This window comes from Streptomyces sp. NPDC060209 (genome assembly GCF_042728155.1).
Taxonomy (GTDB): Bacteria; Actinomycetota; Actinomycetes; order Streptomycetales; family Streptomycetaceae; genus Streptomyces.
This window is the reverse complement of the sequence record NZ_JBHWZS010000034.1, coordinates 1-46,085: the sequence shown is the minus strand read 5'-3', so window position 1 is coordinate 46,085 and position 46,085 is coordinate 1. Positions and strand designations below refer to the sequence as shown.

Here is a 46,085-nt window from a genome sequence, read left to right as displayed (position 1 = left end):
CCCACTAAAGTGGGCGCATGCCCACACTACCGCGAGAGCAACCGGAACCACCCCCGGCGGAGCCGCACAGGGCCGGGGCGATGGCCAAGTCGTTCGGCGTGGACACGCGACGCTACGACCAGGCACGGCCCGGATATCCCGATGCGTTGGTGGCGCGGATCGTCTCCGGGAGCCCTGGGCTCGACGTGCTCGACGTCGGCTGCGGTACGGGCATCGCGGCGCGGCAGTTCCAGTCCGCGGGCTGCGCCGTGCTCGGCGTCGAGCCCGACGCGCGCATGGCCGGCTTCGCGCGAGCCCGTGGCCTGCGGGTCGAGGTGGCGACCTTTGAAGCCTGGCAGCCGGTCGGGCGGACCTTCGACGCGGTCATCGCCGCCCAGTCGTGGCACTGGGTGGATCCGGACGCCGGTGCCGCGAAAGCGGCACGTGTACTGCGTCCAGGGGGACGGTTGGCGGTCTTCGGGCATGTGTACGAGCCGCCTGCCGAGGTGGCCGACCCGTTCGCCGCTGCCTTCCGGCGGGCGGCGCCCGACTCCCCGCTCAACGGCCGACCGGCCCGACGTCCGCCCGGCCTCTACCAGGCGGCGTACGCGAAGGTCGCCGAAAAGATCCGCGAGACCGAACAGTTCGACGAACCCGAGCAGTGGCGATTCGTCTGGGAGCAGTCCTACACGCGCGACCAGTGGCTGGACCTGCTACCCACCACAGGCGGCCTCACTCAGCTCCGTCCCGGTCAGGTGGCACGGATCCTGGACGAGGTCGGAGCCGCGATCGACTCCCTGGGCGGACGCTTCACGATGAACTACACCACCTTGGCAACCAGCGCCGTACGCACCGGCACCACGGCCTGACCGGCACCACCGGCCTGGTCGCCGGCGGTCCGGGCGAGCGTGGTGGACGACCACGCCTGCGGCCGGAAGGGGGCGCCGGCAAGGGCCCGGTGGTCAGGCCGTCGTCAGCACGCCTCCATCGATGTCGAGTTCGACCACTGTGCCGGTGGTCCTCGCCACTTCGGCAGCCCAGACAACGCGGTGGGTCGCAAGGCTCTCCGCGGCGTCGGAGAGCAGTAGCGAGGCGTCACCGGCGGCGACGGCGGCGAGGAAGGCGTCGGTCAACGCCTCGTCGCCGCCCCCGTGACCGTCTTCGGGCGACGGCCCCGGGTTCGCCGTCGCCCTCGTCCGCGTATCGATGGTCCGTTCGGACCCGTCGCGGAAATCGACCAGTCGCAGCGTGTTTCCGTCGCCCTCGATGAAGCCGTGCGTGCCCATGAGCCGGGTGCGGCGCTGTTCCATCGGGGTGTAGGCACTCATGGTGAACGAGCAGGTGGCACCGGAGTCGAACTCCATGCTGACCACTTGGTTGTCGACCACGTCGTTGTCGCACGCGTACGCACAGCGCCCGTAGGGCCCGGTCCTCAGCGCTTCCAGTACACCCGCCTCGGTGTGCTCCCCGGTCACGGCCGACAGCGGCCAGAACTCCTGGTCCGCGTCGCCCAGGCACCCCAGGTAGAGCCGCTTCGCCGAGTACGGGCAGCCTGCCTCCACCGGGCAGTCGAGGCAGCGGTCCGTCGCGCCGGGCGGCGCGTCACCGGGTCGGAGGTGGGTCAGGCTGCCGAAGGAGCTGACCCTCCGGGGAAGGCGTCCGAAGAGGTGGACCAACCAGTCGATGTCGTGGCAGGACTTGGTCAGCAGCATGGGGGCGGAGGTGTCGGCACGGCGCCAGTTCCCGCGCACGAAGGAATGGGCGTGGTGCCACCAGCCGACGGGCTCCAGGTGCTGGACGCTGACCAGGCGGCCGATGTCGCCGCTGTCGAGCAGCCCTTTGAGGCAGCGTGTGTACGACGTGTAGCGCAGCACATGGCAGACGGCCAGCAGGATGCCGTTGCGCTGCGCCGCGTCCGCGATCGCCGATGCGTGGTCCTCGCTGGTCGCCATCGGCTTCTCCAGAAGGATGTGGTAGCCGAGATCGGCCAGTGCCACCGCCGGATCCACGTGCATCCGGTCCTGGGTGGCGATCACGCATGCGTCGGCCAGCTTTCCGGCTGCCGCCACCTCGCTCCAGCCGGCGTAGAGCCGCTCCGGCGGCACCCCGAACTCCTCCGCTGCCCGGGCACGGCGGAGCGGGTCCGGTTCGGCCACCGCGACCACCCGCCCCGCCCCCGTGGCCAGGGCACGCCGCGTGTAGGTCATGCCGCGGAGCCCGGCTCCGACGAGCACCATCGTCACCTCGGACATGGGGTTCCTCCTCGTGGGTCACCGCCCCACGTCCGGGGTGCGGATCGACCGTCGTCGGTTGCGCGGAAGGCGGGGTGGACACCACCGGTCGAGTCCCGCGGACGGGCGGGAGCAGGCGGTGGGAGGGCCTCAGGAGTACGGGGCGGGCTCAGTGGCCGAGCAGCGTGCGCAGCGACGGTTGCAGCAGGTCCGAGTGTGCGCGCACCATCTCGTCGCACAGGTCCCAGATGCGTTCGACGGGCAGGGCCGCGGCGGTGGCCGGGTCGGCCATGGCCGCCTGCCGGATGGACCGGGGGTCGTCCTCCAGAGCGGCGCGGACGACCAGCTCGTTCATGCTGAGGTAACCGCGGTTGAGGGCGGCGCACTGGGCGGGCAGCGAGCCGATACGGGTGGGCTGCACTCCCAGTGCGTCGACCAGGCAGGGCACTTCGACGGTGCCGGTCGCAGGCAGGTTGTCGATCAGCCCGTGGTTCGGAACGTTCCCGTAGACGGTGCGGGGTGTGCCGGTGACGACGCTGTGGATGATCTGGGGGGCGTATTCCATCGTGCCCTCGACGTCGAGTGCTGATCCTTCGGCCAGTGTGTCGCGGGTCCGCTCGTATGCGGCGATGTTCTCGTCCACGATGCCGAGGTAGGCGCCGACGGGAAGTCGCAGCCGCTCGATCTCGCTGTCGTGGTGCAGGTACCAGGGGACGTATTCGGAGGAGTGCTCACTGGTCTCGGTCGGGTAGAAGCCCAGGCGCCGGTACATGTCGACGCGTACCCGGCGCCGTAGCTCGGGGTTCTCCGCGATGAGCGAGTCGAGCCTTGGGTAGAGGTCGGCTCCGTTGTGCTCGAGACGCAGCACCCACGCCTGGTGGTTGACTCCGGCGGCCCGGTAGACGACTTCCTCGTGCGGGACGCCCAGGAGATCCGCGAGGTCACGAACGGTCCAGTACACCGAGTGGCACAGGCCGACGACGCGAGTCAGTCCGGTGGCCCTGGTGAGGTACTGGACGTTCATCGCCATGGGGTTGGTGTAGTTCAGCAGCCAGGCGTCGGGGCAGACCTCCGCGATGTCCTCGCCGAGCGCCTTGAGCAGGGGGAAGGTACGCAGCGCGCGGAAGATCCCCCCTATGCCGAGGGTGTCGGCGATGGTCTGGCGCACGCCGTGGCGGGCGGGAACGTCGAAGTCGATGCGGGTCGATTCGCGCATGCCGACCTGGACGATGTTGATGACGAAGTCGGCGCCTTCGAGCGCCGCCCGGCGCTCGGCGTGGGCGGTTATGCGGGGCACGCCGCCGCCCTGCCCGGTCAGCCGGTCCGCGATCTGGCGGGCAGCGCCGTGTGCCGTGGCGAGGCGTTCCTCGTCGATGTCGTGCAGTGCGATATGGGCGCTCTTGAGCTCCGGGAACGCGAAGAGATCTGCCAGGAGGCCCTGGGTGAACACGACGCTTCCCGCGCCGATGAACGCGATTTTGGGTGTGGTGTGGGTCATCAGGAGTTCTTTCCGTTGCGGGCGACGGCCGTTCGGGCCTCGTCCCAGGTGGGCTGGGCTGGGGTACCACCGTGTGCCCGGGTGGACAGAGCGCCGCAGGCGGCGGCGAATTCGAGAGCTTCGGGGAGGGGGAGGCCGCGCAGGAGTGCGGCGACGAAACCGGCGTCGAAGCTGTCCCCCGCGCCGACGGTGTCCAACGGTCGGGCGGGGATCCCGGGGGTGCGCAGCAGGGTGCGGCCGTCGTGCATGAGGGCACCATCGGCCCCGTTCTTGACGACCACTCGCGGCCCGCGTGCCGCGAGTGCGGTGGCTGCCGCGTCCAGGCGATCCGTGCCCGCGGGTACGACCGCGCCGTCCGCGGAGGTTGTGGCGTGTGCGAGCGCCAGTGCCTCCTGCGCGTTGGGCAGCAGATAGTCGGTGACCGCGAGCGTCGCTTGGAGTCCTCCGGGTGCCCACGCACCGGAGGGATCGTCGTTGGTGTCGAGCGAGGTGGTGGCGCCGCGGGCGCGCGCCGTGGCCAGCAACTCGGGCAGTGCGTCGGCGAGTCGGGGCAGCAGGAAGTAGGAGGCTGCGTGTACGTGCCTGCTGCTGGTGAGCAGCGCCTCCGGGACGTCTTCGGGGCCGCCGGCGGAGAGTGTGCCGGGGGAAGTGAGAATCGCGCGATCGCCGTCCCCCCGTGTCACGACCACCGTGAGCGGCGTCGGCAGGACGGGATCGGTGCGAAGGGCGTCGGTGTCGACCCCCCGGGCATTCAGAGCGGTACGGACGAACCGCCCGGCCTCGTCGTCCCCGACTCGTCCGGCAAAGGCGACCTTGAGCCCGAGGCGCGCTGCTCCGCACGCCATGATCGCGCCGGAGCCTCCGAGAGTGAGCAGGCCGGTCTCGACGAGTTGTTCGCGCTGTCCGAAGGCCGGCGGAGTGTCGAGGGGGCCCAGGACGATGTCGGGATTTACGTCCCCGATGACGAGCAGGTCGAAAGTGTGGTGCATGCGGCTTCCTGTGATCGCGGACTCCGGCTGACGGAGTGCGGTGGGTGGCGGGAGCGCGGTGAGGGTGCCGAGCGTCCGGCGTCCCGTGCGTGGTCGATGCCCGGCCCGGCCCGGGGCTCAGCCCTTGATACCGCTGGAGGTGATGGACTGGATGAAGGACTTCTGCGCGAAGAGAAACGCGAGCAGGACCGGCAGAACGGTGATCACATTCCCCGCCATGACCGCCGACCAGCGGGTGTGGTGCTGCCCCTGGAATGTCGTCAGACCGAGCTGGAGGGTGTACTGCGTGTCGTGATTGATGGCGATCAACGGCCAGGTCAGGTCGTTCCAGGTGGTCAGGAAGGTCAGAACCGCCACTGTGCTCAGGGCCGGTCTCGATAGCGGCAGGACGACGAGGAACAGCACCCGTAGCCGTGAACAGCCGTCGATCCAGGCCGCTTCCTCAAGCTCTCTCGGCAGGGACAGGAAGAACTGGCGGAACAGGAAGACGGCGAACGGTGTGACGAGGGAAGGGACGATCAACGCGCCCAGGGTGTCGATGAGTCCGAACTGCTTCATCACCAGGAACGTGGGGATCATCGTCAGCTGGAAGGGGATGGCCATCGTGGCCAGCATGAGAGCCAGCAGGACACGGGAGCCGGCGAACCGCATCCGGGCGAACGCGTAGCCGCCGAGGGCGCCGAGCAGCAGGTTCGACGCCACCGCGACCACCGAGACGATCAGCGAGTTGGCGAACCAGCGCGGGAACATCGCGTTGCCGAGCACATACCGGTACCCGCCCAGGTCGATCTCCGACGGCCACAGGGCCGGTGGGAAGCGGTTGATCTCGGCGTCGCTCATCACGGAGCTGAGGAGCAACCAGATCAGCGGGATCGCGAAGACGAGGGCGAGAGGGGCCAGCAGCAGATGCCAGGCGCTGAACGGCAGCCGTGTCCGGCCTCGCGGAGGGTTGCCGGACGGCCCTGTGGTGGAGGGGGAAGGGGAAACGGATGTCACCCTCATCGTGCGTCTCCTTCGAGGCGATGGGTCTCGCGTGACCGGCCCCGGACGGCCCGTACAAGGCGCGGGACCGCGAAGACGAGGAGCAGCGCGGTCGCCAGCGCGTAGGCCGCCGCCGCGCCGTAACCGGCGGTGAAGTTCTTGAACGCCTGCTCCCAGATGAAGTAGACGATCACCGTGGTGGAGCCGAGCGGCCCGCCCTTGGTCGTCACGTACACCAGGTCGAAGACCTGAAGCGCGTTGATGGTCTGCCACAGCAGGAGAAAGGTGAGGACGGGAGTGAGCGCCGGCAGGACGACGTGGCGCAGCAGATGCCATCGCCCGGCGCCGTCCAGCCGCGCCGCCTCGATCAGGGAGGGCGGCACGTCCTGCAGAGCGGCGAGGGTGACCACCACGCAGAAACCGGTGCCGCTCCACAGTGAGATCGCCACCAGGACGGGCAGCGCCTGCCCGGGGTCGGTGAGGAAGCCCTGGGCGGATACGCCGAGCTTGTGCAGCACGGAGTTGGCCACCCCGAACTCCGGGTCGAGGACGAAGGAGAACAGCACGCCCTGCGCCGTCGCGGAGATGACGAACGGCACGAAGATCAGCGTGCGGTACAGACCCACCAGCCGGATCCGCCGGTTCAGGACGAGGGCGAGCGCCAGCCCCAGGCCGATGCTCAACGGTACGTAAAGCGCCGTGTAGAGAACCGTGTTGCGCACGGCCTGGCCGAAGTGCGGGTCCTGTACCAGAGCGCGGTAGTTGCCGAGGCCGACCCAGCGGCTGGGTGTTACCAGGTCATCGGCCCGGAAGGACAGCAGCAGGGACCAGACCACGGGAACGACGCTCAGTCCGAGAATGATCAGGACCGAGGGTGAGACGAACATCCAGGCGGTCACCTGTTCCCCGCGCAGACGGCGCCGCCAGGAGCTCGGCGGTGGTCGTTTCACCGTCCGGCTGGATGCCGCGTCGCTCGTGGTGTCGTCACCGCGGTCGGCATGGCCGTTGTCCGCGCGGTCGTTGTGCTTCCGCTCCGGAAGCGTGAGCGGTGTGGGCAGACGCGGCATCGAATTCCTCTCAACGCGGTATGAGCAGGGCGGCGTTGGCCTCGTCCGCGCACGCGCGCAGGGCCTTGACGGGGGTACTCCGGCCGAGGAGTACGGAGGCGATGGCTCGTCCGAGTGCCTGCGATATCTGTGGATAGGCCGGGTGCACGGGACGCACGCGCGCCGAATCCAGGGCCCTGGTGAACACAGGCAGCCCGGCGGCACCGGCTTCCTGCGCCTGCCACTCGGGCAGTGCCTGTGTGCTCCGGCTCAGCGGCAGGCTGCCGGCCTGGACACCCCAGCGCACGTCCTGGGCGGGCTCCGACAGCCAGGTCACAAAGGTACGTGCCGCCCGTACGCGTGCCGCACCGTTGTCGAACACGGTCCAGGTGTCGGGCCCCGATATGGTCATCGGCTTGCCGCTGTAGCTGGGCAGCGGTACGACGTGGTAGTCGATCTTCGCCTGCTGGATGTCGGGCAGTTGCCACGGTCCGGTCACGGCCATGCCCATCCGGCCGGACATGAAGACCTGGTACATCTGCTCGCTTCCCGGCTTGGGATCCACATAGACGCTCTTGTCCTTCGCGAGCGCCGCGACCGTCTCCAGCGCCCGCGCACCGACGTCCGCGAATCCGATCCGCTTGCCGTCCTCGCTGACGACATCACCCCCCAGGTCCCACACCATCGGCCACAGACGCCACACCGTGTCCTCGTCCCCCACGCCCGGCCAGCCGGTACCGAATCTGCCACTCCCACCGGCGGTCAGCTTCGCGGCCGTTGCCACGAACTCGTCCCAGGTCCAGCCCGGACTCGGAAGTGGCAGGCCGATGTCGTCGAAGAGCTTCTTGTTGCAGACCACGGCGAGCGCGTCGAGCAGGGCGGGAGCCGCCCGTACCCGTCCGTTGAGCGTGACTGCCTCGCGCGCGGGATCCCAGAAGTCGTTCCAGCGGCCGGAGCTCATCGTGTCGGTCAGATCCACCACCGACGGGCTGCGCGCGACACTGGCCAGGTCCGAGCCGAAGACATAGGCGACGTCGGGGAATGAGCCGGACGCCAGCGCCGCGGTGATCTTCTGGAGCATCGCGTCCGCCAGCACGCCTCCACCGGGATCGACACGGATGTCGGGGTGGGTGCGGTTGAACTCCGCGACGAGCTCCTCGATGGCCGCACGACCCGTGTCCGTCTGCCCGTGCCAGAGCTCGACGACAACCCGCCCGTCTGCTCCGATGCCGTCGTCGGCTCCGCTGCCACAGCTGGGCAGGGCGGCCATGGCACCGATGGCCAGACCTGTGCCGCGCCGCAGGGCTGTACGACGCGTGAGCCCGGCGGTGACGCGGGAAGTGCGATGTGCTTCGGCCATCTGGGCTCCCATGGGAATGCGTGGTGCGGCACGGGATGTCACGCCGGGCGTCGCCGCACGGCGGGTGGTGTGCTGTGAGTGGATACCGAGAAGCGCGGTGCACGGCAGGGGCGTGCGGGACGCGTCGGGAGTGGCTCCGTGTGGGGGGCCGGGGGGGGGAGGCGCTCATCCCACACGGAGCCTGCAATGCACCGAGCCGGGCCGGGCCGGGCCGGTCAGTCGACCGGCACCCGGAGCCGGCTCAGCAGGTCTTCCGGACGTACCCGCTGTCGCCCGGGGCGCTGACATCGACGTCGCGCAGAACGACACTGAGCCGGCTGCCGAAAGCCGCGCACGTGGCGTTGAAGGCCGACGCCTTGTACTCGATCACGATCACATTGTCACCGAAGCCCTCGGTGTAGTCACCGCACTCGTCCCACTCACCGCACTCCTCGGCGACGGCGAAATCCAGGCCCGTCTCGTCGCGGGCGAGGGAGAAGTCCGAGGTGTTCTTCTGCGCGATCGCAAGGCCCTTCTGGTGGGCGTGGTCGGCGAGCATCCGGACGAACGTCTTCGCGTTCGCCTCGCTGATCAGATCGGTCCGGGTGAACGTGTCGAGGTTGTCGGGCTCGACGGCCTTGAAGCCCTTGGTCGCGCACGTGTCGATCCAGGAGTTCACCTTGGCGGCGATGCGCTGTCGCTTGGCGTCGCTCCGGATGTCCAGAATCGCCTCGCCCCAGCCGTCGTCGTAGACGATCTCACCGTCGGCGTCCCGCAGCAGCAGGTCGCCCCACTCGCTCTCGGCTCCCGGCTGAGCCTGGAAGGCGTTGACGTAGCAGATGTTGTACAGGCCCGCCGCGGGTGAGGCGCTGTGGTCGCGGCTCACGACCTTCACCCCGGCCGGCGGCGTGTACGGCTCGCCGATCTGGTAGTCGAAGTTGGCGTGTGCCGGCGGAAGACTCACCGCCTGGGCCGCTCCGTTCGCGGTGGAGGAGATGAACAGTGGGGTGATCAGCGCCGCTGCCACGGCAACTGCCACAGGAACCCGTCCATGGGACCGGACGCGGTTGATGAGGGACAACTTGAGCTCCCGAAAGTGGGGGATACGTCCCCGCCTCGGACCCCGCGCAGTGCGTGGGTCCTGGCGACTCAGTCCGGGCTTACGGTGCGTGGACCGTGGTACCGGTTGGGCGTACCTCTGGCGCCGAGTGCTCAACTCCGGCGTTGGATGGAGTAAAGCGAGCAAGGTTCGGCATGTCAACAGGTCACAACTGAGCACGTTGTAGCGCCGCCCGGTCGTCACGGCACCGGCGGCCGAATGGCAGCGAGCCGCCCGAAGAACGATCGGCTGTGACGAGATCGGTCACACATCCCGGACATTGTCGAGATCACGTCACCGACCGATGCGGCTTCCGCACAACGCTGGGCCAGGGCAGCAAAATTTGCCATCGTAACGACCCGTCAGGGGCCGCAAACGGCACCCGACGAACGGCAAGCACTCCAGGTCCTGGTCGGCCCACTCGGGTCGACCTGCCGCAACAGAAGTAACACGGGGGAATCATGTCTTTCCACAGTCGACTCACGCGCCGTGCGCAGGTCACCCTCACAGGCGTCGCCGCCGGATGCGTTGCAGCCGCAATCGTTGTCGTACCGTCGCTCGCCGACAGCGGCTCCTCGGAGCCGACGACGGTCGCCGCCCAGAAGGGGACCGACTACGGGCCCGAGCCCGAGTCCGACAGCAAGCTCGTCACCCGGGTCGGCGAGCTGTCGACCATGGCCACGGCCACGCTCTCGCGCGACACGATGATCAACCGGGCCCGCACCTGGCTCACGGCCAACAACGGAGGTCCGGTCCCGTACAGCATGGAGCGCAATTGGAAGGACGGCTACCGCCAGGACTGCTCCGGCTATGTCTCCATGGCACTCGGGCTGGGGAAGCCCGGCCTGAACACCGTCGGGCTGGCCGACTCGCGAAACGGCGTCACCACGCGGCTCAGCAGCATGAGTCAGCTCAAGAAGGGTGACCTGCTGATCGACTACAGCACCACGGACGGCGACTTCCGTCACGTGGTGATCTTCGAGAAGTGGGCCAACACGTCGCACAGCGCCTACTGGGCGTACGAACAGCGCGGTACGTACGGCACGACCCACCGGCAGCTCAAGTACGGGATCGGCAGTGACAACTACGACCCCTTCCGCCCGGTCAAGCTGGGTGCAGGCGGTGGCGGCGGGCAACTCCCGTCCCCGGGTGTCTCCTGGCCGGTCCTCCAGAGCGGTTCCAAGGGTGCGGACGTGCGGTCCGCCCAGCAGCTGCTGGCCTCGCGGGGCTACACGGTCGAGGCCGACAGCGTCTTCGGCCCGAAGACCCGCTCCGCGGTGATCAAGTTCCAGAAGTCCCGGTCCCTGGCAGCTGACGGTGTCATCGGCCCGAACACTTGGTCCAAGCTGATCAAGACGGTGCAGAACGGGTCGTCCGGCCAGGCGGTGAAGGCAGCGCAGACGCAGCTGAACGTCTACGGCTACGGCCTCGCGGCCGACGGCGGGTTCGGCTCGAAGACGAGGTCGGCGGCGCTCGCCTTCCAGAAGAACCACCACTTGCAGGTCGACGGCGTCATCGGCCCGGACACCTGGCGCGCCCTGCTCGGCACCCGCTGACGCGAGCGGTCCCGGCGGCCGGCCGACGGCTCCTTCCCACTGCGCCCGCAGCGGGAAGGAGCCGTCGCAATTCCATAACTCCCGGACATTCGGCACGTGTCATGTGGATGTCGGGCCACAGGTCACGGTCGACACCTGGAACTACCGCACGGGACATCGGCAGTTCGGCAATCCATCCGGTCATCCGGCCCACTCGTGACGGTCGCCCGCCACCCCGGCGTGCCGGGGCCGGGAGGCGGTGTTGGGTGACAGCGCGGCGGCGACGAGCATGAGCAGCAGGACCGGGACCATCGCGGCACGCAGCCCGTGGTGCTCGCCGAGGAAGCCGAGCGACGGCGGTCCCGCCAGCAGCGCGACGTAGCCGATCCGGGAGGTCAGGGCGACGCGGCCGGTGGTGTCCGGGCCGGACTCGCCGGCTGCGGAGAGGGCCAGTGGGAAGCCGAGGGATGTGCCGAGCCCCCACATCGACATGCCGAAGAGCACCAGGCCCATCTCGGCAGTGGAGGCGCCGAGCCGGTCCCGGACGTCGGGGGTCCGGGTCACCCAGGTGGCGAGCGACAGACCGGGTATCGCGAAGCACAGCTGAAGGGCCACGCGGTGACGGTGGACCAGCGGATTCGGCGGATTGGGATCCATGAGGCAGTGGGACTCCGGGGCGGGTCGGCGAGAGTACCCATGCACCCTAAGGGCTGTCCGTAATGCCCGGTGGATCAGCGCGTGGCGTCGGATGCGGTGCATCGCAAGGCGGAGGGGCGTCCTCATACTCGGCGTATTCGGGCGATCCGACAACGCGGCGAGGTGCGCCGTAGCTGTCGTCGTGCGCCCGCCGGGGATTCCGGGGCAGCCCTTGGCCACGCACCGCCCGGCGCTCCGTTCGGGGCGAAGGGGAGGCTTGTGATGCCCAGTCGGCACCCCGACCCGCGTGGACGACCTCGGCCGGCTGGTCCTCGGCGAACGGGACGAGGAACTCGTCTGCAGTCGTTCTCGACATGTCCGGCACGGCCCCTCTTCCCAGCTGGAACGATCACCCACGCCCCTTCACCTGGACCCACCTGTTGCCGACGAATCCCCGAGTCGGGTCACTGGGACGACCGGGTACAGTGCGCGCGTCGGCAGTCCGGCTACTTGAGGAGGGGAAGCGTGACCGACACCAGCGAAACCCGATCCGCGGACGGTGCGGCGCATGCGACCCAGCAGAGTCGACTGCACCGCCTGATGCGCTACATCCCTTTGGTCGCCCCCGTCCTGCTGTGGACCGTGCCCTGCTGGGTGCTGCTGCACACCGGCCAGCACTGGCCGCTCCCCGTGGCGCTGGGCGGCACCGCCCTGTTCGTCCTCGGTCTGATCGCCATGCCGCTCGCGATGGTGCGCGGCCACGGCCGGCGACAGCAGGACTGGGCGGCGATCGTCGGAGACACCCTCCTCGGGGCCGGCTGGGTGCTGTTCACCTGGTCCGTCCTGCTCGGCGTCCTGCTGCGCCTCGCCCTGACGGTGACCGGAGTGGGCGACGGGCAGAACCGGGCCCGGGTCGTCACTTGGGCGGTCCTCGGCGTAGCCGCCGTGCTGCTCGCCTGGGGGTACGCCGAGGCCCGCCGGGTGCCACGGGTGCGCCAACTCGACGTACAACTCCCGCGCCTGGGAGTCGGCTTGGACGGCACCCGCGTTGTCCTCATCACCGACACCCACTACGGCCCACTCGACCGCGCCCGCTGGTCGGCGCGGGTCTGCGCGACGGTCAACACCCTGGAGGCCGACCTGGTCTGCCACACCGGCGACATCGCGGACGGCACGGCCGAACGCCGTCGCGCCCAGGCCGCTCCGCTCGGCACCGTGCGAGCCACCCGGGCCCGGGTCTACGTCACCGGGAACCACGAGTACTACAGCGAGGCCCAGGGCTGGGTCGACCTGATGGACGAGCTGGGTTGGGAGCCGCTGCGCAACCGCCATCTGCTGCTCGAACGCGGCGGCGACACCCTTGTGGTCGCCGGTGTGGATGACGTCACCGCCGAGTCCTCCGGCCTGGCCGGCCACCGCGCCCACCTCGCCGGAGCCCTGAACGGCGCCGACCCCGACCTGCCTGTCCTGCTCCTGGCCCACCAGCCCAAGTTCGTCGACCGGGCCGCGGCAGGCGGCGTCGACCTCCAACTCTCGGGCCACACCCACGGCGGCCAGATCTGGCCCTTCCACCACCTCGTCCGCATCGACCAGCCCGCCCTCGCCGGCCTCAGCCGCCACGGCGCCCGCACCCTCCTCTACACCAGCCGCGGCACCGGCTTCTGGGGCCCGCCGTTCCGCGTCTTCGCCCCCAGCGAGATCACCCTGCTCGTACTCCGCTCCCCGCAGCCGCCTCCCACACAGCCTCTGTGAACGGGGTCCCGGCCGCAGCTGTCCGGCCATGAGCCGATGTGGTGGCAGACCGTCAACGACGGAGGCGCGACACATCGCCCAGCCGGTTCAGTGCCGCCGCCGTCAGCGCCGTGATCGCCGCCGGGAGCGCCGTGCGGACGTCCGGGGCGAAGTGCGAGGAGTGGTTCGGGGGGATCCGGGCCGGTGAGGCCTCCCACTGTCTGCGGCCCGTCGTGCCCAGCATCCAGTAGGCCAGGGCGATTCCGGGTTCGCCGTGTACCGCCAGGCCCGCGTCGCCGTAGAGCGGGAAGTCCTCGGCCGCCATCGACGCGGGCCAGGTCGTGACCCGTTCCGGGCCGTACAGGGCCGTGTGCGCGGACCGGATCGCCTCCGTCGTGTGCGGGTCGACCCGGAGCGCCGCGGAGCGGGACAGCGTCGTCAGGTCCGGGTCACGCGGGCAGGCGGAGGCCGCGCACTCGGCCCGGACGATGCGGTCCAGCGCCGCCAGCGCACGGTCCAGGGTTTCGTCGGTGAGGGCGCGCAGGCCGATGCCGAGTTCCACCGTGTCCGGGACGACGTTGACCGCCGCGCCCGCCTTCACCGTGCCGACTGTGAGGGTGAGTTGGTCCGCCGGGGCCGTCTCGCGGGAGGCAATCGTCTGGAGGCGGCTGATCACGGCTGCCGCTGTGACCACCGGGTCGACCGTGAGGTGCGGGGTCGCGGCGTGGCCACCGCGTCCGTGCAGGATCACACTCAGGGCTGCGCTCGCGGCGGCCATCGGGGTGTGCGGGCCGCCGTGGGCGATCATTCCGGCCGGCAGCGGCGCCGCGTGCTGTGCGAGTACGGCGTCCGGGCGGCCGCAGCGCTCGTACAGGCCGTCCGCCAGCATCGCGCGGGCCCCCGTCAGCGTCTCCTCGGCCGGCTGGCCCACCACGACCAGGGTGCCACGCCAGTGCTCTGTGGTGCGGGCCAGCAGGTCGGCCGCGCCCGTGGCCGCGGCGAGATGCAGGTCGTGGCCACAGGCGTGCATTGCGCCGTTCCCGCTGGCGTACGGCAGGCCCGTCCGCTCCGTCAGCGGCAGTGCGTCCAGCTCGGTGCGCAGGTATACGCGGGGACCGTCGCCGTTGCGCAGGACGCCCGTCACGCCGTGGCCTCCGATGCCGCGTGCGACGTCGAACCCGGTGGCGGCGAGCCGGTCAGCGAACAGGGCGGCCGTGCGGCTCTCCTCACCGGAGACCTCCGGGGTCCGGTGGACGTCCAGGTAGAGGGTGAGCGCCGGGCGTACCGCCAGGTCGGAGTGGGCGAGGGCGGGGTGGTTCGGAGTCACAGGATTCCTCCGTGAGGGAGTGGGTGGCGGCCCGCTGGCGCCGCGTGCCAGCGATGTGTGAGCGCGGGGCATGCCGAACGGTGAGCGGACGGCGGTGGAATGGGGTCGTACACCCCACGCAGGCGGCCTTCCCCACCTCGGCGGGCCCCCGATCCGGAGGAGACACCCATGAACAAGGACCTGAGCACCCTCGCCGACGAGATCCTGGAGCTCGAGGCCGAGACCTTCGAGATCTCCGACTACTCGGACGCCAGTGAGGTCGTGCTGGCCGGTTCCACCAGCACCAGCTCGACCTCGACGTGCAGCTCCACCACCAGCACCACCTCCTGCTCCGCCTGACCAGGCGCCAGTCCGGTCACGGGGCGCGCCCGGTATCCGTTCGCTCGACGGATACCGGGCGTTCCTGTGCCCACGCGGCGTCACGGGAACGGGTGCGGCACCATCCTGATCTCGGCGTCCGCGAGGTCCGTCGTGCGGTGGCCGCCGCGCCGCAGCGCCGTCCGCAGCCTGGGCATCAGCGGGGCACGCTGACGGTTCCAGCCGAAGTCGATCGGCAGGAGGCCGGGCACCAGTGTGCTGACGGTGCGCAGTCCCATGCGTGCCTGCTCCGGGGTGGTCTGGTCGACCGCGATCACGTCGTGGCCGGCCGCTGCCAGTTCGCCGACGACCGCTCGTACGTCGTCGCTGAGGTCACCCGTGCGCGGGCGCTGGGAGTCTTCCCACCGCCGGTAGACCTCGTCGAAGGGGCGTACCGCGAGGGGTTCCAGATAGCTGCGGGCGTGGGCGGCCATCCTGGGCAGCCCGTACAGCTGGGCGTGGTCCTTGAGGTGCCGGACCCGGTGGAAGTCGTCGGCCATGGCCTCCAGCTCGGCACGGCGCTCCTCGGTCTGCCGGGCCAGGTGCGGGATGTAGGTGAGGACCTCCGAGAGGGCGCCCTCCACGGCGGACCTGGGGTCCAGCGAGGCTGCCGCGGCGAACGACAGGGTGCCGGGGCCGCCGTCGCGGCGTACGGCGACGGCGGTGGCGACCGGGATCGCCAGGTCGACGCGGTTGTCCAGGACGTGGACGTCGTAGCCCTGCAGCGCGGCCCGTTCCGCCATGGCGGCGGCGGTGGGGCCGCCCACCGTCGCCAGGTCGATCTCCGTGAGGCGGGCGTTGCCGTACCAGGCGTTCAGGAAGGCGTCGCGTTCGACGAGTTCCAGGAGACCGCCGAGGACCGCCTCCTCCAGGCAGCCGCCGATGGCGCAGCCGTTGGAGCACTCGAAGACGAAGTTGTCCGCGGCCAGCCCGGCGCTGTAGTAGACGAGGCGGGAGGGCACCAGGAGCGGGCGCTCGTCGCGCAGGGACCAGCCCCACTCCCATGGGATGGCCCGGTCCGGGTCGAAGGGGTCGACCAGGGGGTCGTCGCGATAGGTGTTCGGGTCGTAGAAACCGCAGGTGGCGGGGTCCACGGCATCGGCCTTGAGGTCGTTCCAGGAGCCGGTGACCGGAGTGGTGCGGCCCCGCCGGTGGGTTCCGGCGTAGCGCTCCAGGCCCTCCAGGAAGGCCAGCGTACGGCTCGTGGAGAAGGCGTTCTCCTGACCGCTCCAGGTGACGTCGTTGAGCCCCGCGTAGCCGCGTACGAAGACACTGCCGGCGACCGGTGCTGTGGTCGGTGAGGTGACGTTCAGCCAGGTGCCGCCGCCGAGTGCGCCGCAGACCGGGTTGGCGAGGGCGTCCTCGGGGATCGGGTACGAGGAGGCGGCTCGCAGCCGGTAGGTGCCGGGGTCGGGCTTGGGGCGGGTCTCCAGGGTGAGCGGGCGGGGCCGCGCCGGGGTGCCCGGCGGGGCGCAGTCCGGGCAGAGGGGGTCCGCGAGGAGAGGGTACGTCCTTACCTGAAGGGTCATCAGGTCGAGTCGGGAGACCTGGGGAAGTGCCCGGTCGGCCGGTTCGGTGGCGGGAGGTGCGGCGGCAGGGTCGTCGTGGAGCAGCGCGGTGCACAGGGCGGCGACGGTGTCGTACACATGGCCGGTGAACAGCGGCCAGGCGCCCGCCGGCCGGGGGCCGTCCGGGCCTCCGGTCTCCAGGGCGTCGCGCTCCGAGCGGCTGCGCAGCCGCTGCCAGCGCAGGGCCAGGCAGCGCCCGCAGGCGGGGGCCGTGCCGTCGCCGCCCCAGGGGCCGATCAGTACGGCGGAGGCACTGAGGTGGACGCGCGCCCCGGCCCTCAGGTGCGCCCAGGGGTCGGGGGCGCTCCGGCCGCCGAGCGTGGCGGCGGCGTCGGTGGCGCCGACCGGGACGACGGGGACGTCCTGGCCGAGGCGGTCGGCGAGCGCCGTGTGGAGCGCGTCCCGCGCCGTCTCCATCGGCTGCGGCCGCGTGGGGGCGGTCACGAGGACCTCGTCCAGCGGAACGTCCTGACCGCGACCGCGCCGAAGACGAGTGCGAACACGGCGAGACCGGCGCAGCCCACCGCGACGTCGGAGCCGTCGCCGCGTCCCGTGAGCGCGTGGGAGACCGCGTCGTTGAGGTAGCGCAGCGGCATGACCAGGGAGACCTTCTGCAGCCAGGTGGGCATGGCGTCCAGCGGGAAGAACGAGCCGGACAGGAACGCCATGGGCAGCATCAGGAAGTTGGCGACGGCCGCGACCGACTCGGGGGTGTCGGCGAACGAGCCGATGATCACGCCGAGCAGCAGGAAGGTCGTGATGCCGAGGGTCATCACCGGGATCAGCAGCGGCCATCCGGAGGCGGGTTCCAGCCCGAACAGCGGGAGCATGGCCACTCCGATGAACAACAGGGACTGCACCACGCCCACTGCCAGGGCGATGACGTAGCGGGATCCGATCACGGCGGACAACGGGGCCGGGGACATCCGGATCAGCCGCAGGATGTCGTCGGAGCGCCACTGCATCAGCGTGAACGCGATCCCGAACACCGCTGCGTTGGCGACACCCCAGGAGAGCACCCCGGCGGCGGTGTACGAGATGTAGGACAGGCCGCTCTGCTCGACGGCCTGGCCCCGGAAGATCAGCCCGAAGACGACGAGGAAGAGGAGCGGGAAGGCGAAGGTGAAGAACAGAGTCGTCTTGTCGCGGACCTGGGCGCGGTAGCCCGCTCCGGTCAGTGCGGCGTACGCGCTCATGGCTGGTGCTCCGTGGTGGTCTCGGCGGTACGGCGGGGGGCGTTCGGGTCCTGGGCGAGCCGGGCGGTGAGGTCGAGGTAGACGTCCTCCAGGCTGGGGGTGCGGGTCTGTACCCCGTCCAGGCCGACGAGTTGGTCGAGAGCGCTGAGGACCCGGCCGGTGGTGTGCGTCTCCAGGACCAGGGAGCCCCCCTGGACGGTGACCCGGTCGACGCCGGTGATGGCCACCGCCTTCTGCTCGTCCAGCCGGCCGAGCGGCAGCAGCAGCCGGCTCGGGGCCCGGGAGGCGTCCACGAGGTTGTGCGGACTGTCGGTCACGGCGATCCGCCCGTCCACCAGGATGGCGATGCGGTCGCAGAGTTCCTCCGCCTCGTCCAGGTGGTGGGTGGTGTAGACGATGGTGCGGCCTTCCGCCTTCAGCCCGCGCAGTACGTCCCAGAGGTCGCGCCGGGCCTGCGGGTCGAGAGCGGCGGTCGGCTCGTCCAGGAAGATCAGCTCGGGCCCGTGGACGAGGGCGGAGGCGATGGCGAGGCGCTGGCGCTGGCCTCCGGAGAGGTTCTCCACCTGGACGTCGCGCTGCCCGGTGAGCCCCACGGAGGCGAGGGTGGCGTCGGCCGCCGCCCGCGAGGCCCCGTAGAGGGCGGCGACGGTACGCAGGTGCTCGTGCGCGGTCTGCCGGACGAAGAAGGCGGAGGACTGGGTCTGGATGCCGATGCGGGGCAGCAGGGCGGTGTTGCGCGGCCACGGGGACTCGCCGAAGAGGGCCACCGAGCCGGTGTCGGCGTGGCGCAGCCCTTCCATGATCTCCACCAGGGTGGACTTGCCGGCGCCGTTGGGGCCGAGGAGGCCGAAGAACTCGCCCCGTCGGATGTCCAGGGACACGTCGTCGACGGCCTGCCGGTCCCCGTACCGTTTGGAGACCCCCTGCACGTGGACGGCGGTGGGTGTGGGTCGCATGGCCTGTTCCTCACTCATGTGGTGCGTGGTTCCTTCGGTTCGGGGGTGGTCGCGTGGTCGGGTCATCGGCGCAGCAGCAGGAACGCCACCGTGCAGGTGCCGGCCACGGCGAGGAGGAGCAGGAGGGCCGACCCGATGCCGTACGCGGTGTAGATCAGCCGGGCACGGCGGGGGTAGGCGGCGGTGGCCTCGGAGCCGGTCCGGCGCAGCGCCAGATAGGTCCGGGTCTCGGGGGCCAGGTGGGCGGTGCCGAGGAGGTGGCCGAGCATCCGGTAGCCGTCGAGCGGGGGCAGCGGGACGAGGTTGCTGAGTGCCTGGACGCTGCCGAGCAGCAGCAGCCCGGCGAGCAGCGGGCGGGCCGGGTCGTCCTCGGGCAGCGCGTACCACCAGATCCCGAAGGGGAGCAGCAGCACCAGGTTGATGTACGCGCCCGCCCCGGCGATCACGAATTTGGCGCGCCGGCCGGGGATGAAGAGGTAGTCGTCGACCGTGCAGTACAGCATCGCGGCGGGGAACCGCCAGCGCAGCCCGATCTCGGCGACATGGCCGCCGTAGTGCTGGGCGGCGACGCCGTGGGCCAGTTCGTGGACGGTGATGCTGAACCACAGGAACAGTGCGACGGCGGCCAGGACGACCGGTTGCCGAATCAACTCGGCGGTGCCGCCGATGAGTTCACCCGCGTGCAGGGCGAGGGCCGGCATCAGGGCGAGGACGGCGGCCAGCAGGGGCAGCTGTATCGCGCGGTGCAGCAGGGGGCGCAGGATCAGGTGCAGCCGCGCGGTGGTCGCGTCGGCGTCGGCGACCATGCGACGGGTGCCGCGCCAGAAGGTTCCGGGGCGGGGCGGGGCGTGCGCAGGGGGCGGCGGGTCGGGCGCACCGTCCAGCAGGCCGCGTGTGCCGAGGAGGCCGAGGAGCCGGTTCCAGCTCTCCTCGGCGAGGCGGCGGCCGAAGCGGGCGGCGTATTCGGGGGCCAGGTCGTCCAGGTTCCTGGTGCCGTCGAGCCGGCAGATGACGAAGTGCTCCTTGGGCCCGATCTCGGACACGGCACCGGTCGCGGGGTGCCGGATGAGGTGCACGGTGCGGGGGCCGCGCAGCAGGGGCGGGCCGATCCGGACCCCGTCCCGCAGCGCGGGACGGTAGGCCCGGGCCGCACCTCGGGCGGCGGCGGACGCGGGGGCCGGGGTGTCGGGGGTGGCGGTCATGTGCCGGCCGCCTTCGGCGAGCCCGCCGGGTCCGGCTCCCTCAGCACCTGGCCGAGCATGAAGGAGAGGTACGCCTCGTCCCGGATCGTCACATGGAGCCGGTTGTTGGTCATGTGCATGTACGGGGACAGCAGCCGGGGCAGCACGGCCGGCAGGTGGGTGACCGCCTCCAGCGGCGCCGCGTCCGCGGGTTCCGCGCGCTCCTGCCCGGCGTCCTCCCGGGCGGGCCCGTCCCAGACGGGGAAGACCAGCTCGCCCCGGGTGGTCAGGTCCTCGATGCGGCCGCGCAGTTCGAGGCAGTGCTCCGCCCAGCCGCGCAGGAAGCCCGGCAGCCGCCCCAGTTCGCCGCTCGTGACGGCGGTCCGTATCTCGGCGAACCGGCGGCCCAGCTGGGGGGCCATCCGCGCGTACGTGGCCTCGTACTCCTCGGAGCCGATGAAACCGGTGCCGGGGAAGGCCCGGTGCCAGAAGGCGTAGTAGCTGTCCAGGTAGTCCGCGAGCCGGTCCTCCTCGGGCAGGAAGCAGCCGGTCATCACCATCATCAGCTGGGCGGAGGTGCCGAGCAGTACGGTCCGCAGGTGCAGGTTCATGGTTCGGAAGGCTTCGACGACCAGGTCGCTGGAGTGCCGGAAGTGCCATTCCGCGAGCTCGACGCCGGCCGGGCCGCCGTACTTGGCGTACTCCGGGGCGTAGGGCTCGTACGCGAAGGAGTTGTTCGGCCGCAGGTTCATCCGGCCGTCCTCGCCCATGTAGCGGGCTCGGTCCTCACCGGGGAACTCGATGTCGAACAGCTCGTTGTAGAAGTCCTTCAGGAAGCCGGAGTCGACCTCGTACAGGGCGGGGCGGGTGCGGAGGAACTCGGTGAGCGCCTCCTCCGCCCGGCGCTTCACCTCGGGGGCGGCTCCGGCGTCGGCGGGGCGCAGCCGGAGGCGGACGTGCGGGCCCTCGAGCCAGTAGTTGATGAAGAAGTGGCCCGCGAGCAGCCCTTCGGCAGTCAGCCGGTCCACCAGTGGGCGGACGCAGTTGACCAGCATCGGCTGGGGGCTGGCGGCGTAGAAGATGTGCAGCGCGATCCACTCCCCCGGCGGTGTGGGAGCCGGGTCGGGGGTGGCGGGGCTCGGCGAGATCAGTTTCTGCATGTGGGGCCGTCCTCGGTACGGGAGGGGCGGGAGGTGAAGGTCTCTACGGCCAGTTCGGCAACGTGACGGCCCTGCGCGGAGGTCAGGTGCAGTCCGTCCTCGGTGGGGAGCATCTCGCGCAGGATCACCGAGGCACCTGGGGTCCGGTCCACCAGGGCGTCGAAGGCGGTCAGCGACAGCGGGCTGTCGAAGTCCACGTACAGGGGTTTCGCGCCGGGGGCGCGGCGACCGGCCTCCTGGACCGTGGCGAAGACCTGGTCGGGCAGCCCGTGCGCGCGGCGCCAGCGCTGCCAGAACAGGTACCACTGCGCCTCGTCCACCTCGGGGCGGCGGTCCGGGAGGACGGTGGCGTCCGCCGTCCAGCTGCGGCGGCTGATCACGACGTCGCCGTGGGTCACGCGCGGCCGGCGGGTGACGCCGTCCACGGCGGGGCTCTGGGGGACGCCGCCCCAGACGTCGGCCGGCGTCATGGTGCTCGGCGACAGGAGCAGCAGGGTGCGGGGGATCTCCGGCAGGGCCACCGGGACGAGGTAGCCGAGGTAGACGGGGATGACCTCGCGGTCCAGTCGGCGCGAGCGGAGGACCAGGCGGTCGGCTTCATCGTCGTGGACGAGGTAGAGGTCGTCCAGGTGGAGCCGGTCGGCCTCGGGGACGGTGGAGATCTCACCGGGGCAGACGATCTGGTAGTCCGTCATGCGGCCGTGAAGATTGAGATTGCTGGTGATCTGTCCACCCGTCACCTCCGCGAACACCGCCTCGTCGGGCTGGCGTTCGCGCAGTTCGTCCCTCAGCCGGGCGGAGAGGCCGGGCTCGGCGGGGTCGCCGGTGGCGTCGTAGACGTGGGTGAAACGGCTGAAGGGGAAGGCGAGTCCGCCGTACGAGCGGTTGAGGACGACCAGGGGGCCGCCCCGGTGGCCGGGGACGGGCCCCGACACCTGGACATGGTGACTCTGCGGGGTGAAATCACCGGTCAGAGGCGCGAGCTGACCGGCGACGGAGGCGAGGAGGCCGTCCGGCAGCTGTATCTCCTCCGCCGTACCTTCCGTCTCCCACAGCTCCCGCATACCGGCCACGAAGCTCCGGCGGGTGTCGTCCAGGGTCCGTAGCGCGCTCTGGCCGAGCCAGTTCTCCTCCGGGACGTAGCTGCCGTCCCGGTCGAAGGCGGTGCGCTTGGACGTGAACGAGATGTACTGGTCGAAGAAGTCCTCGTGGAAGTCGTGCACCAGCCCGAGCAGGTCGTCGCAGCGTCCGCCGCGGCCGTAGCGGGCCGTGAAGAAGCCGCGCAGGGTAATGCGCTGGGGCAGCGTGATGTCGAACATGGGCAGGATGCCCTCGACCGCCCTCAGGGCCCGCCCGGTCTCCCCGGCCAGCAGGCCCGGCGGGCAGACCAGGTCGCCGCCCGCACTCACGTCCTCGTACAACAGCGTCTGCGGCAGGGCCGGTTCGGTGGCGCCCAACTCCTTCTGCACCTGGAGGAGCCCCGCGCGCAGGGTGCGCAGCAGCGCCCGGCGGGTAGCGACGTCGGCGGCCGGGTAGGCCGCGAGGCAGGCGGCCGGGCCGTCCAGGGCGTCGGCGGCGGTGTCGGCCCAGGGGGCGCCCAGCCCGCGCAGGGCGTGCTGGAAGGAGCCCAGCGGGTCCGGGCTGTGCACATCGGTGCGCAGGCCCGGCGCCCGGACCATGCCGAGCTGGAGCAGCGCGGTGGCGTAGCGCTCGCACTCGGCGCGGTCGGCGCCGTGCTCGGCCTGGAGCCAGTCGACCAGATCGCGGTGGCGGAGCCCGTCGCGGCTGCCGAAGAGGTCGAGCAGCCGTTCCAGGGTGCCGCTGGTGCGCAGGTAGAACAGCCGGTCGCGCACGGCGTCGAAGGTCACCGCCGCACTGTCGTCCCCGGCCGTCACCCACTGCCGCACGTAGCGGACGCGGTCCGCGTCGCGGCCCCAGCCCGGGGAGAGGACCACGGCCAGGTCCTGGCGGCGCACCGGGTCGGCCAGGACCAGGTCGGCGATCCGGCCCAGGGCGACGACGTTGAGCCGGACATGGCTGGTCCACTCCTCGCCGACGTGCAGGGCGGCGGTGGCGTCCGACGGGTCGCCTTCGAAGGTTCCGGCCGCCACCGCGGTGAGAGTGGAGAAGGGACTGGTCTTGCACGCGGTGCGGTAGAGGTAGGTGAGCGCGGACCGCTCGATCTTCCGCATGCGGCCCCCTGGTTGGGCGCTCGTGTCGCCCAGATAGCGGTCGAGCCGGGCGTCCAGGGCGGGCGAGGCCAGCAACAGCCCTTTACGGAACCGGTCGTGGGCCAATGCGCTGCGCAACTCGGTCCGCGCGGCGCGTAGTTCCTCGGCCAGCAGCACGGCCCCCTTGTCCAGGAGTCCACCGTAGCGGGCCCGGGCTTCCAGCCAGGCCGAGGTGCTTGCGCCGGCGGCCTCGTCCAGGCCCGCGACCAGGCGCACGGCGGCCGGAGGGTCGACGGGCAGGCGGTTGTTGAAGACCTGGCGGCGCAGGGCGAGCAGGGCCCGGCGGGCCGCGCCGCCCACCGCGTCGGCGGCCGGGACCAGCCCGTGCAGCAGGTCGCTCAGCGCGGCGCCGTCCCGGGCGAGGCACTCCTCCTGGGCCAGGAGCTCATCGGCCCAGCTCCGGGTGCGGGGGCAGCGCAGCCCGTGGACCGTAGCCACGGGCAGACCGGCGGCGCGGAGCACGAAGCGCCTGCCGGGCTCCCATCGGGTGGTGTCGTGGGGGGCGGTGTCGGGCGTCATGAGGGTCATCAGGTCTCCCCGTCAGGCGATCTCGTGGCGGAAGTCGGCGGGCCGGGGTCGCTCGTTGCCGAGGGGCATGATCAACAGGGGCGCCTCGTCTCCGTCGCCCAGTCCGAGCTTCTCGATGAAGGAGATGTTGTCGAAGCCCAACGCCACGCCGGCGCCGATCCCGAGGGCCGCCGCGGCGACGTAGAACGTCTGGGCCACGGCGCCGGCCGTGCCGACGGCGAGCCGGTAGCCGCGGTCCCCCACCGCGTCCAGGACGGCTGTGGTCCGGACGGTCGGCACGAGGACGGCGCCCGCCTGCTCCAGGTTGTAGTTGGCCAGGAAGTAGTTCTCCTGAAGGAACTCCCCTTGGGCGCCGGCCTCGACGAGCCGCAGTTCGTCCGCGTCCGGGTCGTAGGCGTACGCGCCGGGCCCGATGCCCTCCACATGGCTGACGAAGGCGTAGAGCCGGGCCTGCCGTACGGTGCCGGCCGGGTCGGCGTCGCTCTCCAGTGAGGTCGCGGCGCAGGCCGCGAGGACCGCCGAGAGCTGGGCCCGGGTGAGTGGCCGGGCAGCGTCGAAGCGGCCGAAGCTGCTGCGCCGCTCGCGCAGCGTCCGGCGTACGGGTACGTCGGGGAAGGCCGGGGCGGGCAGCGCGACGCGGGTGCCGCCGGCGGGCACCGGCAGGGCGGCGGCCGGGGCGAGCGCGCCGGAGGCGGGGCGGTCGGCCGCGCGGGCGGTGGTCGCGGTGTGCATCGCGCGCACGGTCGGGAAGTCCAGGACGGTCCGCGACCGTTCGACGTCCCGGTGCCGGACGGCCGGGTCGGGGCCGGGGGCCGCGACCGCGGCGGCAGGGGCCTGCTCATCCGCCCAGCGCAGCGGGACGACGGCGAAAACGCCCTCCTCCTCCCCCGTGGTGCCGAGCAGGCCGTTCAGGCGGGGCTCGTCGAACCACAGCACGGGCGCGGTCCGCAGCCCCCGGGCGCCGGCCCAGATCCGCCAGGTCTGCACGAGCGTGCCGAGGTCGGTGGAGACCACGTGGTAGGAGAAGCTGTTGTACTTGAATGAGTTCTGCCAGTACTTGACGCCGAGGATCAGGTACTGGTCGGTCTCCAGCGCCTCGGCGGGCGCGTCCGGGCCGAGCGCCTCGCGGATCCGGGCCGAGACGTCACCGGTCAGCAGTCGCTGCACGGCGTGCCGGTGGATGTCGTAGTAGTGGATGCCGGGGGTGAGCGGGCCGGACGGGCCGGCAGCCCAGTAGATGCTGACCGGGTAGAGGCCGCCGCCACCCGCCGTGCCCCGCGACCAGTTGGCGTGGGTGTAGAAGGGCAGGCCGGTCAGATCGCTGTTGGCCTGGATCCCGAGGCGGCGGCCGGTCAGCCCGTAGGAGTCCTTGAGCATGGCGGAGAGCAGCGGCAGCGTGAAGCCCGCCGGGTCGGGCGCGGTGGCGGGGTCCGGGCCGGGTGCGCCGGCCGGAAGCAGGCCGCGGGCCGCCGGGGCGTCGGGAAGGCCGTCGCCGTCGGGCAGGGCGTAGGACTCCACGCCGGGGTAGAACTTGCACTTGCGCGGCCCGTCGGGCCAGTCGGGCACGAAGTCGGCGGGTTCCATCGGGACGCGGCCCCGGTGCAGGACGGCGTCGGCGTACTCGTGGGCGTACCCCATGAGGTCGGCCCCCTTTCGGATGGGCGTGCGGTACGGACGGGCCGTCACGGGAACGGGTGCGGGGCGGGGTTGAGGCCGGCGGCGCCGAGGACGGTGCGCATCCGGGGCATGCGGCGGGCGCGCTGCCGTGACCAGCCGAAGTCGATGGGGACGAGACCGGGCACCAGGACCTTCACCGTGTGCAGCCCGACGGCGCGCTGCTCGGGCAGGGTCTGGTCGACCACGACGACGTCGTACCCGGCGGCGGTGACGGCGCCCACCGCGCGCAGCAGGTCCTCGCGCAGGTCCGGGGCGGCGGGGGCTCCGTCGGCGTCCGGCCACACCAGGTCGGCGACGGCGAGCGGAGGCTCCAGGGCCTCCTGGCGCAGCAGGAAGTCGGCGTGCCGCCCCATTTCCGGTACGCCGTAGGCGAGCGGGTGGTCGTGCAGGGTGGTGACCCGGTCGAAGTCGGCGGCCATGGCGCGCAGCCGGGGCTCGTCGCGCCGGGTGCGGCCGACCAGGTTGACCGAGTCGGTGGCGATCTCGCACAGCGCGGAGTCAAGAGCCGATTCCGGGTCGAGCCCGGCGCCCGCCCCGAAGCACATCCGGCCCACTCCCCCGTCGAAGCGCTCGGCGACGGCGGTGACGACGGGGACGGGGAAGCTGATCCGGGTGTCGAAGAAGCGGGCCCGGTAGCCGTACATGGCGAGCCGGTCGACCATGTGCCGGGTGGCGGGGCGGGCGCTGGTCGCGTGGTCGATCTCCCGCAGCGGCACCTGCCCGTACCAGGCGAGCAGGAAGGCGTCCCGCTCGACGACCTCCATCAGGCCGAAGTAGACCGCCTCCTCCGTACTGCCCCCGGAGGCGCAGCCGTTGGAGCTCTCCTGGACGAAGCGGTTCTCCAGGCCGGGTGCGTGGTAGTAGGCCAGGATCTCGGGAACGGGGCGGGGCTTGGCATCGCGCAGGGACCAGCCCCACACCCAGGGGATCTCCCGGTCCGGGGTAAAGGGGCGCACCCGGGGGTTGGCGCGGTGGAACTCCTCGGAGTACAGGCCTGTTTCGCGGGGGTCGACGGCGTCGGGACCGAGGTCGTCCAGCGAGGCGGTGAGCCGGGTGGCCTTCGCGCGGGCGCGCATTCCGGCGTAGCGCTCCAGTCCTTCAAGGACGCCGATGCGCTGGCTGTGCGCGTAGGTGCCGGCGTGACCGCCCCAGAAGGTCTCGCGCAGGTACTCCCCGGACCGGGTGGAGAAGCAGCCGACGGTGGCGGAGGTGGTGGTGGAGGCGACGTCGCAGATGACGGAAGGGCCGAGCGCGCCCCAGTGCGGGTTGGCGAAGGCGTCCACCGGCAGCCGGTAGTCCTCGATCCGGCGCACCCGGAAGGCGCCCGGCCGGTACTTGGGTGCGGTCTCGGGGGCGTACGCGGCGCCCTCGGCGGTGTCCGGGCCGGGTGCTCCGCAGTCGGGGCACTCCGGGTCCGGAACCAGGGGGTGGCTGCGTACGGTCATGGCGTCCAGGTCCAGCAGGTGCACCCTCGGGTACGGTCCGGGGTCCGGCTGCGCACGGCCGAGGCCCGCCAGGAGCGCGGCCACTGCGGTCGCGGCGAACGGGGTGGCGTACGGCCAGTCGCCCACCGCCCGGGTTTCGGAGCGGAGTTCGAGCCCTTCGCGCAAGGGCACCGAGCGCACGCCCTGCCACCGGCGCGCCAGGCAGGTCCCGCAGCCGGCGGCCCGGCCGCCGGTGGGCCAGGGGCCGACCAGCACCTGACGTCCGTACAGGTGGACGGGAACGGCGCCCCGTTCCGCCGGCGCGGCGGCGGTGTACGCGTCACGGTCGCCGAGCGGGGCCACCGCCACAGCGGGCGCGGTGGCGGGGGCGAGCTCGTCGAGGGCGTCGCTCAGGGCCCCGGCGAACCGGCGCGCGGACCCGGCCCGCGCGGTCGTCCCGGTGCGCTCGGTGGTCCCGGTGCGCGGGCGCCCGGTGGCCCCGGGGCGCTCGGTGGACTCAGCCCGCATCGGTGACCGCCCGGGTGAGCAGGACGCGCACGGTGTGGATGCCGGCGGTGGGCAGGTCGGCCGCGTGCGTGGACACGACCAGAGCGTCCCGGCCGGCGGTGCGGAGGCGGTCCAGGAGTCGGGCCCAGTCCGTGGCCGGACCGGGCGGCGCGGGCTCGGTGCGGGTGACCGCGACCAGGGCCGCGTCCAGGTCGCGGAGCAGTGGGTCGCCGGTGTCGGGGGCGGTGCCGGCTCCACCGTCGGCGTCGGCCGCGTACTGCGCCTCGCCGAGCAGGTCCCGTACGGCTTCCACGACGGCGCCCGCACGGTCGAGGGCGGCGCCGACGGCCCAGCGGGCGGGTCCGGTGGCCCGGGCCAGGACGGCATGGGCGCCGGAGTGGGCGGGTTCGCCGAGGTCGAGCAGCTCCACGGTGAGGCCCAGGTGGGAGGCGGAGCGGAGCAGGAACGTCACCTCGGGGTCGTCGCCGAGCTCCTCGTGCGGGATCACGGCCACTTCCCCGGACTGCCGGACGGCCCGGGTCAGGGCGTCGTGGGCGAGCGCGGAGAGCAACCCGCAGGCGGCGGCCTCCGGCAGGTCGGCCCCGGCGCCGGTACCGGCCCGGGTGGGCTCGAAGCGCCGGTCGGCGTTGTCCCTGCCGAAGGGGCGTACGGCCCCGGCGGGCACCCGTATCTGCTCCTTGGTGACGAGTGAGGTGGCCGGGGTCCAGGCGGTGTGGGTACCGGCGCCGGTACCGGAGGCGATGGTGAGGGCCTCCGGATCCACGGCGGGCACGGTGTCGTCCGGGGCGGGGGCGGCGGGCACCACGTGCTCGGCGTAGACGGACGCCGCGGCGTTCAGCGCGCGCAGCCGGGCCCCGGCGGTGTGGTGGACGTCGAAGGCGGTGACGGTGCGGAGGCCACGCGGGCCCAGACCGAGGACGACGGAGCCGACCTTCAGCGGGGTCTGTGTCAGGGGCTCGTCCGCGTAGTGGGTGAAGACCCCGGCGTGCGGGCGGACCAGCGCGGAGCGGCGCTCCAGTTCGGCCAGAGGGCCCTGGGCTGCTTCGTCGTCCGGGGCGGTGGCCACGGTCGGCAGAAACGCCGGGCGTGCCGGGGCCGATGACAGGTCGACCGGTTCCGGAGCGGTCGCGGCGGTGGCGCAGAACGGACAGCGGGGGTGCGGCAGCAGCGGCTCCGAGGCCACGTCGAAGGACGCCATGTCCTGGATGAGCAGCTTGCCCCGGGTCTCGGCCGGGAGCGCCTCGGTGACCAGGCGGAAAACCTCGTAGCCGAGCAGATTGCCGAGCATGGCGGCGAGCGGTCCGGCGGGCTGTGCGCCCGAGGTGCCGGTGCCCAGGGCGAGCCCGCTCCACAGGTCGGCGGCGGCCGCGTCGGCCGGGCCGCCGGAAGCGCCGAAGCGCAGGGCGGCGCAGGACCAGCAGCCCGTCGATCCGGCCGTCATCACCGGCCCGACCACGGCCCGGGGCCCGAACGTCCAGGCGGGCAGCAGCGTCCGGCCCTCGGGGACGCCCTCACGCAGCAGGGCGAGCACGGCCGCCGGTACGCCGGGTCCGGCGGCGGCCACCACGACGTCGTACCCCTCGTACGCCGCCCAGCCCGCCGGCTCGGTCCGGGCGCCCGGCAGCGCAGCCAGCGTCACCGGGCAGTCCTGGTCGGCGAGTTCGGCCGCCTCGCGGTGGACGGTCGCGAACTCCTCGGGCGTGACGCCGCCGGAGCCGTCCAGGAGCGCGGGATCGACCGCCACGGTGGCGCAGCCGTTGCGGATCAGCGACAGCGCGCACCAGCGGGCCACCGGGCCGTCGCCGAGGACGGCGACGCGGGTGGCGCGGTAGCGGGCGAACCGGGCACCGGCGTCGTCGGCGTAGTGGTCGATGTAGGCGATCTGCTCGGCGAAGCGGGCGGTCACGGCCGGGGAGACGGCGGCGGCCGCCTCTTCCGCCGGCGGCACCGAACGGGCGAAGCCACGCGCGTAGAGTGCCGCGACGAGTTCGCCCACCATCGCTTTCTGACGCTCCCCGAAGCCCTGGCAGATCTCCTCGACGGATCTGCTGCCGTCCAGGTGCGGCACGAGGAGGGTCGCGAACCGGTAACCGGACTTGGCGGTGAGCTGGAACCCGCCGTCCGCGTTGTGGAAGATCACCCCGTTGGGTGTCTCGGTGAACAGGACGTCGCGACGGACTCGCGGCCGGGTCCCGGCGGTCTCTGCGTACGGCGTTGTTGCCATGCCTGCGTCACACCTCTTGTTCGGGGGCGGAGTGGGGTGGCCCGGGGTCTGGGCCTGTTCGGTTGTCGTGCCGGGCGCGGGTCTAGGGCTGACGGGGTGTTACGGGTATTACGGATGAAGCTCGTGGTGCGTCGAGTGGCACAGAGGGCGTACGCCAGGGACTCCGGCACCACGCCGGGTGCGTGCGGTCCGCATCAGCGCAGGGCGGCTGTGCTGCCCACCGGGGGGATCTCCTCGCGTCGGGGCGGGCGCAGCAGGGCCGGTGCGTGCCGGGTGGCGGGTGCCGCCGCGCGCCGGGCGTGCGCCCGGAGCAGGTCGTGCATCCAGAAGGCCCCGGACAGCCCCTCCTCCAGGAGGCCCGCGTCGAGGAGCCGCTCCATCACCTCCTCCGCCGTCTCCTCCGGAACGCCGAGGGCATCGGCGGCCCCGCCGGTGGTCAGCGGATCAGGGGCCCTCGCCCCGAGCCGCAGATGCGCCTCGGCCAGCCCCGGGGGCAGCCGTTCCAGGGCCTCGTCCAGGGTCAGCGGCACCGACATGCGGGGGTCGTCGGCCAGGGTGAGGCGGGCGGGCAGGTCGCGGCGCAGCCAGTCGGCGCAGTCGGCCAGCGGCAGCCGGGGCCGGGTGAGCAGCCGGGCGGCGGCGATCCGCAGGGCCAGCGGGTGGTGCCCGCACACGGAGGCGAGCAGGTGGGCGGCCGAGGGTTCGGCTTCGACCCGTTCGCGGCCGAGCACGGCGGTGAGCAGGGCGTAGGACTCCCCCGGTTCCAGGGCGCCCAGGCGGTGGACGGTGCCGCCGTGCGTGGCGACGAGTGCGGCGAGCCCCATCCGGCTGGTCACGATCGCGGCGCCGTCCGCATTGGCGGTCAGCAACGCCCGTACCTGGTCGGGGTGAACGACATCGTCCAGGATCAGCAGGGTCCGGCCGCGCCCTGTGGCGGGCGCGGGCAAGGACCGGCGCAGCTGCTCGGTGGCTTCGCGCACGGGCAGCGGGGTGCCGTCCGGGCGGGTCAGCGGGAGCAGGACGCAGCCGCCCGGGTAGTGGGCGGCCACCGCATGGGCGATGTGCAGGGCGAGCGCGGTCTTGCCGATGCCGGGCGCCCCGGAGAGCACCGCGACGGGGGCGCGCCCCGAAGATTCCGGCTTGCCCGTCAACAGCTGCCCCAGGGCGGCTACTTCGCGTGCGCGTCCGGTGAAGCAGGGCACGGCGGGGAGCGGTGCCGTCTCGGCTGTCCCGTCGTCGGACCACCCGGCGCCGTGGACCGGCTCCCCGGTGCCGGGGTCCGCCTCTTCCCCGAACGCCGGGTCCGGCGCCCCCGTGTGCGGGGGCGGAGCGAGCGAGACGGATGCCCGGCCCACGTCAAGGCCGCCGAGGTCGTCGCCACGCAGGATGGCCAGTTCGAGCCGCTGGAGTCCGGCACGCGGGTCGACGCCGAGTTCGTCCCGCAGATACCCCTTGATCCGGCGGTATTCCGCGAGCGCCTCGGTCTGCCGGCCGGTGCGGTACAGCGCCAGCATGAGCTGCTCCACGAACCGTTCACGGCCCGGGTATACGCGCGTAACCTCCCAAAGATCAACGAGTGTTTCACGGCAGCGACCGTGCTCCAGTTCGATGTCGCAGACCCGCTCCAGCACTCGCAGCCGCTCCTCCGCGAGCCGGGGCACCTCGTCCCGGTGCAGCAGGTCGGAGGGGACATTGGCGAGCAACGGGCCCTGCCACAGGGCGAGTGCCTGACGCAGGGTGTAGAGCTCGGATTCTCCGCCGGAGGTGCCGGCCCGGCCCACGAGCTGCCGGAAGTGCAGCAGGTCGAGGGTCTCCACGTCGGCGCTCATGCGGTAGCCGCCCGCCATCGCCACGACAGCCTGGTCCTCGATGCCGTACTTGGCGAAGATCCGGCGCAGCCTCAGAACGCAGCTCTGCAGCGCGGCCTTGGCGGTGGCCGGCTGCTCCTCACCCCAGACGACGCCGCGCAGATGCTCGGTGGAGACCACGGAGCCGGGGCGGATGAGCAGCGCGGCCAGCAGCGCGGTCGGCTTGGAGGGCGGGAGTACCACCACATCCCGCCCGTCGGTGATGCTCAATGGCCCGAGCAGTTGGAATCGCACCCCGTCCGCCTTCCCTCCGTACCTCGCCTCGGCCGCGTCGGGCCGCACGGATGCCGTGCCCTCCCGGCCTACTGCCAGCCGAAGTCGTGAGGGCCCCGATCGGAAACGGGGGGGCGCACGTGGCCGGGGGTCACTCCGGAGCTGGGGGCCCCGGCGGACGCGGCGGCGTTGGGAGCGGTGGTGGTCGCGGCCGCGGTCGCGGCCAGGGCAGGAACGACGAGGGTGACGACGGCGAACCCGGTGAGGACGAGGGTTCTGAGTCCCGGACAGGGAGTGCGGTGGAGGCGAGTCATGTGAGGAGCCCTTCCGACTGTCTGCGGGAAGCGGTCTACAGCATGGCGAGTTTTGTATGAAGTGATGCAACGGTGAAGGTCGGACCGGTGGACCGATGAGGCCATGGCCCCTTCCGTCCAGCCACCGAGCCCTGCCCGCACTGGCGCAAAAGGCCCTCTGCCCGACGGCGCGCGCTCGTGTCATGATCTTTGCCGAAGCATCACCGGAGAGTCGAAGAGAATCCATCGCGGCCTGCGGAAATTACCACCCGGAGGCGCATGCCTCCTGGCGAGGAGGGACGATGCTCGGCCCCTTGGGTCTGGACGCCACGGCGGAGGCCGTGTACCGCGCACTGCTCGACCGGCCGCACGACACCTCGACGGAGCACTGCTCCCGGTTGGGCATGACGTCGGATCAGTTCAATTGTGTCCTAAAGGAGTTGGTGGATCTCTCGCTGGTCCGTCCGTCCGCCGGGGGCGACCCGCGCCGGGTCCATGTGGTCAACCCGCGACTCGGCCTGGAGACGCTGCTGGCCCGGCAGCGGGCCGACCTCGCGGCGCGCGAGCAGCGGGTGCGGGCGGGCGAGGCGGCGGTGGCCGGCCTGCTCAGCGGGCTGCCCGCCTCGGACCCGGTCACGGGCGAGTCACCGGTGGTGCACCTGAACGGTGTGGATCATGTGCGGGACTATCTGGACCGGTTGCACGAGGAGGTGGCGGAGGAGATCCAGACCTTCGCCACGGGCGGTGCGCAGACCGAGGAGAACATGCGCGCCTCCCGCCCGCTCAACCAGCGGCTGCTGGGGCGCGGGGTGCGGATGCGTACGGTCTATCTGGACAGCGTCCACAACCACGCCCCCACGGTGGCGCACGTCAGCTGGCTGGCCTCGCTGGGTGCCGAGATCCGCACCGCGCCGTCGCTCAGTACGCGCATGATCATCACCGACCATCGGCTGGCCCTGGTGGCCCTGGACGACCAGGACTCCTCGCTGGGGGCACTGGTGGTGACCGGGCGAGGGCTCATCGCGGCCCTGGAGGCGCTGTTCGAGAGTGTCTGGGACCGGGCGGAGCCGCTGGGCCGGGAGGAGAAGCACGAGGCCGACGCGCTGACCCGCCAACAGCAAGAGACACTGCGGCTACTGGCGCGGGGCTACACGGACGAGGCAATAGCCAAACGGCTCGGCGTCTCCCCCCGCACCGCCCGCCGCATCGCTACGGGCCTGCTCGGACATCTGGACGCCCGCAGCCGCTTCCAGGCCGGCGTCCACGCGGCGCAGCAGGGCTATCTGCGCACGGGCGGCCCGAAGCCGTAGGACGTGTCGTCACAGTGCCGTTGTTCGACCGGGCCGGGCCGGGCTGCGCCTGGTCACCGCTCGCCCGCGAGGTCGACTTCTTCCCGGTGCACCGGTGCCGCCTCCGCCACCTCCGAACGACGCCACGGATGCGGGATGGGCGACGACACCGCACGCCACCATGCGTCCGAGGGGAGCTTTTCCGCCGGTTCGAACGGCTCGCCCGGACGGGGGAACGCCACCCCCTGCCCCACCTCGTCGGCAGCGTCCTGCATCCACTCCCCGGGCTCCGACCACGGGTGCGGAGCGAGGTTGAAGGTGCCCCAGTGGATCGGCAGCAGCGCGCCGTGCGGCTTGCCGCCCTGGAGGTCCAGGTGCGCCCGCAGGCCCTCGGCCGGTGTCATGTGGATGTCCGGCCAGTACTCCGAGTAGGCACCGACCTGGATCATCGTCGCGTCGAAGGGGCCGTGGGCGGCCCCGATGTCCTTGAAGCCGGAGAAATAGCCGGTGTCCCCGCTGTGGTAGACCCGGTGCTCCGGGCCCGCGACGACCCACGACGCCCAGAGCGTGTGCTGCTGGTTGCGCAGCCCTCGGCCGCAGAAGTGCCGAGCGGGGGTGGCGGTCAGGCTGATGCCCGCGATCTCCGCGGTCTCGTTCCAGTCGAGCTCGTGGATGCGGTCCAGGGACACGCCCCATCGCTCCAGGTGGGCGCCGACACCGAGCGGCACCGCGAAAACCGTGTCCGTCCCCGCCAGGGCCTTGATCGTCGGCAGGTCGAGGTGGTCGTAGTGGTCGTGGGAGATCACGACGGCGTCGACGGTCCCGAGCGAGGCGAGCGGCAGCGGGACGGGGTGCAGCCGCTTGGGCCCGGCGAAGGCGAACGGCGAGCAGCGCTCGCCCCAGACGGGGTCGAACAGCACCCGGCGGCCGTCGATCTCGATGAGCACGCTGGAGTGGCCCAGCCAGGTCACCCGCAGGCCCGTCGCCGGCGGCGCGGCCAGGTCGGCCAGGGTCGTGGCGTGGATGGGCACGGTGCCGAGCGGGGATCTGCGGGCCCGCTCCTCCCTCTGGAAGTACACCTTGGCGAATTCGAGCATGGAGCCCGACGGCCTGGTCCGGGCCCCCTCCGGGTTCTGGAACACTCCGTCGGCGAAATTGGGCGAGCGGCGGATCCGCTCCATCCGCGCCCCTGCCGGGTCCGCCCCGAAGGCGTCGGGGCGCAGCGAGCGGAGTCTTGCACGGAGCGAGGGCTGATTGTCGGCGCCGGTCACAACATCTCCTGAGGGAGTGGGTGTCGTCTCATTATGGTCGGGAGGCAGGACGGAGCGAGAGCACGAAGGTGAACGGAGCAATATCCGTGCGCTACCCGGAGCCGTGTCACAGGGGGTGTCGCGTCAGGCACGCGGCTGGCCGTAGACGTGTTCGATCCTCAGGGTGAGGACGACTCTGCGGTCCTCGACCATCGCCCGGCGGTAGTCGTCCCAGTCGGGATGCTCTCCCTGGACGTCCCGGTAGAGGGTGACCAGCTGCTCCACGACCGCGTCGTGGGGGTCGGCGGCGGGCGGCGTCAGCTCGGCGGTGACATCGGCGACGGTCCAGGCCCACCGGTCGTCGCTGGTCACGTGGTAGCTCGCCCGCGGGTCCCGGCGGAGATTCCGGGTCTTCGCGCGGCCTTCCGTGATGGACACCCGGATAACCCCTTCGTCGGGGTAGTAGGCATGGTTCACGTTGGACAGCTGAGGCCTGCCGTCACGCTTGAGGGTGACCAGCACTCCGCCGTCGTACTCCCCGAGGAGCCGGAGCAGCGCATCGCGCGCGGGTTCGATGTCCGTCATGCCGAATCCAACGTCCGTACCCGCCGAAGGATTCCGCATTTGGGGTACGGCGATGTCACATCTGGTGCCCTGTACACGTTGACACCGGCTGCCGCACCTCCCGATACTGACTCGCTGTTCAGTAAATTGACTCAGGCCATCCAGGAGCCGCCCTGTGCCGTCCCCCTCCCCCGCCCCGCTGATCTCCCTGACCTGGACGGACCACGTCACCGGCATCGAGGGCTTCCTCGTCGTCGACCGGCTGGTGCGCGGTGTGTCGAGCGGAGGACTGCGGATGCGGGAGGGCTGCACGCTCACCGAGGTGGCGGGCCTGGCGCGGGGCATGACCATGAAGGAGGCCCTGCACTTCGACGCCGACGGCCCACGGGCGCGCTACATCCCACTGGGCGGCGCCAAGGGCGGCATCGACTGCGACCCGCGGGACCCGGCCGCCTACGGTGTGCTCGTCCGCTATCTGAGGGCCATGCGCCCGTACGTAGAGAACGTCTGGACGACCGGCGAGGATCTCGGGCTCAGTCAGGACCTCGTCGACCGGGCCGCGGCGGAGGCCGGGCTCGTCTCCACCGTCCAGGCGGTCTATCCGCTGCTGGACGACGAGGCGGAGGCACGACGACGGCTGGCCGACGCCTTCACCGTCACGGTGGACGGGATCGGGCTGGACGCGCTGGTCGGCGGCTGCGGGGTCGCGGAATCCGCGCTCGTCGCACTGGAGCGGGCGGGTGTGGCGCATCGCGGTGCCCGGGTGTCGCTCCAGGGATTCGGCACCATGGGCGGGGCGACGGCTCGCTTCCTCTCGAAGGCCGGGCTGAACGTCGTCGCGGTCGCCGACATCAAGGGCACGATCGCCAATCCCGCGGGGCTGGACGTCGAGGCGCTGCTGGCCGCGCGGGACGCGCACGGGGCGGTTGACCGCGGGGTGCTGCGGGCGGAGGACGAGGAACTGCCGGCCGACGCCTGGCTGGCCGCCGACGCCGAGCTGCTGGTTCCGGCCGCCGTGTCGTACGCGGTGGATGCCGTGAACCAGGCTTCGGTCAGGGCCCGTTGGGTGGTCGAGGCGGCGAACATGCCGGTGCTTCCGGAGGCGGAAGCGCTGCTTGCCGAGCGCGGGATCACGGTGCTGCCCGATGTGGTCGTCAACTCCGCCACGAACGCCTGGTGGTGGTGGACGCTGTTCGGGGACATCGGCCCCGACGCGGAGGAGGCGTTCGGGTACACCCGCCGCTCCATGCGTGCCCTCATCGACCGTGTCCTCGACCGGGCGGAGGCGGGCGGCTGCACTCCACGGGCAGCCGCGCACGCGCTCGTCGAGGACCGCCTGCCGGTGATGTCGGAGCGGTTCGGCTGGTACGGGTAGGGCCATCGGGCACACGGGCGGAAGTCCGGGCCAGGGCGTTGGCTAAGGTAACCGAGTGGCGAGAGTACGGCTGAGCGTGGCGGAGCGTCGTGAGGAGCTCCTGCGCGCTGCCGTCGAGCAGATCGAGGTCCGGGGCGTGTCAGCGGTCCGGATCGCCGATGTCGCCTCCGTTCTCGGGGTGAGCAACGCCCTCGTGCTCTACCACTTCTCGTCCAAGGAGAAATTGGTTGCCGCCGCATTCGCCTACGCGGCGGAGGCCGATCTCGCCCATCTGCGCAGGCTGCTGACCCGCCGCACGAGCGCGGTCCGGCGGCTCCGGGCCGCCGTTCGCTGGTACGCGCCGACCGGTCAGGCCAAGGGGTGGCGGCTGTGGATCGAGGGATGGGCGTCCTCCCTGCGTGATCCGGTACTGCGCGAGGTGGCCGGAGATCTCGACCAGCAGTGGAAGGCCGAGCTGGCCGAGGTCATCGAGGAGGGAGCCGCGGCGGGTGAGTTCCGCTGCGAGGATCCGATGTCCGTGGCCTGGCGGCTGACAGCCCTCCTGGACGGGCTGGCCGTCCAGATGACGTCGTACGCGGGTCCGCTCTCCAGGGCCACCATGCTGCAATGGACCGAAGAGGCGCTCGCCCGCGAACTCGGCATCGACCACGAGGTTCTGACCGCCTGAGGGCCTGGCTGCGGACCACCCGCGTGCCCGGCCGCGAACCACGTGAGAGCCGGTCACGGACCGGCCGGCCGACGGCGGCCACGCGTCCGGTCAGGTCTGGCGCACCGGCGCGTAGACCTCTCCCTCGAGCCCGAAGGTCCAGGCGACGCCCTCCTTCGCGGTCCGGGTCCTCGGCGGCACCCGCAGCCAGTAGGTGCGGTGCGTTCCGTCGGGCTCGGGGGTGGAGTTGACGACTTCGACCATCACGACGTCCTCGTCGCCCTCCATCGCGATGCGCCAGAGGATCCCGGTCTCGTCCCGGTGCACAGGCTCAGCGCCCGACTCCGCGAGGTAGCGGTCGTAGCCGTAGTACTCGAGCATCACGCGGCGCAGCTCGGCGTTCTCCTCGGCGCGTATCCGGTCCGGAGTCAGGCTCGCCAGGCCGTCCAGGAATTCGGCCGGCACGGGCATTCCCCGCCAGGCGTACAGGGCGAACCCGTCCGGGTAGGCGAGCGCCGGTCCGTCGCCCCGGTCGAGCCGTCCCGCCTCGTCGCGGTGGAGCGCCTCGGGCCGATCGCTGATCACCACGGCGTGCTCGTAGGGCCACCACCAACCGGCGTTCCTGGCGACCTCCGCCAGTCCCGTCAGCCGGTCACCGCGTCCGTCGAAAGCCGCGAGCCATGCCGCGTCGTGCTGGCCGAGGACCGCGTCGAGCAGCACGAGGCGGATGTCGGACTCGTCCTCGGGCCGCGTGGCGAGCTCGGCGACGACTCCGGTCCGTATCCGCTCGGCCAGTGCGGCCGTGGTCTCCCACAGCTGGGCCCCGGTGGCGGACCACAGTGCGGACCATCCGGCAGGGCCCAGCTCGTCGTACATACGGCGCCGTTCCTCCGCCCAGGGGCGGGTGCGGACCTCTTCGCGCACGGAGCGTCCCGCGCCGGACAGCTTCTCAACCACCTCGACGGCCGCCCTGGGCGAGTCCGCCCAGATGATGCGCTCCGGCTCGGCGAGCCCCGCGCCACGGTAGGCGAGCCGCACCCCGTCCTCGGCCGCGCCCCGGTCGGCCCTGCCTGTCGCCGCCGCCACGGCCCGCCACGCGTTCACGTACTGCATCGGTGTTCCCCGTCCCCTGTTCCTGTTTTTCTGACCGCACATCACCGGACCGCCGCTCAACGCTCGCTCCGGAAGGATTCCGCTCCGCGCACCGCGAGAGGATCAGTCCGCGACGATCCGGACCGCGCCCGGGGCGTACTCACGCTGACGCACGACGCGGAACCAGCCCTTCGGAAGCGCTATCGCGGCGTGCTCCTCGTGGACCACCCGTCCGCCCTCGGGGAGATGGAGGAGCATCGGGCCGAACGGCCCCGCCTCCCTCATCAGCCGGCCCGGTCCCTGCACCGCGTGCGCGTGGCCGGTGACCTCACCCAGCGCCAGGACCAGCCTCCCCCGCCCGTCGCGCGGTTCGCCCGGAGCTTCGAGGAAATGCGCGGGCACCTCCGACTCCCTCAGCGCCACCACAAGTACGTCGCCCTGCCGGTACACAGACGTCTCCCCTCCGTGCCGGCACCCCCTGTGCCGGCCACAGGGAAAACGCTACGAGGGGGGTCTGACATCGACGGCCTTGGAGGCGGATCCCGGCGGTCGGTCACGGACGGGAGCACGTGATCTTGTGCGGGGCCTGCCGTCCCTCACCCTCGCGAGGAACGGGCCGGCGGCCCCGGGGCCGGTCGCGTCATTGTCAGTGGCGCTTGATAAACCTTGCGGACATCAGTCGCCCCCAGTATCAGGAGCTCAGTGCCATGTCCGACGCGGACCGTCTGCACGAGTTGCTCGGCCTTCCGGCCGTCGAATTCCAGCGCGAGACCGAGGGGTCCGCGCGCCCCCGGGCCGATGCCGTGGCCTGGCGCATCTGCGTCGATCCGTACGACTCGGACGACGGGGAGGTGACGTGGGAGGAGGAGTTCGAGGCTTTCCTCGAAGCCGTTGATCCGTCAGGTGTCGAGGCTCTGATCATCGGTCAGTGGGCCGAGTCGTACGAGGAGACTTCGGCCTATCCCATCGGGCTCGTCGTCGCGGCGGCCGACCGGCTGACCTCGCTCCGGGCGATATTCGTCGGGGACCTGGTGGTGGAGGAGGCCGAGATCTCCTGGATCGAGCAGTCGGACGTCACCGCTCTGCTCACCGCCTTCCCGGACCTGACCCATCTCGGTGTGCGCGGCGGCACCGACCTGATATTCCCGCCCGTCAAGCACGACTCCCTGCGTGGGCTCGTCATCGAGAGCGGAGGGCTGCCCGCGGAGGCGCTGCGGGGCGTGCTGGACAGTGAACTTCCCTCGCTGGAGCACCTGGACCTCTGGCTCGGTGTCTCCTCGTACGGGGGTGACGTGGTCGTCCCGGACCTGGCGCCGCTGCTCGCCGGTACCCGCTTCCCCCGACTGCGCCACCTGGGCCTGCGCAACAGCGAGCTGCAGAACGAGATCGCCGCGGTGATCGGTTCGGCGCCGGTCGTCGCGCAGCTCCGCTCGCTCGATCTGTCGAACGGCACGCTGGGCGACGAGGGCGCGGCCGCGCTGCTCGAGGGCCAGCCCCTCACCCACCTCACCTCGCTGGACCTGCACCACCACTTCCTCACCGAGCCGATGGAGCGCCGCGTCTCGGAGGCCTTGGAGCCGCACGGTGTGTCGGTCGATCTGTCCGGGCGCTGTGAGCCGTGGGACAACCGCGGCCCCGAGGGCCGCTACACCGCGGTCGCGGAGTGAGGACGCGATGACCGACATCACCGACCACGAAACCTTTCACGGCCTGCCGGTCCACACCCTGTCCCCGCCCGGCCCCGCGGAGTCCGCCGCACCGCCTGCGGCCGGCTCCGTGGCGTGGCGGCTGGACTGCTATCCGTACGAGCTGCCGTTCGAAGAGGTCTGGCGGCGCTTCCTCGACGAGGTCGACACCACCCGGGTCCGGGCGCTGCTCATCGGCCCCTGGTGGGAGGAGGACTACATCTCCCTCGACCCGGTCGTCGGGGCGATCGTCGCCGACGCTCACCGGTTCCCGGCGCTGCGCGCGCTGTTCCTCGCCGATGTGGAGAGCGAGCAGTGCGAGCTGTCCTGGCTGGAGCTGTGCGACATCACTCCCGTACTGGAAGCGCTCCCGCTCCTGGAGGAGCTGAGCGTGCGCGGCTGCGGTGACGGAGTGCCGGGGGAGGAGAATCTCCGGCTGCGGCCGGTGCGTCATCAGGCACTGAAAACACTGCGCTTCGAGTCGGGCGGTCTGCCGGGGCATGTCGTCCGCGCGGTCGGCGCGTCCGAACTGCCCGCCCTCGAACACCTGGAGTTCTGGTTCGGCTCCCAGTGGTACGGCGGTGACACCACGGTCGCGGACCTGGCACCCGTGCTCTCCGGGGCCTCGTTCCCCCGTCTTCGGCATCTCGGACTGCAGAACAGTGAGATCCAGGACGAGATCGCCGCCGCCGTCGCCTCGGCGCCTGTGGTCGCCCGGCTGGAGTCCTTGTCCCTCGCGATGGGGACCCTCAGCGACTCCGGGGCGCAGGCCCTGCTCGACGGCCAGCCGCTCACCCACCTGTCCACGCTGGATCTGCACCACCACTTCCTCTCGGATCCTTTCGTCTCCCGCATCGAGGAGCTGTGCGGCCGGGCGGGCATCCGGGTCGATCTCGACGAGGCGGACCGCTGGGACCCCGAGGACGAGGCCCGTTATGTCGCTGTCAGCGAATAGCGGGCCGCCGCGCCTGGCGGTCGTCGGTATCCCGGCCAACCGCAGGGTCGGGCTCTTCCAGGACGCCGTGCGCGCCGCCGGCCTGCCTGCCGCGCGTACGGTGTCCTGGCTCGATGTACTGCGGGGAGGGGCGGTCTTCCTTCCCGGGGAGACCGTGCGCATCGATTCGCCCGGTGAGGACCCCGAGGTGGACCGGCTGCTGCGCGGGGGCGACGATCCGACCAGGGTCGAGGGCTCGGCGCGGTGGTACGCACGCTTCACCTCGGCCGTCCAGGAGGTGGCGCGGGCGGCCACGGCGGCGGGGGCGGTACTGCTGGACGACCCCCAGGACATCGCAGTGCTGTTCGACAAGCGGCTCTGCCACGGCGCACTGGACGCCGCCGGGGTGCCCGTGCCGGACTCCCCCACCTCCGGGCCCGACGCGGGCCCTGTGCGGGGGTGGGCGGATGTGCGTCGTCTGATGGCCGAGCACCGCATGCCGAGAGTGTTCGTGAAGCCCGCGCACGGCTCCTCCGCCTCCGGGGTGATGGCCCTGGAAACAGCGGGCCCGGGCCGGATACGAGCGGCCACCTCCGTGGAGCGGGACGAGGAGGGCCGGCTGTTCAACTCGCTACGGGTCCGCCGCTGTACGACGGAGCGCGAGGTGGCGGCGCTCGTCGACGCCCTGGCGCCGGACGGACTGCACATCGAGCGCTGGCTGCCCAAGGCGTCCCAGCGGGGGCGGGTCGCCGATCTCCGGGTCGTGGTGGTCGCGGGGCGGGCGACCCATGCCGTCGTACGGACCAGCCGGTCCCCCATGACCAATCTGCACCTGGGCGGTACGCGCGGTGATCTGGACGAGGTGCGGGCCGCCGTCGAGGCGGCGGGCGGCAGTTGGAGTGCCGCTCTGGCCGTGTGCGAGCGGGCAGCGGCCTGCTTCCCGGACACGCTGTGCGTGGGTGTCGATCTGCTGCCCGCGACGGGTTGGCGGCGCTTCGCCGTCGGTGAGGTGAATGCCTTCGGGGACCTCCTGCCGCGGCTGACCGGTCTGCCCGGCAGCGGCGCGGAGGGTCTGGACACCTACGGCGCGCAGATCGCCGCCGTGCTGGCGGCTTCTTCATACGACGCCCGGCCGGGCAACGACCGCCGCAGGACCGGGCGGACGAGTGACGACCGAACAAGGAACAACCGTGTCATCGACGCCCCCTGATCCCACGTCCCACGACGTGCGGCCCCCTGATCCCACGTCCCGCGACGTGCGGCCCCCTGATCCCACGTCCCGCGACGTGCGGCCCCCTGATCCCACGTCCCGCGACGTGCGGCCCCCCGACCTCGACATGAACGCGATCGTGGGCAGCCACGATCTCCTGCTCGTCACCCTGGACACCCTGCGGTTCGACGTGGCCGAGGAACTGGCCGCGGCGGGGCGCATCCCGCATCTCGCCCGGCATCTGCCCGGCGGCGTCTGGGAGAAGAGGCATGCGCCGGGCAGCTTCACGTACGCCTCCCACCAGGCGATCTTCGCCGGTTTCCTGCCGACACCTGCCGCACCCGGCCCTCATCCGAGGCTGTTCGCCGCCCGCTTCGCGGGCAGCGAGTCCACCGCGGACGGCACCTTCGTCCACGACTCCCCCGATATCCTCTCCGGCCTCGCCGCCGTGGGCTATCGCACGGTGTGCGTCGGCGGTGTGGGTTTCTTCAACCGCCGCCCCCCGCTCGGCTCGGTGCTGCCCGGCATGTTCCAGGAGAGCCACTGGGAGCCGGAGTTCGGTGTCGCTTCCCCGACGTCCTTCGAGGCGCAGGTCTCGCGCGCCGAGCGGGTCGTCTCGGAACTCCCGTCGGACCAGCGGCTTTTCCTCTTCGTCAATGTGTCGGCGCTGCACCAGCCCAACTGGTTCCACCTGCCCGGCGCCTCCGCCGACGCGGGTGATTCCCGGGCCACCCACGCCGCGGCCCTGGAGTACGTGGACCGCCACATCGGGCGTCTCTTCGCGGCCGCGAGCAGCCGTCGCAGGTGTTTCGCCATCGTCTGCTCCGATCACGGCACGGCGTACGGCGACGACGGCTACACCGGCCACCGGATCGGCCACGAGGCCGTATGGACCGTGCCCTATGCCCATTTCTTCCTCGAACCGGGGGCGACCCGATGACAGACACCACGCACGGCACCAGCCCGTATCTCAGCTACGTCTACGCCTATCCGCACAAGACCGCCTACCGCCCTCTCGACGGCCACCCCGCCGGTCGTCCGTTGCTGAGCGAGCTCTGGGCGGCGGAGCGCAAGGACGCGCTCTCCCTCTACCTCCACATACCGTTCTGCGAGGTCCGCTGCGGCTTCTGCAATCTGTTCACCCGGATCGGCGCCCCCGAGGAGCTGACGACGCGTTACCTCGACGCGCTCGACCGGCAGGCCACAGCGGTCCGGGACGCGCTGGGCGATGACGGGCCGGTTCGTTTCGCCGCGGCCGCGTTCGGCGGCGGCACGCCCACCTTCCTCACCGCCGGCGAGCTGGAGCGCCTCTGCGACATCGCGGAGAAGCGGACGGGCGCAGACCTGGGTGCGGTGCCCCTGTCGGTCGAGACCTCGCCGTCGACGGCGACGGCGGACCGGCTGGCCGTGCTGGCCGACCGGGGCACCACCCGGATCAGCATCGGTGTGCAGAGCTTCGTCGACGCCGAGGCCAGGGCCGCTGTCCGCCCTCAGCACCGCTCAGAGGTGGAGGCGGCGCTCGGCCGGATCCGCGACGCCCGCATCCCGGTCCTCAACATCGACCTGATCTACGGCATCGAGGGGCAGACCGAGGCGAGCTGGCGCACCTCTCTGGACGCCGCCCTGGCCTGGAGCCCGGAGGAGCTGTACCTCTATCCCCTTTACGTGCGCCCACTGACCGGTCTCGGGCGGCTGGGCACCGGGGCGGAGGAGCCGGAGGGCCCGGATGCCACCTGGGACGAACAGCGGCTACGGCTGTACAGGGCGGGCCGCGACCATCTGCTGGCCCATGGCTACGAGCAGGTGTCGATGCGGATGTTCCGCCGCGCGGACGCCCCGCACGGCGGCCCCGACGACTACGCCTGCCAGACCGACGGCATGATCGGGCTCGGCTGCGGGGCACGCTCGTACACCTCCTCCCTGCACTACTCCTTCGACTACGCGGTGGAGATGCGGGAGATCCGGGGCATCATCGACGGCTTCACCACCACCACGGACTTCTCCCGGGCGGAGGTCGGCCGGTACGTCGACGACGGGGAGGCGCGCCGGCGCCACCTCCTGCAGTCGCTCCTCCAGGCCGAGGGCATGCGCCCCGCCGAGTACCGCGAACGCTTCGGTACGGATCCCCGCGAGGACTTCCCCGCCGAGCTGGAGCTCTTCGCCGGACGTGGTTGGCTGGACGGTTCGGCGGGCCCCGGTCTGCTGCGCCTCTCCCCCGAGGGCCTGGCCCACTCCGACGCCCTGGGCCCGGAGCTGTTCTCCCCGGCGGTGCGGGTCGCGATGGCCGCGTACGAGGCGAAGTGAGCCGGACCATGAGCACGGACCTGACGATCCTCTACCGGGGCCCGCTGGCCTCCTGCGACTACGACTGCCCCTACTGTCCGTTCGCGAAGCGCCGGGACACCGGGGAGCAGCTGCGGTCCGACCGCGCTGCCCTGGAGCGGTTCACCGCGTGGGCCGCCGCACAGACCGGCGACCGGCTGTCGGTGCTGTTCACCCCGTGGGGCGAGGGCCTGGTGCGGTCCTGGTACCGGAGGACGCTCGTCGAGATGTCGCGGCTGCCGCACGTCGGCCGCGTCGCCATCCAGACCAACCTCAGCGGCCGCACGGGATGGCTGGCCGAGGCGGACCGCGACAAGGTCGCCCTGTGGTGCACGTACCACCCCGGCCAGACGCCGTACGAGCGGTTCCTCGGCCGTTGCCGGGAGCTGACGGCCCTCGGAGTGCGCTACAGCGTCGGGATCGTCGGTCTCGACGAGCATCTGGCGGAGGCCCGCCGGCTGCGCTCCTCGCTGCCGCCCGAGGTCTATCTCTGGGTCAACGCCGCCGAGGGGCACACGTACACGGACGAGCAGGCGGACCGCTGGACGGCCCTGGACCCGCTGTTCCCCTACAGCAGGCATCCGCACCGCTCGGCCGGGCTGCCGTGCCGGACCGGCGAGACGGTGATCTCGGTGGACGGTGACGGAACCGTACGCCGCTGCCACTTCGTCCGTGCCGAGCTGGGGAATCTCTACGACGGCAGCTACCGGAGCTCGCTCAGCCCACGCGGCTGCCCGCTCGATGTGTGCGACTGCCACATCGGCTATGTACACCTGGAGACGCTGCCGTTGTACGACGTCTTCGCGGGAGGCGTGCTGGAGCGGATACCCGCCCGCCCGATGCGGATACCGGAATCGGACGGGCTCGTGCCACCGGGCCCGGCCCGGAGTCCGCTCCCTTTCGTCAGCCGCTGACAAGGACCATCGACTGACGGGTCATCACCGGACCGCGATGCGGCAGAGACTGACGGCACGTCAGCCCCCGCCGGCTCAGAGCGGCAGCAGGTCGGGGCGCTTGGCCTCGACGTGGTCCCCTGAGGACTCCCCGCGCAGCCTGCGGCCGATCCACGGGACGAGGTATTCACGCGCCCAGTGGATGTCGTCGCGCCGCACCTCTAGCGTCCCGCGCTGCGCCTGCGGGGGCCACACCTGGTCGGGGTCGGCCGGCAGGTCGAGGCCGAGGACCTGGGCGGCGCGCAGCGCGACCCGGGTGTGCCCCTCCGCCGAGAGGTGCAGCCGGTCGCTGTCCCAGGCCCGCCGGTCCTGCACGGACTTGAGGGACCACAGGTCCAGCACCGGGCAGTCGTAGCGGTCGGCGATGGACCGGACGTGCGCGGTGTACATGGCGATCTTGCCCCGCAGGTGCTTGAGCACGGGGATGCCACGGGTGTCGAAGCCGGTGGTGACCATGACGGTGCCGACCGCCTGCTTCAGGTCGGCCACCGCACGCTCGAAGCGTTCTGCCACGTCGTCCGGGTCGGAACCGGGACGGAGGATGTCGTTGCCGCCCGCGCAGAAGCTCACCAGATCAGGTGCCAGCTGCTTGGCGCGGGGGACCTGTTCCTCGACTATCTGGTCGAGGAGTCGTCCGCGTACGGCGAGATTGGCGTACCGGAAATTCCCGTGCGGGCCGTCCGCGGGGCCGACCACCGCATCGGGGACCGGGAGCTGGTCCGCGAGGAGGACCGCGAACCGGTCCGCCCAGCCGACGAGCGACCCGCCGGGGCCGGGGTCTCCGACGCCCTCGGTGAAGCTGTCGCCAATCGCTGCGTACGACCCGATGATGCCTCGTTGTTTGTTTCTCGAATCGTCTGCCACAAGGGCTTATCTTGCACCTTCGATTGTGACCTACGCGACCGTAATAAGGGGTTGACGGGTGGTGATAAAGACCACCCGGTCAGTTTTTGGTAAAGCCGGAATAAGG

Annotated in this window: 37 protein-coding genes and 1 pseudogene; 13 read left to right on the top strand and 25 right to left on the bottom strand. The window is 71.7% G+C overall.

Annotated features, from left to right (window positions below):
* The first annotated feature begins 17 nt into the window (after nucleotides 1–17).
* Entirely contained in the window at nucleotides 18–848 is an 831-nt protein-coding gene (locus ACFWFI_RS10000; RefSeq protein ID WP_387387602.1) for a class I SAM-dependent methyltransferase, read from the top strand.
* A gap of 93 nt (nucleotides 849–941) precedes the next feature.
* Here ACFWFI_RS10000 and ACFWFI_RS09995 read toward each other — a convergent pair whose 3' ends face one another.
* The 7 genes from ACFWFI_RS09995 to ACFWFI_RS09965 all read right to left on the bottom strand — a co-directional run bounded on the left by ACFWFI_RS09995 (nucleotide 942) and on the right by ACFWFI_RS09965 (nucleotide 9,102).
* Nucleotides 942–2,231 (bottom strand): Gfo/Idh/MocA family protein, encoded by a 1,290-nt coding sequence (locus tag ACFWFI_RS09995; RefSeq protein WP_387387601.1) that lies wholly within the window; start codon nucleotides 2,229–2,231, stop codon nucleotides 942–944.
* 148 nt (nucleotides 2,232–2,379) lie between these two features.
* A complete protein-coding gene (locus ACFWFI_RS09990; RefSeq protein ID WP_387387600.1) occupies nucleotides 2,380–3,708 on the bottom strand; it encodes an alpha-glucosidase/alpha-galactosidase in 1,329 nt (442 codons plus the stop codon).
* On the bottom strand, nucleotides 3,708–4,697 hold the full coding sequence (locus ACFWFI_RS09985) for a carbohydrate kinase family protein (protein WP_387387599.1): 990 nt from the start codon (nucleotides 4,695–4,697) through the stop codon (nucleotides 3,708–3,710). Before ACFWFI_RS09985 ends, ACFWFI_RS09990 begins: the two co-directional genes overlap by 1 nt.
* A gap of 117 nt (nucleotides 4,698–4,814) precedes the next feature.
* The gene (locus tag ACFWFI_RS09980) at nucleotides 4,815–5,699 is read right to left on the bottom strand and encodes a carbohydrate ABC transporter permease (protein WP_387387597.1); all 885 of its coding nucleotides are present in this window, start codon (nucleotides 5,697–5,699) and stop codon (nucleotides 4,815–4,817) included.
* On the bottom strand, nucleotides 5,696–6,745 hold the full coding sequence (locus ACFWFI_RS09975; RefSeq protein WP_387387596.1) for a carbohydrate ABC transporter permease: 1,050 nt from the start codon (nucleotides 6,743–6,745) through the stop codon (nucleotides 5,696–5,698). The genes ACFWFI_RS09980 and ACFWFI_RS09975 overlap by 4 nt, the downstream gene beginning before the upstream one ends.
* Nucleotides 6,746–6,755: 10 nt before the next feature.
* On the bottom strand, nucleotides 6,756–8,084 hold the full coding sequence (locus ACFWFI_RS09970; protein WP_387387595.1) for an ABC transporter substrate-binding protein: 1,329 nt from the start codon (nucleotides 8,082–8,084) through the stop codon (nucleotides 6,756–6,758).
* A 241-nt stretch (nucleotides 8,085–8,325) separates the two neighbouring features.
* Complete coding sequence (locus ACFWFI_RS09965; RefSeq protein WP_387387594.1) at nucleotides 8,326–9,102, bottom strand: endo alpha-1,4 polygalactosaminidase; 777 nt, start codon at nucleotides 9,100–9,102, stop codon at nucleotides 8,326–8,328.
* Nucleotides 9,103–9,623: 521 nt separating this feature from the next.
* On the opposite strand from ACFWFI_RS09965, the gene ACFWFI_RS09960 reads away from it, so the two are divergent.
* Nucleotides 9,624–10,718 (top strand): peptidoglycan-binding domain-containing protein, encoded by a 1,095-nt coding sequence (locus ACFWFI_RS09960; RefSeq protein WP_387387592.1) that lies wholly within the window; start codon nucleotides 9,624–9,626, stop codon nucleotides 10,716–10,718.
* A 180-nt stretch (nucleotides 10,719–10,898) separates the two neighbouring features.
* On the opposite strand, the pseudogene ACFWFI_RS09955 reads toward ACFWFI_RS09960, so the two are convergent.
* Nucleotides 10,899–11,183 (bottom strand): annotated as a pseudogene (locus tag ACFWFI_RS09955) (MFS transporter); the annotation flags it as partial.
* A 675-nt stretch (nucleotides 11,184–11,858) separates the two neighbouring features.
* Between ACFWFI_RS09955 and ACFWFI_RS09950 the strand changes: the two are divergent.
* Nucleotides 11,859–13,085 (top strand): metallophosphoesterase, encoded by a 1,227-nt coding sequence (locus ACFWFI_RS09950; RefSeq protein WP_387387591.1) that lies wholly within the window; start codon nucleotides 11,859–11,861, stop codon nucleotides 13,083–13,085.
* Between the two features lie 52 nt (nucleotides 13,086–13,137).
* Here ACFWFI_RS09950 and ACFWFI_RS09945 read toward each other — a convergent pair whose 3' ends face one another.
* The gene (locus tag ACFWFI_RS09945) at nucleotides 13,138–14,391 is read right to left on the bottom strand and encodes an amidohydrolase (RefSeq protein ID WP_387387589.1); all 1,254 of its coding nucleotides are present in this window, start codon (nucleotides 14,389–14,391) and stop codon (nucleotides 13,138–13,140) included.
* Between the two features lie 168 nt (nucleotides 14,392–14,559).
* Here ACFWFI_RS09945 and ACFWFI_RS09940 point away from each other — a divergent pair, with 168 nt between their 5' ends.
* Nucleotides 14,560–14,730, top strand: a complete 171-nt coding sequence (locus ACFWFI_RS09940) for a thiazolylpeptide-type bacteriocin (RefSeq protein WP_030757923.1) — start codon at nucleotides 14,560–14,562, stop codon at nucleotides 14,728–14,730.
* An 80-nt stretch (nucleotides 14,731–14,810) separates the two neighbouring features.
* On the opposite strand, the gene ACFWFI_RS09935 is transcribed toward ACFWFI_RS09940, so the two are convergent.
* The 11 genes from ACFWFI_RS09935 to ACFWFI_RS09885 all read right to left on the bottom strand — a co-directional run bounded on the left by ACFWFI_RS09935 (nucleotide 14,811) and on the right by ACFWFI_RS09885 (nucleotide 31,816).
* Entirely contained in the window at nucleotides 14,811–16,733 is a 1,923-nt protein-coding gene (locus ACFWFI_RS09935) for a TOMM precursor leader peptide-binding protein (protein ID WP_387387604.1), read from the bottom strand.
* Nucleotides 16,734–16,756: 23 nt separating this feature from the next.
* Nucleotides 16,757–17,512 carry an ABC transporter permease gene (locus ACFWFI_RS09930; RefSeq protein ID WP_387387588.1) on the bottom strand — a complete coding sequence of 252 codons (756 nt, stop codon included), beginning with the start codon at nucleotides 17,510–17,512 and terminating at the stop codon, nucleotides 16,757–16,759.
* Entirely contained in the window at nucleotides 17,509–18,486 is a 978-nt protein-coding gene (locus ACFWFI_RS09925; protein ID WP_387387586.1) for an ABC transporter ATP-binding protein, read from the bottom strand. Before ACFWFI_RS09925 ends, ACFWFI_RS09930 begins: the two co-directional genes overlap by 4 nt.
* Nucleotides 18,487–18,530: 44 nt before the next feature.
* Entirely contained in the window at nucleotides 18,531–19,670 is a 1,140-nt protein-coding gene (locus ACFWFI_RS09920; RefSeq protein ID WP_387387585.1) for a metalloprotease, read from the bottom strand.
* Nucleotides 19,667–20,809 carry a lantibiotic dehydratase C-terminal domain-containing protein gene (locus tag ACFWFI_RS09915; protein ID WP_387387583.1) on the bottom strand — a complete coding sequence of 381 codons (1,143 nt, stop codon included), beginning with the start codon at nucleotides 20,807–20,809 and terminating at the stop codon, nucleotides 19,667–19,669. Before ACFWFI_RS09915 ends, ACFWFI_RS09920 begins: the two co-directional genes overlap by 4 nt.
* Nucleotides 20,797–23,568 carry a lantibiotic dehydratase gene (locus ACFWFI_RS09910; protein ID WP_387387582.1) on the bottom strand — a complete coding sequence of 924 codons (2,772 nt, stop codon included), beginning with the start codon at nucleotides 23,566–23,568 and terminating at the stop codon, nucleotides 20,797–20,799. Before ACFWFI_RS09910 ends, ACFWFI_RS09915 begins: the two co-directional genes overlap by 13 nt.
* Nucleotides 23,569–23,580: 12 nt before the next feature.
* On the bottom strand, nucleotides 23,581–25,206 hold the full coding sequence (locus ACFWFI_RS09905) for a nitroreductase family protein (RefSeq protein WP_387387581.1): 1,626 nt from the start codon (nucleotides 25,204–25,206) through the stop codon (nucleotides 23,581–23,583).
* A 44-nt stretch (nucleotides 25,207–25,250) separates the two neighbouring features.
* Complete coding sequence (locus ACFWFI_RS09900; protein WP_387387579.1) at nucleotides 25,251–27,197, bottom strand: TOMM precursor leader peptide-binding protein; 1,947 nt, start codon at nucleotides 27,195–27,197, stop codon at nucleotides 25,251–25,253.
* Nucleotides 27,187–29,421 carry a TOMM precursor leader peptide-binding protein gene (locus ACFWFI_RS09895; protein WP_387387577.1) on the bottom strand — a complete coding sequence of 745 codons (2,235 nt, stop codon included), beginning with the start codon at nucleotides 29,419–29,421 and terminating at the stop codon, nucleotides 27,187–27,189. Before ACFWFI_RS09895 ends, ACFWFI_RS09900 begins: the two co-directional genes overlap by 11 nt.
* 194 nt (nucleotides 29,422–29,615) lie before the next feature.
* On the bottom strand, nucleotides 29,616–31,523 hold the full coding sequence (locus ACFWFI_RS09890) for a BTAD domain-containing putative transcriptional regulator (protein WP_387387575.1): 1,908 nt from the start codon (nucleotides 31,521–31,523) through the stop codon (nucleotides 29,616–29,618).
* Between the two features lie 68 nt (nucleotides 31,524–31,591).
* A complete protein-coding gene (locus tag ACFWFI_RS09885; protein ID WP_387387573.1) occupies nucleotides 31,592–31,816 on the bottom strand; it encodes a hypothetical protein in 225 nt (74 codons plus the stop codon).
* Nucleotides 31,817–32,097: 281 nt separating this feature from the next.
* On the opposite strand from ACFWFI_RS09885, the gene ACFWFI_RS09880 reads away from it, so the two are divergent.
* Nucleotides 32,098–33,105: a helix-turn-helix domain-containing protein gene (locus ACFWFI_RS09880; RefSeq protein ID WP_387387571.1), complete on the top strand. Its 1,008-nt coding sequence runs from the start codon at nucleotides 32,098–32,100 to the stop codon at nucleotides 33,103–33,105.
* A 53-nt stretch (nucleotides 33,106–33,158) separates the two neighbouring features.
* Here ACFWFI_RS09880 and ACFWFI_RS09875 read toward each other — a convergent pair whose 3' ends face one another.
* Nucleotides 33,159–34,355, bottom strand: a complete 1,197-nt coding sequence (locus ACFWFI_RS09875) for an MBL fold metallo-hydrolase (protein WP_387387569.1) — start codon at nucleotides 34,353–34,355, stop codon at nucleotides 33,159–33,161.
* A 123-nt stretch (nucleotides 34,356–34,478) separates the two neighbouring features.
* Nucleotides 34,479–34,919: a PPOX class F420-dependent oxidoreductase gene (locus ACFWFI_RS09870; protein ID WP_387387568.1), complete on the bottom strand. Its 441-nt coding sequence runs from the start codon at nucleotides 34,917–34,919 to the stop codon at nucleotides 34,479–34,481.
* Nucleotides 34,920–35,073: 154 nt separating this feature from the next.
* Between ACFWFI_RS09870 and ACFWFI_RS09865 the strand changes: the two genes are divergently transcribed.
* Nucleotides 35,074–36,273 (top strand): Glu/Leu/Phe/Val dehydrogenase dimerization domain-containing protein, encoded by a 1,200-nt coding sequence (locus tag ACFWFI_RS09865; RefSeq protein WP_387387566.1) that lies wholly within the window; start codon nucleotides 35,074–35,076, stop codon nucleotides 36,271–36,273.
* 55 nt (nucleotides 36,274–36,328) lie between these two features.
* A complete protein-coding gene (locus ACFWFI_RS09860; RefSeq protein WP_387387564.1) occupies nucleotides 36,329–36,940 on the top strand; it encodes a TetR/AcrR family transcriptional regulator in 612 nt (203 codons plus the stop codon).
* A gap of 90 nt (nucleotides 36,941–37,030) precedes the next feature.
* Here the strand turns inward: ACFWFI_RS09860 and ACFWFI_RS09855 are convergent, their stop codons facing one another.
* Nucleotides 37,031–38,032 (bottom strand): DUF6745 domain-containing protein, encoded by a 1,002-nt coding sequence (locus ACFWFI_RS09855; protein ID WP_387387562.1) that lies wholly within the window; start codon nucleotides 38,030–38,032, stop codon nucleotides 37,031–37,033.
* Nucleotides 38,033–38,134: 102 nt separating this feature from the next.
* A complete protein-coding gene (locus ACFWFI_RS09850; RefSeq protein WP_387387560.1) occupies nucleotides 38,135–38,461 on the bottom strand; it encodes a hypothetical protein in 327 nt (108 codons plus the stop codon).
* Between the two features lie 257 nt (nucleotides 38,462–38,718).
* On the opposite strand from ACFWFI_RS09850, the gene ACFWFI_RS09845 reads away from it, so the two are divergent.
* The 6 genes from ACFWFI_RS09845 to ACFWFI_RS09820 all read left to right on the top strand — a co-directional run bounded on the left by ACFWFI_RS09845 (nucleotide 38,719) and on the right by ACFWFI_RS09820 (nucleotide 45,076).
* On the top strand, nucleotides 38,719–39,678 hold the full coding sequence (locus ACFWFI_RS09845) for an STM4015 family protein (RefSeq protein WP_387387559.1): 960 nt from the start codon (nucleotides 38,719–38,721) through the stop codon (nucleotides 39,676–39,678).
* 7 nt (nucleotides 39,679–39,685) lie between these two features.
* The gene (locus tag ACFWFI_RS09840; protein ID WP_387387557.1) at nucleotides 39,686–40,651 is read left to right on the top strand and encodes an STM4015 family protein; all 966 of its coding nucleotides are present in this window, start codon (nucleotides 39,686–39,688) and stop codon (nucleotides 40,649–40,651) included.
* A complete protein-coding gene (locus tag ACFWFI_RS09835) occupies nucleotides 40,632–41,840 on the top strand; it encodes an STM4014 family protein (RefSeq protein ID WP_387387556.1) in 1,209 nt (402 codons plus the stop codon). Before ACFWFI_RS09840 ends, ACFWFI_RS09835 begins: the two co-directional genes overlap by 20 nt.
* A gap of 127 nt (nucleotides 41,841–41,967) precedes the next feature.
* Entirely contained in the window at nucleotides 41,968–42,780 is an 813-nt protein-coding gene (locus ACFWFI_RS09830) for an STM4013/SEN3800 family hydrolase (RefSeq protein WP_387387603.1), read from the top strand.
* The gene (locus ACFWFI_RS09825; protein WP_387387555.1) at nucleotides 42,777–44,144 is read left to right on the top strand and encodes an STM4012 family radical SAM protein; all 1,368 of its coding nucleotides are present in this window, start codon (nucleotides 42,777–42,779) and stop codon (nucleotides 44,142–44,144) included. The genes ACFWFI_RS09830 and ACFWFI_RS09825 overlap by 4 nt, the downstream gene beginning before the upstream one ends.
* 8 nt (nucleotides 44,145–44,152) lie before the next feature.
* Entirely contained in the window at nucleotides 44,153–45,076 is a 924-nt protein-coding gene (locus tag ACFWFI_RS09820) for an STM4011 family radical SAM protein (protein WP_387387553.1), read from the top strand.
* 75 nt (nucleotides 45,077–45,151) lie between these two features.
* Here the strand turns inward: ACFWFI_RS09820 and ACFWFI_RS09815 are convergent, their stop codons facing one another.
* A complete protein-coding gene (locus tag ACFWFI_RS09815; protein WP_387387552.1) occupies nucleotides 45,152–45,979 on the bottom strand; it encodes an SGNH/GDSL hydrolase family protein in 828 nt (275 codons plus the stop codon).
* Nucleotides 45,980–46,085 lie beyond the last annotated feature (106 nt).

What these genes read in the sequence shown, in the direction of transcription:
- ACFWFI_RS09990 (WP_387387600.1), bottom strand. Translation starts at nt 3,708, where the DNA reads ATGACCCACACCACACCCAAAATCGCGTTCATCGGCGCGGGAAGCGTC.
- ACFWFI_RS09910 (WP_387387582.1), bottom strand. Translation starts at nt 23,568, where the DNA reads ATGACCCTCATGACGCCCGACACCGCCCCCCACGACACCACCCGATGG.
- ACFWFI_RS09905 (WP_387387581.1), bottom strand. Translation starts at nt 25,206, where the DNA reads ATGGGGTACGCCCACGAGTACGCCGACGCCGTCCTGCACCGGGGCCGC.
- ACFWFI_RS09885 (WP_387387573.1), bottom strand. Translation starts at nt 31,816, where the DNA reads ATGACTCGCCTCCACCGCACTCCCTGTCCGGGACTCAGAACCCTCGTC.
- ACFWFI_RS09960 (WP_387387592.1), top strand. Translation starts at nt 9,624, where the DNA reads ATGTCTTTCCACAGTCGACTCACGCGCCGTGCGCAGGTCACCCTCACA.
- ACFWFI_RS10000 (WP_387387602.1), top strand. Translation starts at nt 18, where the DNA reads ATGCCCACACTACCGCGAGAGCAACCGGAACCACCCCCGGCGGAGCCG.
- ACFWFI_RS09820 (WP_387387553.1), top strand. Translation starts at nt 44,153, where the DNA reads ATGAGCACGGACCTGACGATCCTCTACCGGGGCCCGCTGGCCTCCTGC.
- ACFWFI_RS09930 (WP_387387588.1), bottom strand. Translation starts at nt 17,512, where the DNA reads ATGAGCGCGTACGCCGCACTGACCGGAGCGGGCTACCGCGCCCAGGTC.
- ACFWFI_RS09995 (WP_387387601.1), bottom strand. Translation starts at nt 2,231, where the DNA reads ATGTCCGAGGTGACGATGGTGCTCGTCGGAGCCGGGCTCCGCGGCATG.
- ACFWFI_RS09900 (WP_387387579.1), bottom strand. Translation starts at nt 27,197, where the DNA reads ATGCGGGCTGAGTCCACCGAGCGCCCCGGGGCCACCGGGCGCCCGCGC.
- ACFWFI_RS09895 (WP_387387577.1), bottom strand. Translation starts at nt 29,421, where the DNA reads ATGGCAACAACGCCGTACGCAGAGACCGCCGGGACCCGGCCGCGAGTC.
- ACFWFI_RS09870 (WP_387387568.1), bottom strand. Translation starts at nt 34,919, where the DNA reads ATGACGGACATCGAACCCGCGCGCGATGCGCTGCTCCGGCTCCTCGGG.
- ACFWFI_RS09985 (WP_387387599.1), bottom strand. Translation starts at nt 4,697, where the DNA reads ATGCACCACACTTTCGACCTGCTCGTCATCGGGGACGTAAATCCCGAC.
- ACFWFI_RS09925 (WP_387387586.1), bottom strand. Translation starts at nt 18,486, where the DNA reads ATGAGTGAGGAACAGGCCATGCGACCCACACCCACCGCCGTCCACGTG.
- ACFWFI_RS09845 (WP_387387559.1), top strand. Translation starts at nt 38,719, where the DNA reads ATGTCCGACGCGGACCGTCTGCACGAGTTGCTCGGCCTTCCGGCCGTC.
- ACFWFI_RS09855 (WP_387387562.1), bottom strand. Translation starts at nt 38,032, where the DNA reads ATGCAGTACGTGAACGCGTGGCGGGCCGTGGCGGCGGCGACAGGCAGG.
- ACFWFI_RS09920 (WP_387387585.1), bottom strand. Translation starts at nt 19,670, where the DNA reads ATGACCGCCACCCCCGACACCCCGGCCCCCGCGTCCGCCGCCGCCCGA.
- ACFWFI_RS09940 (WP_030757923.1), top strand. Translation starts at nt 14,560, where the DNA reads ATGAACAAGGACCTGAGCACCCTCGCCGACGAGATCCTGGAGCTCGAG.
- ACFWFI_RS09915 (WP_387387583.1), bottom strand. Translation starts at nt 20,809, where the DNA reads ATGCAGAAACTGATCTCGCCGAGCCCCGCCACCCCCGACCCGGCTCCC.
- ACFWFI_RS09980 (WP_387387597.1), bottom strand. Translation starts at nt 5,699, where the DNA reads ATGAGGGTGACATCCGTTTCCCCTTCCCCCTCCACCACAGGGCCGTCC.
- ACFWFI_RS09970 (WP_387387595.1), bottom strand. Translation starts at nt 8,084, where the DNA reads ATGGCCGAAGCACATCGCACTTCCCGCGTCACCGCCGGGCTCACGCGT.
- ACFWFI_RS09880 (WP_387387571.1), top strand. Translation starts at nt 32,098, where the DNA reads ATGCTCGGCCCCTTGGGTCTGGACGCCACGGCGGAGGCCGTGTACCGC.
- ACFWFI_RS09840 (WP_387387557.1), top strand. Translation starts at nt 39,686, where the DNA reads ATGACCGACATCACCGACCACGAAACCTTTCACGGCCTGCCGGTCCAC.
- ACFWFI_RS09975 (WP_387387596.1), bottom strand. Translation starts at nt 6,745, where the DNA reads ATGCCGCGTCTGCCCACACCGCTCACGCTTCCGGAGCGGAAGCACAAC.
- ACFWFI_RS09830 (WP_387387603.1), top strand. Translation starts at nt 41,968, where the DNA reads ATGAACGCGATCGTGGGCAGCCACGATCTCCTGCTCGTCACCCTGGAC.
- ACFWFI_RS09835 (WP_387387556.1), top strand. Translation starts at nt 40,632, where the DNA reads ATGTCGCTGTCAGCGAATAGCGGGCCGCCGCGCCTGGCGGTCGTCGGT.
- ACFWFI_RS09935 (WP_387387604.1), bottom strand. Translation starts at nt 16,733, where the DNA reads ATGGAGACGGCGCGGGACGCGCTCCACACGGCGCTCGCCGACCGCCTC.
- ACFWFI_RS09825 (WP_387387555.1), top strand. Translation starts at nt 42,777, where the DNA reads ATGACAGACACCACGCACGGCACCAGCCCGTATCTCAGCTACGTCTAC.